The 57671-nt window shown below is 70.5% G+C and carries 47 protein-coding genes and 1 tRNA gene (2 of these 48 cut by a window edge); 34 read left to right on the top strand and 14 right to left on the bottom strand.

All coding sequences use genetic code 11. The features are described 5' to 3' along the window. Positions 1-235 carry the final stretch of a cytochrome c biogenesis CcdA family protein gene (locus KDB89_RS09605; RefSeq protein ID WP_219080538.1) on the top strand. The gene continues 344 nt to the left of window position 1, outside the view, so 235 of the gene's 579 nt are visible here — the last part of the coding sequence; the start codon falls outside the window, past its left edge; its stop codon occupies positions 233-235. A 4-nt stretch (positions 236-239) separates the two neighbouring features. Here the strand turns inward: KDB89_RS09605 and KDB89_RS14660 are convergent, their stop codons facing one another. Continuing rightward, positions 240-1160 carry a phytoene desaturase family protein gene (locus KDB89_RS14660; RefSeq protein ID WP_255556468.1) on the bottom strand — a complete coding sequence of 307 codons (921 nt, stop codon included), beginning with the start codon at positions 1158-1160 and terminating at the stop codon, positions 240-242. A 159-nt stretch (positions 1161-1319) separates the two neighbouring features. On the opposite strand from KDB89_RS14660, the gene KDB89_RS09595 reads away from it, so the two are divergent. From KDB89_RS09595 to KDB89_RS09580, 4 genes are all read left to right on the top strand, one after another. Further along, complete coding sequence (locus KDB89_RS09595) at positions 1320-1622, top strand: DUF6504 family protein (RefSeq protein WP_219080536.1); 303 nt, start codon at positions 1320-1322, stop codon at positions 1620-1622. Beyond that, positions 1622-5362 carry a DNA polymerase III subunit alpha gene (locus KDB89_RS09590; protein WP_219080534.1) on the top strand — a complete coding sequence of 1247 codons (3741 nt, stop codon included), beginning with the start codon at positions 1622-1624 and terminating at the stop codon, positions 5360-5362. Before KDB89_RS09595 ends, KDB89_RS09590 begins: the two co-directional genes overlap by 1 nt. Before the next feature lies 1 nt (position 5363). Next, entirely contained in the window at positions 5364-6551 is a 1188-nt protein-coding gene (gene dinB / locus KDB89_RS09585) for a DNA polymerase IV (RefSeq protein WP_219080532.1), read from the top strand. A gap of 92 nt (positions 6552-6643) precedes the next feature. Beyond that, positions 6644-7363, top strand: a complete 720-nt coding sequence (locus tag KDB89_RS09580) for a gamma-glutamyl-gamma-aminobutyrate hydrolase family protein (protein ID WP_219080530.1) — start codon at positions 6644-6646, stop codon at positions 7361-7363. Here the strand turns inward: KDB89_RS09580 and KDB89_RS09575 are convergent. The 4 genes from KDB89_RS09575 to KDB89_RS09560 all read right to left on the bottom strand — a co-directional run bounded on the left by KDB89_RS09575 (position 7360) and on the right by KDB89_RS09560 (position 12088). Further along, positions 7360-7758, bottom strand: coding sequence for an SCO2097 family morphological protein (locus tag KDB89_RS09575; RefSeq protein ID WP_219080528.1), 399 nt, complete (start codon positions 7756-7758; stop codon positions 7360-7362). The genes KDB89_RS09580 and KDB89_RS09575 overlap by 4 nt on opposite strands. Before the next feature lie 61 nt (positions 7759-7819). Further along, positions 7820-9967 (bottom strand): transglutaminase TgpA family protein, encoded by a 2148-nt coding sequence (locus tag KDB89_RS09570; protein WP_219080526.1) that lies wholly within the window; start codon positions 9965-9967, stop codon positions 7820-7822. After that, positions 9964-11184 carry a DUF58 domain-containing protein gene (locus KDB89_RS09565; RefSeq protein WP_219080524.1) on the bottom strand — a complete coding sequence of 407 codons (1221 nt, stop codon included), beginning with the start codon at positions 11182-11184 and terminating at the stop codon, positions 9964-9966. The genes KDB89_RS09570 and KDB89_RS09565 overlap by 4 nt, the downstream gene beginning before the upstream one ends. Positions 11185-11188: 4 nt before the next feature. Beyond that, positions 11189-12088, bottom strand: a complete 900-nt coding sequence (locus tag KDB89_RS09560) for an AAA family ATPase (RefSeq protein ID WP_219084273.1) — start codon at positions 12086-12088, stop codon at positions 11189-11191. A 253-nt stretch (positions 12089-12341) separates the two neighbouring features. On the opposite strand from KDB89_RS09560, the gene mraZ reads away from it, so the two are divergent. The 19 genes from mraZ (at position 12342) to pyk (ending at position 32632) form a co-directional block, all read left to right on the top strand. Further along, entirely contained in the window at positions 12342-12776 is a 435-nt protein-coding gene (mraZ, locus tag KDB89_RS09555) for a division/cell wall cluster transcriptional repressor MraZ (protein WP_219080522.1), read from the top strand. A 125-nt stretch (positions 12777-12901) separates the two neighbouring features. Then, positions 12902-13861: a 16S rRNA (cytosine(1402)-N(4))-methyltransferase RsmH gene (gene rsmH, locus KDB89_RS09550; RefSeq protein ID WP_219080520.1), complete on the top strand. Its 960-nt coding sequence runs from the start codon at positions 12902-12904 to the stop codon at positions 13859-13861. Further along, entirely contained in the window at positions 13858-14436 is a 579-nt protein-coding gene (gene ftsL / locus KDB89_RS09545; RefSeq protein ID WP_219080518.1) for a cell division protein FtsL, read from the top strand. Before rsmH ends, ftsL begins: the two co-directional genes overlap by 4 nt. A 119-nt stretch (positions 14437-14555) precedes the next feature. Next, on the top strand, positions 14556-16301 hold the full coding sequence (locus KDB89_RS09540; RefSeq protein WP_219084272.1) for a peptidoglycan D,D-transpeptidase FtsI family protein: 1746 nt from the start codon (positions 14556-14558) through the stop codon (positions 16299-16301). Then, complete coding sequence (locus tag KDB89_RS09535) at positions 16301-17854, top strand: UDP-N-acetylmuramoyl-L-alanyl-D-glutamate--2,6-diaminopimelate ligase (protein WP_219080516.1); 1554 nt, start codon at positions 16301-16303, stop codon at positions 17852-17854. Before KDB89_RS09540 ends, KDB89_RS09535 begins: the two co-directional genes overlap by 1 nt. Next, the gene (locus KDB89_RS09530) at positions 17832-19268 is read left to right on the top strand and encodes a UDP-N-acetylmuramoyl-tripeptide--D-alanyl-D-alanine ligase (protein ID WP_219080514.1); all 1437 of its coding nucleotides are present in this window, start codon (positions 17832-17834) and stop codon (positions 19266-19268) included. Before KDB89_RS09535 ends, KDB89_RS09530 begins: the two co-directional genes overlap by 23 nt. Further along, on the top strand, positions 19265-20335 hold the full coding sequence (gene mraY, locus KDB89_RS09525; protein WP_219080512.1) for a phospho-N-acetylmuramoyl-pentapeptide-transferase: 1071 nt from the start codon (positions 19265-19267) through the stop codon (positions 20333-20335). Before KDB89_RS09530 ends, mraY begins: the two co-directional genes overlap by 4 nt. Next, entirely contained in the window at positions 20317-21783 is a 1467-nt protein-coding gene (gene murD, locus KDB89_RS09520) for a UDP-N-acetylmuramoyl-L-alanine--D-glutamate ligase (RefSeq protein WP_219080510.1), read from the top strand. Before mraY ends, murD begins: the two co-directional genes overlap by 19 nt. A 16-nt stretch (positions 21784-21799) precedes the next feature. Continuing rightward, positions 21800-23035 (top strand): putative lipid II flippase FtsW, encoded by a 1236-nt coding sequence (gene ftsW / locus KDB89_RS09515; RefSeq protein WP_219080508.1) that lies wholly within the window; start codon positions 21800-21802, stop codon positions 23033-23035. A gap of 3 nt (positions 23036-23038) precedes the next feature. Further along, positions 23039-24133 (top strand): undecaprenyldiphospho-muramoylpentapeptide beta-N-acetylglucosaminyltransferase, encoded by a 1095-nt coding sequence (gene murG / locus KDB89_RS09510; RefSeq protein WP_219080506.1) that lies wholly within the window; start codon positions 23039-23041, stop codon positions 24131-24133. After that, positions 24130-25584: a UDP-N-acetylmuramate--L-alanine ligase gene (gene murC, locus KDB89_RS09505; RefSeq protein ID WP_219084271.1), complete on the top strand. Its 1455-nt coding sequence runs from the start codon at positions 24130-24132 to the stop codon at positions 25582-25584. Before murG ends, murC begins: the two co-directional genes overlap by 4 nt. Continuing rightward, complete coding sequence (locus KDB89_RS09500) at positions 25581-26303, top strand: cell division protein FtsQ/DivIB (protein WP_219080504.1); 723 nt, start codon at positions 25581-25583, stop codon at positions 26301-26303. Before murC ends, KDB89_RS09500 begins: the two co-directional genes overlap by 4 nt. Positions 26304-26423: 120 nt before the next feature. Then, positions 26424-27557, top strand: coding sequence for a cell division protein FtsZ (gene ftsZ / locus KDB89_RS09495; RefSeq protein ID WP_219080502.1), 1134 nt, complete (start codon positions 26424-26426; stop codon positions 27555-27557). Positions 27558-27641: 84 nt separating this feature from the next. Continuing rightward, a complete protein-coding gene (locus tag KDB89_RS09490; protein WP_219084270.1) occupies positions 27642-28127 on the top strand; it encodes a cell division protein SepF in 486 nt (161 codons plus the stop codon). A 120-nt stretch (positions 28128-28247) separates the two neighbouring features. Then, the gene (locus tag KDB89_RS09485; RefSeq protein WP_219080500.1) at positions 28248-29195 is read left to right on the top strand and encodes a DivIVA domain-containing protein; all 948 of its coding nucleotides are present in this window, start codon (positions 28248-28250) and stop codon (positions 29193-29195) included. Positions 29196-29302: 107 nt separating this feature from the next. Next, positions 29303-29728, top strand: a complete 426-nt coding sequence (locus KDB89_RS09480; protein ID WP_219080498.1) for a TraR/DksA family transcriptional regulator — start codon at positions 29303-29305, stop codon at positions 29726-29728. 1 nt (position 29729) lies between these two features. Beyond that, positions 29730-30233 (top strand): signal peptidase II, encoded by a 504-nt coding sequence (locus KDB89_RS09475; RefSeq protein ID WP_219080496.1) that lies wholly within the window; start codon positions 29730-29732, stop codon positions 30231-30233. Next, on the top strand, positions 30230-31150 hold the full coding sequence (locus KDB89_RS09470) for an RluA family pseudouridine synthase (protein WP_219080494.1): 921 nt from the start codon (positions 30230-30232) through the stop codon (positions 31148-31150). The genes KDB89_RS09475 and KDB89_RS09470 overlap by 4 nt, the downstream gene beginning before the upstream one ends. 54 nt (positions 31151-31204) lie before the next feature. Next, complete coding sequence (gene pyk, locus KDB89_RS09465) at positions 31205-32632, top strand: pyruvate kinase (protein ID WP_219080492.1); 1428 nt, start codon at positions 31205-31207, stop codon at positions 32630-32632. A gap of 64 nt (positions 32633-32696) precedes the next feature. On the opposite strand, the gene KDB89_RS09460 is transcribed toward pyk, so the two are convergent. Next, positions 32697-32779 (bottom strand) — tRNA-Leu (locus tag KDB89_RS09460). Positions 32780-32936: 157 nt separating this feature from the next. Here KDB89_RS09460 and KDB89_RS09455 point away from each other — a divergent pair. After that, the gene (locus KDB89_RS09455; RefSeq protein WP_219080490.1) at positions 32937-33521 is read left to right on the top strand and encodes an ANTAR domain-containing response regulator; all 585 of its coding nucleotides are present in this window, start codon (positions 32937-32939) and stop codon (positions 33519-33521) included. 3 nt (positions 33522-33524) lie between these two features. On the opposite strand, the gene KDB89_RS09450 is transcribed toward KDB89_RS09455, so the two are convergent. Continuing rightward, a complete protein-coding gene (locus tag KDB89_RS09450; protein WP_219080488.1) occupies positions 33525-33938 on the bottom strand; it encodes a PaaI family thioesterase in 414 nt (137 codons plus the stop codon). A gap of 62 nt (positions 33939-34000) precedes the next feature. Between KDB89_RS09450 and polA the strand changes: the two genes are divergently transcribed. After that, entirely contained in the window at positions 34001-36676 is a 2676-nt protein-coding gene (gene polA, locus KDB89_RS09445; RefSeq protein WP_219080486.1) for a DNA polymerase I, read from the top strand. On the opposite strand, the gene KDB89_RS09440 is transcribed toward polA, so the two are convergent. Beyond that, on the bottom strand, positions 36677-37342 hold the full coding sequence (locus tag KDB89_RS09440) for a class F sortase (RefSeq protein WP_219080484.1): 666 nt from the start codon (positions 37340-37342) through the stop codon (positions 36677-36679). A 204-nt stretch (positions 37343-37546) separates the two neighbouring features. Here KDB89_RS09440 and rpsA point away from each other — a divergent pair, with 204 nt between their 5' ends. The 4 genes from rpsA (at position 37547) to KDB89_RS09420 (ending at position 43785) form a co-directional block, all read left to right on the top strand. Next, complete coding sequence (rpsA, locus tag KDB89_RS09435) at positions 37547-38983, top strand: 30S ribosomal protein S1 (RefSeq protein ID WP_219080482.1); 1437 nt, start codon at positions 37547-37549, stop codon at positions 38981-38983. 484 nt (positions 38984-39467) lie between these two features. Then, positions 39468-41483, top strand: coding sequence for a DUF222 domain-containing protein (locus KDB89_RS09430; RefSeq protein WP_219080481.1), 2016 nt, complete (start codon positions 39468-39470; stop codon positions 41481-41483). A gap of 263 nt (positions 41484-41746) precedes the next feature. After that, the gene (coaE, locus tag KDB89_RS09425) at positions 41747-42343 is read left to right on the top strand and encodes a dephospho-CoA kinase (protein ID WP_219080479.1); all 597 of its coding nucleotides are present in this window, start codon (positions 41747-41749) and stop codon (positions 42341-42343) included. 92 nt (positions 42344-42435) lie between these two features. Continuing rightward, entirely contained in the window at positions 42436-43785 is a 1350-nt protein-coding gene (locus tag KDB89_RS09420; RefSeq protein ID WP_219080477.1) for an anaerobic C4-dicarboxylate transporter family protein, read from the top strand. A 1-nt stretch (position 43786) separates the two neighbouring features. Here the strand turns inward: KDB89_RS09420 and uvrB are convergent, their stop codons facing one another. Genes uvrB through KDB89_RS09405 form a run of 3 tightly spaced genes read right to left on the bottom strand, consistent with a single transcriptional unit; the run spans position 43787 to position 47118 of the window. After that, positions 43787-45847: an excinuclease ABC subunit UvrB gene (gene uvrB, locus KDB89_RS09415; protein ID WP_219080475.1), complete on the bottom strand. Its 2061-nt coding sequence runs from the start codon at positions 45845-45847 to the stop codon at positions 43787-43789. 51 nt (positions 45848-45898) lie between these two features. Beyond that, positions 45899-46408 (bottom strand): LppU/SCO3897 family protein, encoded by a 510-nt coding sequence (locus KDB89_RS09410; RefSeq protein ID WP_219080473.1) that lies wholly within the window; start codon positions 46406-46408, stop codon positions 45899-45901. 26 nt (positions 46409-46434) lie between these two features. After that, positions 46435-47118, bottom strand: a complete 684-nt coding sequence (locus tag KDB89_RS09405) for a maleylpyruvate isomerase family mycothiol-dependent enzyme (protein WP_219080471.1) — start codon at positions 47116-47118, stop codon at positions 46435-46437. Positions 47119-47143: 25 nt separating this feature from the next. On the opposite strand from KDB89_RS09405, the gene uvrA reads away from it, so the two are divergent. After that, on the top strand, positions 47144-49990 hold the full coding sequence (gene uvrA, locus KDB89_RS09400) for an excinuclease ABC subunit UvrA (RefSeq protein WP_219080469.1): 2847 nt from the start codon (positions 47144-47146) through the stop codon (positions 49988-49990). A 13-nt stretch (positions 49991-50003) separates the two neighbouring features. On the opposite strand, the gene KDB89_RS09395 is transcribed toward uvrA, so the two are convergent. Next, positions 50004-50651: a hypothetical protein gene (locus KDB89_RS09395; protein WP_219080466.1), complete on the bottom strand. Its 648-nt coding sequence runs from the start codon at positions 50649-50651 to the stop codon at positions 50004-50006. Between the two features lie 62 nt (positions 50652-50713). Here KDB89_RS09395 and uvrC point away from each other — a divergent pair, with 62 nt between their 5' ends. Beyond that, positions 50714-52633 (top strand): excinuclease ABC subunit UvrC, encoded by a 1920-nt coding sequence (uvrC, locus tag KDB89_RS09390; protein WP_219080465.1) that lies wholly within the window; start codon positions 50714-50716, stop codon positions 52631-52633. Positions 52634-52643: 10 nt separating this feature from the next. Here uvrC and KDB89_RS09385 read toward each other — a convergent pair whose 3' ends face one another. Both KDB89_RS09385 and KDB89_RS09380 read right to left on the bottom strand, forming a co-directional pair. Next, positions 52644-54410: a CHAP domain-containing protein gene (locus KDB89_RS09385; protein WP_255555867.1), complete on the bottom strand. Its 1767-nt coding sequence runs from the start codon at positions 54408-54410 to the stop codon at positions 52644-52646. Positions 54411-54499: 89 nt separating this feature from the next. Continuing rightward, positions 54500-56242, bottom strand: a complete 1743-nt coding sequence (locus tag KDB89_RS09380; protein WP_219080461.1) for a CHAP domain-containing protein — start codon at positions 56240-56242, stop codon at positions 54500-54502. A 204-nt stretch (positions 56243-56446) separates the two neighbouring features. Between KDB89_RS09380 and KDB89_RS09375 the strand changes: the two genes are divergently transcribed. Then, positions 56447-57040, top strand: a complete 594-nt coding sequence (locus tag KDB89_RS09375; protein WP_219080459.1) for a biotin transporter BioY — start codon at positions 56447-56449, stop codon at positions 57038-57040. Continuing rightward, on the top strand, positions 57037-57671 hold the 5' portion of the coding sequence (locus KDB89_RS09370; protein WP_219080457.1) for an energy-coupling factor ABC transporter ATP-binding protein. It continues 70 nt past the right edge of the window; the window shows 635 of its 705 coding nt (coding positions 1-635); its start codon is at positions 57037-57039; its stop codon lies off the right edge, out of view. Before KDB89_RS09375 ends, KDB89_RS09370 begins: the two co-directional genes overlap by 4 nt.

Raw genomic sequence — 57671 nt, 5'->3', positions numbered from 1 at the left:
CCTGCTCGGCGCTGTGCTGACCGTCGCCGCCGTGAGCGGGAACGCGCTGTACGGCGCGGCGCTGCTGGCCTGTTTCGCCGCGGGGATGGTCGTGCCGCTGCTGGCGCTCGCGTGGGCGTGGGACCGCTGGCGGATCGGCGAGCGGCTGCGGCCACGTCCGCTGCGCCTCGGGCCGGTGACCACCAGCTGGGTGCAGCTCGTCTCGGGCGTCGCGCTGTGGCGCTGGCGGGCCTGACCCCTTAGCGCGGGCGGGGCATCCGGAAGGCCACGTTGGTGGGGCGGGAGTCCTCGCCCGTCAGCCTCTCGTGCAGCTCGTGGACCGCCAGCGCGGCGCTGCCGAGCTGCGCCCAGGGCTCCGGCCCGGCCGGCGAGGCGGCCGAGGCGCGGAGCCTGCCGTCGGCCCCGACGACGGGGGTGCGTGCGAGCCACTCCGCGGCCGTCCGCGGGGCGGCGCCGTGACCCGTGCAGTCGAGGTCGACGGGGCCGTCGGCCGCGTCGACGATCCGCACCCCGCGCTCGGCGAGCCGCGCGATGAGCAGGTCCGCCAGGGCTCCGTTGCCCCCGGGGATCAGCCGCCAGCGGCCGAAGGTCCGCGCCACCGAGAGCGGCAGGGCCGAGATGGCGGGGGCATCGGGGCCGGGTCCGCAGGCCAGCACCAGGTCCCGCAGCCCGCTGCCGAGACGACCCGCCACGTCGCCGAGGGACCTGTCGAGCCACAGCGACGAGCGCTGCTCCGCGGTGGTGACGGGGAGCGTCCCCTCGAGCGCGTGCCGTCGGAACGCGACCAGCACGTCGTCGAGGTCGTCGACGAGGTCGCGCCAGCGGGCGGCCTCGTCCTCGCCCAACTGGGCGCTCAGCGCCCGCCACTGCGCGCCGCGCTCGGTGGGCAGCTCCAGGCGGGTGCCGTCCGCGAGCGTGTGGACCTCGGCGGGGGCCTCGACGAGTTCGAGCCCGGCGCCGTTGAGGGCGGTGACGAGGTGCGCGCCGCTCTTCTTGAACAGGTCCCGCCAGGCCGCGGGCAGGAGGATCACGTCGGGCAGCGTGTCGCGCAGGGCGGCCGGAGAGGCCCCGTCGGTCACCAGGGTCACCTCGTGCCCGAGCCGGGCCAGCCGGGCGGACGCGGCCATCCCCGCCAGCGTCGCGCCCCGCACCCTCACCATGGCACCCGAGGATAGCCGTGGCTGCGAAACGCTGCGCGACAAGGGTCTTCGCGGAGAATGACGGAGTTGGTGCGGTCCTGTCGGGGGAGGGATCTATAGTGATCCCTCTACCGAACACCTGTTCGAATCAATGTGGGCAGGGGAGATCAGGAGGCCGCCATGCGCATGTACGAGGACCCCATCTGTGTGCTGTTCGACGGGAGGCCGCGGCAGTTCATCTGGCGCGACCGGCTGCTGCTGGTCAAGAAGGTCGAGTCCCGCTGGAGCCGGGCCACGGCGTGGTGGGAGAGCGAGCGGGTCCGCGCAGCCCGCGGGGAGGAGTCCGCCGGCTCCGGCGGGGAACTGGCGGCGGAGCGGGAGGTCTGGCGGGTCGAGGCGGGCAACGGCTGCCACCGCGGCGTCTACGAGCTCGCCCGCACCGTCGGCGACGAGGACTGGGTGCTGCAGGCGGTGTTCGACTGATGGACTTCGCACACCTGCGGGTGGCGTCGGGGTACTCGTTCCAGTACGGCGCCTCCCACCCTTCGCAGCTGGTCGCCGAGGCGGCCAGGTTGGGGATGGGCACGCTCGGGCTCACGGACCGCGGCGGCCTCTACGGCGCCGTCCGGTTCGCCAAGGCGTGCCTGCGCGAAGGCATCGCGCCGGTGGTCGGCGTCGATCTCGCCGTTCGCCCCGCCGGGTGGCGCCCGCCGCGGCGGACGGCGGCGGCCCGCGGCGGGCAGCTCCGCGACGAGCGGCTGCCCCGCGCCGTGGTGCTCGCCTCGTCACGGGCCGGGTGGGGGACGCTGTGCGAGCTGATCACCGCGGCGCAGCTGACGGGGCAGCGCTCCGAGCCCGTCGTCACCCTGGAGACCGTGGCCGCGCACTGCGCAGGCCGCGACGTCACGGTACTGCTCGGCGCCGACTCCGAGGTGGGCAGGCTGCTGCTCGCCGACGGGATGGACGGCGCGGCCGCCGAACTGCGTCGGTGGCGCGACGAACTGGGCGGCTCGGTCGTGCTCGCCGCCACCAACCACCACACCGGCGGCCGGGGGGGCGCGTCGGCTCATCAGGCGGCCGGGCTGGTCGCGCTGGCCGACCGGGCCGGCGCGGGGGCGGTCCTCACCAACATGGTGCGGATGGCGCGCCGGGACCAGGCACCCACCCTCGACGTGCTCGACGCGTCCCGTCGGCTCGTCCCGCTCGACGTGCGCAACATCGACCGCCGCAACGCCGAGGGCTGGCTCAAGCCCGCCGAGGCCATGCGCGTCGCGGCCGACGAGGCGGCCAGGCTCGCGGGTCGCGGCTCCGGGGAGTCCCTGCTGCGGGCCACGGTGGAGCTCGCGGAGCGCTCGGCGCTCGACCCGGTCGGCGACGTCGGGCTCGGCGAGATCCGGCTGCCGGAGTTCGAGATTCTGGGCACCACCGGCGAACTGGCCCCCGCCGCGCTGCGCGCCCGCTGCGAGGCCGGGCTGAACTCCCGCTACGGCGCCCCCGGCCGCGACGTGCTCGACCGCCTCGACGACGAACTCGCCGTCATCGGGCACCTCGGCTACGAGTCCTACTTCCTGACCGTCGCGGACGTCGTCGGCCTCATCCGCGGGCTGGGCATCCGGTGCGCCGCCCGCGGGTCTGGCGCCGGCAGCCTCGTCAACTACGCGCTGGGCGTCTCCGGCGTCGACCCGCTCGCCTACGGGCTGCTCCTCGAACGGTTCCTCTCGCCACTGCGGCAGGCGCTGCCCGACATCGACCTCGACGTCGAGTCCGCCCGCCGCACCGAGATCTACGACGAGATCCTGCGGCACTTCGGTGGCAGGCGGGTGGCGTGCGTCGCGATGATCGAGACCTACCGGGTGCGGCACGCGGTCCGGGACGTCGGCGCCGCGCTCAGCCTCGCCCCCGTGGAGATCGACGCCATGGCGAAGGCCTTCCCGCACATCCGTGCCCGCGACGCCCGCGCCGCGTTGCGGGACCTGCCGGAGCTGCGCGCCGCGGGCCTGGGGCAGGAACGCCTCGACGTCCTGTTCTCGCTGGTGGAGTCCCTCGACTCGCTGCCACGCCACATCGCCCTGCATCCGTGCGGCATCATCCTCAGCGACTCCTCGCTCGGGCAGCGGACCCCTCTCGAGGCCAGCTATGGCGGCTACCCGATGAGCCAGTTCGACAAGGACGACGTCGAGGACATCGGCCTGCTCAAGCTCGACGTGCTCGGCATCCGGATGCAGTCCGCGATGGCGCACGCGCTGACCGAGATCACGCGCACGGGCCTCGCCCGGCCCGACATCGACGACCTCGCGCCCTTCGATGACCCGGCGGTGTACGACATGATCGCCCACCGCGCCACGCTCGGCTGCTTCCAGATCGAGTCCCCCGGGCAGCGGGAGCTGGTCGGCAAGTTCGGCCCGGAGAACTTCAACGACATCATCGTCGACATCTCCCTGTTCCGCCCCGGCCCCGTCAAGTCCGACATGGTCACCCCCTTCCTGGACGCCAGGCAGGGCTGGGTCGAGCCGGACTACCTCCACCCCAGCCTCATCCCCGTGCTCGAGCAGACCTGCGGCGTGGTGGTCTTCCACGAGCAGCTGATCCAGATCATCTCCATCGTCACCGGCTGCTCGCTCGCCCAGGGCGACGAGGTGCGCCGCGCGCTGGGCGACCCCGAGGGGCAGGAGCGGGTGAGGCAGTGGCTCTATCCGCTGGCCCGCGAGGGCGGCTACGCCGAGGAGACCATCGACCAGATCTGGTTCATCCTCTCCGCGTTCGCGTCCTTCGGGTTCTGCAAGGCCCACGCGGCCGCGTTCGCGCTGCCCACGTATCAGTCCGCCTGGCTGAAGCGGCACTACCCGGCGCACTTCCTCGCCGGCGTCCTGACGCACGACCCGGGCATGTACCCCAAGCGTCTCCTGCTCGAGGAGGCGCGGCGCCTCGACCTCGCGGTGCTGGGCCTGGACATCAACCGCAGCGTCGGGCAGTACCGCGCCGAACGGGCAGCCGGGGACGAGGAGTGGGGGATCAGGCTGGCGCTGGCCGACGTGAAGGGCATCGCCGCCGACGAGATCGAGAGGATCGTCGCCGGGCAGCCCTTCGTGTCGCTCAGCGACTTCTGGGCCCGTGCGGGAGCCGCGGCCCCCGTCGTCGAGAACCTCATCCTGGCCGGGGCCTTCGACTCCCTCTACGGCATCGGGCGCCGCGCGGACGTGGCCCGTCGCGGGCGGATCACGCGCCGCGACCTGCTGCTCGCGCTGGCCGACCTGCAGCGCGCCCGTCGGGCCGACGAGCGGGCGCTCGGCCGCGCGCGCGGCCGCCGCGCCCTGCCGGCGCCCGGCGACGACCCGGCCGAGCAGGCCCGCGCGCAGCGGAGGGCCGCCGACCGGGTGGCGCAGTCGGTGCAGGGCGTCCTCGACTTCGGCGACGGCGGCGCCGACCCCACCGCGGACGTCGTCGCCACCGGGCTGCCCGAGATGGACGACGAGGAGCGGCTGAGGGCCGAGCTGGAGATCCTCGGGCTCGACGCGTCCGCGCACATCATGGAGCGCTACCTGCCGCTGCTCAGGGCGCTCGGCGCGGTCAGCTCGCGGACGCTGCTCGACCAGCGCAACCGTTCCGAGGTACTGGTCGCCGGCGTGAAGGTCGCGACCCAGACCCCTCCCGTCCGCTCCGGTCGTCGCGTGATCTTCCTCACGCTCGACGACTCGACGGGCCCGGTCGACACCACCTTCTTCGAGGACGTGCAGGGGCCGTACGCGGCCACGGTGTTCGACACCTGGCTGCTGCTCGTACGGGGGCTGGTCCGCCGCACCGGGGCGCGTGGGGTCTCGATCCGGGCCACGGGGGCCTGGGACCTCGGCGCCCTCGACCGGGCCTGGCGCGACGCGCTGGACTCCGGCGTCGGGGAGGCCGGGGCGCTCGCCGCAGTGCACGACATCCTCGCCGAGGTGCCACAGGGGTATTCGCTCGTCGGCACCTGGGAGCAGGACGATCGGGCCCCGGCGTCGGCCGCGGAGCAGGGCGCCGCGGCCGACGACCCGGCCCCCGAGGGCTTCGAGCCGCCGCCGGACCCGCTGCATGCCACCCGCGCGGGCGGCATGGGGCGCCGTCGGGTGCTCGTACACGCCAGCGGCTTCACCCAGTCGCCGTACGCCGACGTCAAGCCGTCCGGCACCGGAGCGGCCGAGGCGCCGCGCAAGCTGTGGCATTCCAGCCCGGGAAGTTCAGGGAGATGAGATGACACTGATCGCACACGTCGACATGGACGCGTTCTACGCCTCGGTCGAGATGGCGAGGCACCCGGAGCTCCGGGAGGTGCCGATGTTCGTCGGCGGCTCCACGCGGGGCGTGGTGCTGTCGGCCAACTACCCTGCCCGCCGGTACGGCATCGCGGGAGGCATGCCGTCGAGCCGGGCCCGCAGGCTCTGCCCGCAGGTCGCCGTCGTGCCGCCGGACTTCGACCACTACGGGGAGGTATCCGCCGGCATCGAGGAGATCTTCGACACCGTGACGGACCGCGTGGAGATGGCCTCGATCGACGAGGCCTTCCTCGACCTGACCACCGCCATGCGCAGGCTCGGCGGGGACCCGGACGAGGTCGCGGCCGGCCTCCGCGCGCAGATAGCCGACGAGCAGGGCGTGCCCTGCTCGGTGGGCATGGGGCCGAGCAAGTTCATCGCCAAGCTCGCCTCCAACCATGCCAAGCCCGACGGCATGCTGCGGGTGCCCGCCTCCGATGTCGTCTCGTTCCTGCACCCGCTGCCCGTCGAGGCCGTCTGGGGGGTGGGGGAGGCGACGGCCACCAAGCTGCACCGCCTGGGGCTCGACACCGTCCGCGACATCGCCAGCACGCCGAGGGCCACGTTGTGCCGGGCGCTCGGGGACACGCAGGGGTCGTTGCTGTACGACCTCTCCTGGGGACGCGACGACCGTTCGGTGCTCGCCCGCGAGCCTGCCGAACACAGCGTCGGGTCGCAGGAGACGTTCGGTCACGACACCGACGACGCAGACCTGGTCGCCACCGAGATCCTGCGGATGGCGGAGCGGACGGCCTCCCGGATGCGTGCGCAGCAGATGGTGGGCCGGACCGTCACGCTGTCGGTGCGGTTCGCCGACTTCACCACCATCACCCGCACCGGGACACTGCCCGCCTACACCGACAGGACGAACGACATCCACGCCGAGGCCATGCGGCTGTTCCGCCGACTCAATCTGCAGCGGGCCCGGATCCGGCGGGTCGGCGTGCGGGCCGAGAAGCTCGTGCCGAAGTCCGTCACGTACGAGCAGCCGGCGCTCGACGACCCGGCCCGCGGCTGGGGGGAGGCCGATGCCGCGACGGACAACCTCGTGCTGCGGTTCGGCCCGCACGCCCTCCGGCGTGCCCGCCTGACGCGCCGCCCTGCGGTGACAACCGGCGCGGAGTAGGGGCGGAGCGCGGCACGGGGGATTTACACGCGAAGCGTCAACCGTTAAGCGGCCGACACGCGATCGCAACCTTTGCCCGGTTGGATCGAGCCATGAAGCTGCTCATCCTGGCTCCAGCAACCCACTACGAACAAGGCTGGTTCGGCGAACTGCTGACCGGGCTCGCGGAGAACACGGTGCGGGCGGCCGCGGACGACGGCTGGAGTACCACCCTGCTCGGCCTGCAGGACTGCAGCGACCACGACTGGCACGCGGCGCTGGCGGACACGGACGCCGTCGTCCTGCTCGGGGGACACGACGTGGACCCCCGGTACTACGGAGGACGCGCCGAGTACCCCGGCTCGGGGGACCACCTTGCGACGGCGGACCGCCGGTCGCTGGCCGTCATCCAGGCCTGCCACGCCGACCGCATCCCGCTGCTGGGCATCTGCCGCGGGCTGCACCTGCTCAACGTCGCCTTCGGCGGAACGCTCGAGCCTCATCTGACCAATGCCGACGAGCACCGCGTGGCAGACGGTCAGGGTGAGATGCTCCGGCACGACGTCGACGTCCTGCCCGGGACGCGGCTGGCCGACGCCGTCGGCGCGGAGCACCTCGTGGTCTGCAGTGGACATCACCAGGCCGTCCGCACGTTGGGCGACGGGCTGCGCGCGTCCGCCTGGGCGCGCCACGACGGGCTGATCGAGGGCATCGAGCACCCGGCGCGGGCGATGGTGGGGGTGCAGTGGCACCCCGAGGCAACCGGCGCGGACCCCGCGCAGCTGACGTCGCTGCTCGCGTGGCTCGAGGCCCAGGTGCGCGAGGGGGCCTAGTTGTCGCCGCCCTCCTGGCGGCGGCGCCAGCGCTCCTCGAGGCGGTCCATGAAGTCTGAGGTCGGCTCCTGTGACGGCGTCGGCTTCGAGGGGCCGGCCGACGGCCTGGCCGGCTGGCCGCCGTCGTCGCCGACCCGGCGCCAGGAGCCGATCCCGACGAGGGCGGACGCCAGCATCACGAGGAACCCGAGGACGCTGACGGTCCAGTGCACCTGGACGCCACCGAGCAGGACCAGAATGCCGAGCACGAACCCCAGGCCGGCGAAGGCGGCCCTGCGGCGGTGGACGCGGACCTCGGCGTTGCCGCTCAGCGTGTCCGCGAGCTTCGGGTCCTCAGCCATGAGGGACGCCTCAAGCTGCTCCAGCAGCTTGCGTTCCTGTTCAGAAAGCGCCATGGGGTCCCCCTATCGGGTTGTGGTGCATTCGATTCTATGTTGCCGCGCAACCAGGAGAAGCCTACCCTCGCCGCCCCGTGAGCATGGAGGCAGGCAGGAACCTGGCCAGCAGTCGACGGCGCATCGGCACCGCGTGCGCGACCGCGCCGAGCACGGTGGAGACCAGCTCCGCGGGGGGCGGAGACTCGCCGTCGCGGGCGAAGCGGCTCCGCTCGACCAGGGCCGCCAGGGAGCGCAGCGCGGCGGCCCCCTCCGGTGCGAGCCGCCCGGCAGCGACGGCCGCCGCCGGCACGGGAGACCCGGACGGCCAGTCGAGGCCATGGTCGAGGTAGGTGGCACGCACCTCGTCCCAGGCCCCGTCGGCCGCCGTGGCGGCGGGCTGAGAGCGGGCGAGCCGTCGCCGCCGCTGGACGACCCGGGCGACGCCCGGCGCCACCAGCAGCGCCAGCACGGCAAGCGCCGCGAAGACCCCGGCACCGTTGCCGCGGCCCGACGACTCGTCCCCCGTCGCGACTCCCGGTGCCGTCGGCTCGGCCGTCGGCTGCCCCGGCTCCGGGGTGGCCTCGGGCTGCGTCTCCTCCGGCGTCGGCTCGGCGCTCGGTTCCTCCTGTGGCCCGGTGGTGCCGGAGGTGCCGGCCGGTCCTGAGAAGGCGGGGGTCGGCTCGAAGGGGACCCAGCCGAGACCCTCGAGGTACAGCTCCGGCCAGGCGTGCGCGTCATGCGCCGTCACCTCGAAGGTGCCCGGGGAGGTCTCGTCGCCGGGCGCGAAGCCGACGGCGATGCGCGACGGGATGCCGGCCATCCTGGCCAGTACTGCCATGCCCATCGCGAAGTGCACGCAGTAGCCGGAGCGATCGGTGAGGAGGAAGTTGCTGATGGTGCCGAGCCCGGTGGAGGCGGGGGCGGACAGCGAGTACTCGAAGCGGTTGGAGCGCAGGAAGTCCTGGATGGCCAGCGCGGCCGCCCCGTCGGTGTCGTCGGCTGTCGCCAGGATGGAGTCGAGGAGCTGCTGCACGCCGTCGTCGAGTCCGTCGGGGATCTCGGTCGTGACGGCGGGGACGCCGGAGCCAGCGGAGGCCTGAGCGATCTCGTCGCGCGTCGGGTCCGGCTGCCGCGCCGTGGCGGTGTAGGTCAGCCCGACGCTCTGCTGCGCCCGCTCCGGCCCGGATGCGACGATGCTGAGCGTCTCGGGGTCGAAGGCCCAGGTGCCGGCGGCGCTGATGGAGCGCGGCGCGAACGGGACGGGCAGGTAGTCCGACGGCACCGCCATCTCGACGGTGACGGAGACGTCCTCGCCGGGGTAGGGGGAGGCGCTGCCCAGGCCGAAGCGGCTCAGCGTCATCGGCACCAGCTGCGCGCCGTCGGACGTCAGCTGCGTGAGCGCGACGGTGCGCAGGTAGGTGGGCCGACCCGTGTCGGAGGTGTAGGTCAGCACCCGGGCGTCGATCGGGCGACGCAGGTCCTGATCCAGCTGCAGGGTGGGGTCGGCGAGCTGGATCGGGCCGCTGGACCCGGGCTCCTGCCAGGCCTGCTGATTGCCCAGCGGCACGACGGCCGAGACGCCGAGCGCCAGCGCTGCCGCGGTCAGGCCTGCGACGCACGCGGTCAGGGCCCGTGAGGCCTGGAAGGCCAGCAGCCGAGAGGCCCCGCCTGCGGCGTCTCGGCCCATGGGCGTGGCGACCAGCAGGACGATGATGTAGGCGGCGATCACGGGGAGGGCGTAGAGCCACGGCACGTCCCCGAGCAGGATGAGGGCGGCGATGCCGAACACCAGGCCAAGCGGGGCGATGGACCAGCCCGGCTGCTCGAGGGAGTCGGCCAGCAGCTGGACCATGAGCAGCAGCACGGCCGTCAGCAGCAGGCACAACCACGCGACCCCGTCGGTGATCTGGAGTGGGGCGGCGCCCGTGCGGATCGCCGAGACGCCCTCCAGCGTGAGCGACCTGAGTGCCTCGACCGGCGTCCCGGGGCCGGCGAGCGTCAGCCCGCGCCACAGGAGCACCCCGACGACGGCGACCCCCTGCGCGACGAAGATCGCACCGCGCGGCAGTCGCAGCAGGCTCAGCAGGCTCCCGACCGCCGCCGACGCCACGATCAGCGGCACCGCGGCCGTCAGGATGCGCTGCCCGTCCAGCATCGCGCCCAGCGGCACCAGCGACAGCCACACGGCCGCCGCGATCGCGACGTGGCCGACCCAGCGGTGCCTCATGTCGTCGCCCTCCGCCACGCGTCCGCCACGCCCGTGTGCGGGCCGTACAGCTCAACGGTCCACCCGTGGTTGCGCAGGAGGCGGAGCGCGTCCGCGTGCTCTCCGGGCTCTCCGCCCCAGGCCTCGACGTCGGGGGCCAGTGCGACCCTGCTGAGCGCCCTGGTCCCGGCCGCGGCAAGGGCCGCTGCGTCGCGGGCCGTGAGCCTGCCGGTCGCGGCGACGATGGTGGCGGACGCGCCGAGCAGCTGAGGGTCCGCGACGGCCGCGCCGAGCCACGTCTCCTCGGAGGAGGCGAGGTCCGTCATGGCCTCGAGCACCAGCTGGCGCGCGGCCTCGCCCAGCGTATGGCCGGGGTCGCAGGCCAACCCTGCGGGCGACACGATCGTGAGCCGGTGCCGGCCCTCGGTGAGCTGCGCGGCGACCGACGTGACGGCCGAGACGGCCCATTCCAGTGAGGAGCCCGGACCCTGCCCGAAGTGCGCGCCCGTGCGGGTGTCGACGACCAGTGTGCTCGACGGGTCCCACGGGTGCTCCTCGAGCCGAACCATGAGGTCGCCCTGCCGGGCCGTCATCTTCCAGTGCACCCGTCGCAGGTCGTCTCCGTGGCGGTGCTCGCGTACCAGCACGTCGTCGCTGCCCGCCTGGCCGATCCGCTGAGGGGTGGCGTCGGCGGCGCCGAGGCGGGGGCTGGCCGTCAGCGAGCCGAGGCGCCACAGGTGCGGGGTCACGCGCAGCGAGGTGGCGGGCCCGTCCGCCGCGACGCGGATCCGGGCCAGCGCGAGCGCGTCGGTGGCCTCGGCGGCGAGCGGACCGATCTCGTAGCGGCCCCGCTGGGTCGTGGCGATCGTGTAGCCGACGGCCTGCCGCCACGAGCCGAAGCCGCGGGCGATGCCGAACCGTGCGCCGTCGCCCAGCGCCGCCGGCGCGTGGTCGGTGAAACGCAGGGCGGCGGCCTGCGTCGTGGAGGCGCTGCGGATCTCGACGACCACCCGCGCCGACTCGCCGATCGCGACCGTCCCGGGCTCGACGGTGCGACGGTGCGTGATGCGGGGCGGGTCGAGGGTCAGGTGCGCGAGGCCCAGCAGCGGCAGGAACACCGGCACGGCGGTCACCCAGATGAGGTCGCGCTCCCCGGCGATCGCGGCCCCGACCGTCGCGACGAGCCCGATGACCACCAGGGCCCAGCCGCGGCCGGTCAGCCGCGCCCCGCGTGCCACGCGGTCACCGCCGCTCTGGCAGCGGGATGGCGGCGACGGCGGCCCGGATGATGGCCGCCGGCTGCCTGCGGGCCACCTGCGCCTCGACAGTGGGGAGGATGCGGTGGGCGAGGACATCGACGGCCAGCGCGGAGACGTCCTCGGGGATGACGTAGTCGCGGCCGGAGAGGGCGGCCACCACCCGCGAGGCGCGCAGGAGGTGCAGGCCTGCGCGCGGGCTGGCGCCGAGCCTCAGGTCGGGGTGGTGCCGCGTGGCGTCGACGATCGAGACGATGTAGTCGTTGATGACGGGCGCGACGTAGACGGCGCGCACCGCGCGGATGGCCGCGGCCACCGTCGCCACGTTCGTCACGGGTTGCACGGCGGCCAGCTCGTCGCCGCCGGCGTGGTGCGCCAGCATCGCCACCTCGGCGCTGCGGTCGGGGTATCCCATCGTGATGCGGGCCATGAAGCGGTCGCGCTGCGCCTCGGGCAGGGGATAGGTCCCCTCCATCTCGATGGGGTTCTGCGTCGCGATCACCATGAAGGGCCCGGTAAGCGGGTAGGTGGTGCCGTCGACGGAGACCTGGCTCTCGGCCATGGCCTCCAGCAGCGCCGACTGGGTCTTCGGCGAGGCGCGGTTGATCTCGTCGCCGAGGACCACGTTGGCGAAGATCCCGCCCCTCTTGAACTCGAACTCCCGCGTCGACTGGTTGAACACCGACACGCCGGTGACGTCGGAGGGCAGCAGGTCCGGCGTGAACTGGATGCGCCGCACGTCGCCGGCGATGGACCGTCCCAGCGCCTTCGCCAGGACGGTCTTCCCGACGCCCGGCACGTCCTCGATCAGCAGGTGGCCCTCCGCGAGGAGAACCGTCACGGCCATCCTGAGCTGCGCCTGCTTGCCCTCGATCACGCGGGCCATCTCGTCGGTGATGCGGTTGGCGAGGAGTGCCACCTCCGGCAGCGACGGCGTCGGGATCTGGTCCACCAGGGCTCCTTAGAAAGTACTGCGGCGCGCCCAGCCTACCGAGCGGCCGCCTCGGCGCGGCCCCGCGCTTTCTCCGTGAACTTGGGATCCGGTGACGAAAGGGGTGGGCGAGTGGAGGGAAGTGGGGTAATGTGGGGGCAAATGGAGGGGATTGGGCGGTGCTGGGAGCAGAAAGGGGGCCCGATCGATGTTTCTCGGTACGTACTCGCCGAAGCTCGACGACAAGGGCCGCCTCATCGTGCCCGCCAAGTTCCGTGACGCTTTCGCCGACGGGCTGGTCATGACCAAGTCCCAGGAGCACGCGCTCGCGGTGTACCCCCAGGCCGACTTTCTGAACAAGATGTCGAACCTCGCCTCCGCCCCCAACACCCTGAGGCAGGTCCGCAGCTATCAGCGCATGGTGATGGCCGCGGCCAGCGACGACAGGCTCGACTCCCAGGGCAGGGTCACCATTCCTCCCCACCTGCGTGCCTATGCGGGGCTGGAGCGGGACGTCGTGGTGATCGGGGCGGGTGACCGCGCCGAGATCTGGGACGCCGAGACGTGGAACAGGTACGCCGAGGAGCAGGAGTCGGACTTCTCGGACATGGACGGAGAGTTCACGGCCTTCACGGGCACGTGAACCCGCCCGGTGGTTTCCGGCCGGTCCCGGCCCTGACGTCACTTCCCCGATGTCAGGCCCGGCCCGGAAGGAAACCAGCGGGCGGCAGGAGACGCACAAGCAAGGCGAGCGAAGGATCGAGGCGGATGACAGGGTTCACCGACGTTCACGATCCGGTCATGATCGACCGGATCGTCGAGCTGCTCAGCCCTGCCCTGCAGCGGCCCGGGGCGGTCTATGTGGACGGCACCCTCGGCCTGGCGGGCCACGCCAGCGCCATCCTGGCCGCGAACCCCGAGGCGAGGCTCGTCGGCATCGACCGGGACCCCGACGCCCACGAGGTGGCCAGGGAGCGGCTGGGGGCCCTCGCGGACCGGGCGACGCTCGTGCAGGCGGTCTACGACGAGCTGCCGGACGTGCTCACCGACCTCGGCATCGGCAGCGTCGACGCCATCCTGCTGGACCTCGGGCTCTCGTCTCTGCAGATCGACCGCACCGAGCGGGGCTTCGCCTACCGTGTCGACGCGCCGCTGGACATGCGGATGAACCCCACGCAGGGGCCGACCGCGGCCGATGTGCTCAACACCTACTCCGCCGGCGAGCTGGCCCGCATCCTGAAGTGGTACGGCGAGGAGCGATTCGCGGACCGCATCGCGCGCGCGGTCGTCGCGGCGCGCCAGGACGCGCCGTTCGAGCGATCCGGCAGGCTCGTCGACGTCATCTCCTCCGCGATCCCCGCCGCGGCCCGCCACACGGGCGGCCACCCGGCCAAGCGGACCTTTCAGGCCCTGCGCATCGAGGTCAACCGTGAGCTCGCGGCGCTGGAGGGGGTGCTCCCGGCGGCCGTGGCCGCGCTCGCCGTCGGTGGCCGGTTCGCGGTGCTCAGCTACCACTCCCTCGAGGACCGCCTCGTGAAACGCACCTTCGCCGCGGGCGCGGCCGACCGCGCGCCGCGGGACCTGCCCGTGGTGCCGGAGAACCTGCGGGCCGAGCTGCGCCTCCTCACGCGGGGAGCCGAGCGGCCGGGCGCCGAGGAGACCGCGACCAACCCACGAGCAGCGTCGGCGCGGCTGCGCGTCGCCGAGCGGATCAGGGAGGCCTCATGAGTGCGGAGCTGATCGAGCATCTCGACGCCCCGGGACATGCCGGGAGGAGGAGGCCGAAGCTGAGCGTCGTCCAGACGCCCACCGCGACCGTCTCCACGCTGGGCTTCGTCGGGATCATCCTCGGCCTCATCACGCTCGGGCTGGGCGCCGTCATGGTGGTCAGCACCTCCGTGGGTGCGCAGTCCCGGGAGGTGACCGCCCTGCGCCGGGAGGCGACGGAACTCGGCTACGAGACTGCGGCACTCACCTCGCAGCTGCAGCGCCTCTCCAGCGCGAGCGCGCTCGCGATGCGTGCCACGGAGCTCGGCATGGTGCCCAACCCGTACCCGGCGTTCATCAACCTGGGCGACAGCTCCGTCACCGGCGATCCAACCCCCGTCACGGGTAAGGAGATGCCCTTCCTCCGCGGATCCAGCTCCGCCGCCGAGGAGAGCGTCCCGGTCACGACGACGACCACGACGACCGACGGGGAGGCCGAAGAGGCGGACACCGGGGACGCCAGCGTGGCAGACGAGACGAGCGAGGAGAGCCTGATAACGTCGGCGGCCGACGACGCCACGCAGGAGGACCAGTGACCCAGCGACGAGGCCCCGCGAAGCCGACCTCGCGGTCCGCCCCGCGCCGCTACCGCAAGTCCGTCCGCCTCACGGTGGGCCGCACGACCGTGCGGATCCGCGTCTTCCTCGTCGTCGTGATGCTCGTGCTGGCCGTCGGCGCGGGCCGCGCGGTGCAGCTGCAGGGCATCGACTCCCAGGCCTACGCAGCGCAGGCCGCGGCCAAGACGAAGTCCACCCGCACGCTGCCCGCCACCCGTGGGTCCATCACCGACCGGAACGGCGTCGTGCTGGCCACCACCGAGCCCGCCATGATCGTCTCGATCGACCCCGACATGGTGCGCACCAACGGGGCCGACAAGCGCTACGCGATGAGCGAGCGCAAGCAGGAGGAGGCGGCCGCGGCCCCCGAGGCCGTCGCCGACCTGCTCGTCGAGCACCTCGGGGGGAGGAAGCAGGACTACCTCGACGCCATCGCGACGGAGAACTCGCGCTACAAGGTCATCGCACGCAAGGTCCCGGCCGCGACCTTCACGGCGCTCAAGGCCGACCTCCAGCTCGGCATGGACGGCGACGGCAAGCGACCCTGGTACGGCGTGTTCGGCGACTCCGACCCGATCCGCGTCTACCCGAACCGGACGGTCGCCTCCAACATCGTCGGCTTCCTCAACGCCGAGGGTGTCGGTGTCTCGGGCCTCGAGTACGCCCTGGACGACGACCTGGAGGGCACCGCCGGCTCGATGATCTACGACTCGTCGACGTACGGCACCATCCCGCTCGGCATGAGCATCTCCGAGCCCGCCGTGGACGGCGCCAGCTACCGGCTCACGATCGATTCGGACCTCCAGTGGATGGTCGAGCAGTTCCTCGCCGAGGGCATGGACCAGGCCGGCGCGAAGACGGGCACGGCAGTAGTGATGAACGCCAGGACCGGCGAGGTCCTCGCGCTGGCCAACGGCCCGAGTTTCGACTCGTCGAGCCCGGGGAGCGCCGACGCCGAGGACCTCGGCAACCGTGCCGTCACGCAGGCATACGAGCCCGGATCGGTCGAGAAGGTGCTGACCATGGCCGCGCTGGCCGACCAGGGCCTCGTGACCCCCACCACGAAGGTCGTCGTCCCCGCCCGCATCGCCTCGGGTGACGGCTACGTGCGGGACTCCTTCGAGCACGGCACCCTCAACCTGACCGCGGCCGGCATCATCGCTCAGTCCTCCAACATCGGCACGATCCAGCTGTCGAGGCAGATGGACAAGGCCACGCTCGCGGGCTACCTGAAGAAGTTCGGGCTCGGGACCCGCTCCGGCATCGGGCTGCCCGGCGAGACATCGGGCAGCCTGCCCGCCGACGACATGGCCGACTACACCCGCGACCAGATCTCCTTCGGGCAGGGCCTCAGCGTCAACGCGGTGCAGATGACCTCCGCTGTCGCAGCAGTGGTCAACGGCGGCGTCTACCACCAGCCCACCATCATCGCCTCGGCGACGGCCGCCGACGGCACCGAGATCGCCCTCGACGAGCCGACGGAGCGTCGCGTGATCTCCGAGGAGGCCTCCTCGACGGTGCTGGAGATGATGGAGTCCGTCGTCACCCTCAACGAGAACCGTGCGATCCCGGGCTACCGCACCGCGGGCAAGTCCGGCACCGCGCAGCGCTTCGATGCCGACTGCATGTGCTACAACGGCTTCACGTCCTCCTACGTCGGCGTCGCCCCCGTCGAGGATCCGCAGCTCGTCGTCTATGTCGTGCTCGACCAGCCGACCAACGGCAACCTCGGCTCACGGCTCGCGCTGCCGGTCGTCAACAACATCCTGAAGATGGCGCTGCCGCGCTACAACGTCGCCCCCTCCACGACCGACCCCTACGACACCCCGCTGACGTTCGACTGATGGACAGCCTGCTTCGCCCGACGAGCCTGCGGCGTGCCCCGCTCAGCAGCCTGACCGACGGACTGGGTCTGCTGGGCGACACCTCCGCCGCCGCCGACGTCACAGGCATCACGCAGGACTCACGCTCGGTGAGGCCCGGCTGGCTCTACGTCGGGCTCCCCGGCACCCGTGTGCACGGCGCCTCCTTCGCGGAGCAGGCCGCCGCGGCAGGCGCCGCCGGGATCATCACCGACGCCGACGGCGAGGCGTTGGCACGCGAGGCAGGCCTCCCCGTCCTGGTCGCCGCCGATGTGCGCCACGCCATGGCCGTGATTTCTGCGCGCGTGTTCGGCGAGCCTGCGGAATCGATGACGATGCTCGGCGTCACCGGCACGAACGGCAAGACCACCACCGTCGCCCTGCTGCAGGCGGGACTGGCCCGCGCAGGGCAGCTGGCCGGCACCATCGGCACCATCGGCTTCAGGCTCGGCGTCGACGAGATCCGCTCGTCGCGTTCCACCGTCACGACTCCCGAGTCCCCGGATCTCCAGGCGCTGCTCGCCGTGATGGCCGAGGGCGGAGCGGACGCGGTCGCGCTCGAGGTCAGCTCGCATGCCCTGGCCCTGTCGCGGGCCGACGGCATCGTCTTCGACGCCGTGGGCTTCCTGAACCTCGGCCGCGACCACCTCGACTTCCACCACTCGCTGGAGGAGTACTTCGAGGCGAAGGCGCGGCTCTTCGAGCCGGGCCGCGCCCGGGTCAGCGTCATCTGGGTCGACGACCCCCGCGGGGCGGAGCTCGCCGCCCGCGTCCGCGCGCACGGCGCCAGTCGACTGGTGACGGTCGGCTCCGGGGGCGATGTCGACTATCTCCTGACCGGCTACCGCGACCTGGGTTCGCTCGCGGGGGCGGCGACCGTCACGCGGGACGGGGAGCCCCTCGAGCTGCGGCTGTCGCTGCCGGGCCGCTACAACATGATCGACGCGGCCGTGGCGCTCGCGATGCTCGAGGCCGTGGGGGTGCCCACGGCGACCGCGGTCGAGGGCCTCGGCGCGGCACAGGTGCCCGGCCGCATGCAGCGCGTCGATCTGGGGGAGGGTGCGCCGCTCGTCGTCGTCGACTTCGCGCACACCCCGCAGGCCGTCGGCGCGGCCGTCGAATCGCTGGCGGTGGAGGGCGACGTCATCACCGTCATCGGCTGCGGCGGCGACCGAGACGCGGCGAAACGCCCCGAGATGGGTGCCGCGGCGGCCCGCGGCAGCGCCCTGACCATCATCACCGACGACAACCCCCGAACCGAGGATCCCGCCGTCATCCGGGCGCAGACCCTCGAGGGTGCCAGGGCCGTGCCGGGCGCCCACGTCCTGGAGGTGCCGGGCAGAAGGGCGGCCATCGCGGAAGCGTTGCGCAGGGCCCGCCCCGGTAGTGTGGTGGCGATTCTCGGAAAGGGACACGAGCGCGGCCAGATCCTGGCCGACGCGACAGTGGACTTCGACGATGTGGAGGAGGCCGCTGAGCAGTGGCGCCGCCTGGGAGAGGAAGGAACCCCGCATGCGTGCGACAACCGTGGCTGAGCTGATCGAGCTGATGCAGCCGGCCGAGGTAGAGCTGGTGGGCGATGACGGACCCGTCGGCCCCGATGTCGTCATCGACAGCCGGGCCGCCACCGACGGCGCGCTGTTCGTCGCGATCACCGGCGAGCACGTGGACGGACACGACTTCGCGCGCCCCGCCGTCGAGCGCGGCGCCGGCGCGGTCCTCGGCACCCACCTGACGGACGCGGACGTCCCGCACATCCTGGCCGAGGACCCGGTGCGGGCGCTCAGCTGGGTTGCCCGCGGGGTCGTCAGACGCGAGCGGGCCCGCGGCATGGTGAGCGTCGGCATCACCGGAAGCTCCGGCAAGACCAGCACGAAGGACCTTCTCGCGCAGGTCCTCGAGGCCGCCGGCCCCACCGTCGCCCCGCTCGGGAGCCAGAACAACGAGATCGGCGTTCCGCTCACCGCCTGCCGAGTCGACTCCGAGACCCGCTTCCTCGTCTCCGAGATGGGCGCGCGCGGCGTCGGCCACATCGCGTGGCTCACGTCGCTGGTCGGACTCGACATCGGTGTCTGCCTCAACGTCGGTCAGGCGCACGTCGGGGAGTTCGGCAGCCTTGAGGTCACCGCCGCCGCCAAGAGCGAGATCGTCGCGGACCTGCCCGCCGAGGGGTGGGCCGTGCTCAACGCCGACGACCCGCGCGTCACCGCCATGGCGGCCCTCGCCTCGGCGCGGGTCGCCTGGTTCGGGGAGGGCGACCTCCCGGACGGGGACCTGACGGTCACCGCGCGGGGCGTCACCCTCAACCCCCTGACGCAGGCATCCTTCGAGCTCGTCGCACGCTTCGCGGGCCAGGCGGAGCGCTCCGTCGGCGTCCAGCTGGGGGTCATCGGCCGCCACCAGGTCGCCAACGCGCTCGCCGCCGCGGCCGCCGCGCTCGCCGCAGGCCTCGACCTGGCCACCGTCGGCGCCGCCCTCTCCTCGGCGACCACCCGGTCGCAGTGGCGCATGGAGCTTCGGCCACGCCCCGACGGCGTGCTCGTCCTCAACGACGCCTACAACGCCAACCCCGACTCCATGGCCGTGGCGCTCAGCACCGCCGTCGAGCTGGTCGCGGGCAGCCGCGCCGAGCACCCCACGGCGCGGGCCGTCGCCGTGCTCGGCGACATGCTCGAACTCGGCCCCACCGCGGCCGACCTGCACGAGGAGCTCGGCAGGCGGGCCGCAGACGCGGGCATCAGCGAGGTCGTCGCCGTCGGCGAGTTCGCCGGCCGCATCGTCTCCGGCGCACTCGAGGGCGGTGTCCCCGCCCGCGAGAGCCTCCGCGACGACGTGGCGGCCTCGTTGTCGCTGTCGCCCGGAGACGTCGTGCTGATCAAGGCATCCCGCGGGGTCGGGCTGGAGAAGGTGGCGGCGAACCTCGTCGTCCGGGACGGAGCCGCATCGTGATCAACATCCTGCTCACGGGCGGACTGTCCATGCTCTTCGCGCTGGTCGGCACCCCCCTGCTCATCTCGTTCCTGACGAAGCGCCACTACGGCCAGTTCATCCGCGAGGACGGCCCCACGGCGCACTACGTCAAGCGCGGCACCCCCACCATGGGCGGCCTGGTCATCCTCGGCTCGGTGCTGCTGTCCTACACGCTCGTGCACCTGATCCGCTGGCAGGCCCCGAGCCTGTCCGGCCTGCTGGTGCTCGGGCTGGCCACCTCCATGGCCTTCCTCGGGTTCCTCGACGACTGGGCCAAGATCTCCAAGGAACGCAGCCTCGGCCTCACACCCCGCGGCAAGCTGATCGGCCAGGGCGTCATCGGCATCGTCTTCGCGGTCGTCGCGCTCAACTTCCCCGACGCGCGCGGGCTGACGCCGGCGTCCCCGTCGATCTCCTTCCTGCGGGACATCTCCTGGCTGACGCTGCCACTCCTGCTGGCGGTCGTCTTCATCGTGTTCCTGATCGCCGCCTGGTCCAATGCCGTCAACATCACCGACGGGCTGGACGGGCTCGCGGCCGGCAGCGCGACGCTCGTGTTCGCCGCCTACACGATCATCAACATCTGGCAGTTCAACCAGTGGTGCGGCAGGCTCTCGACCGCAGGCCCCCGCTGCTACGAGGTCCGCGACCCCAACGACCTCGCCGTCGTCGCCATCGCCTTCACCGCCGCCTGCTTCGGGTTCCTGTGGTGGAACGCCAAGCCGGCGAAGATCTTCATGGGCGACACCGGCTCGATGGGCATCGGCGCCGCGCTGGCCGGCCTGTCGATCATGACCCGCACCGAACTGCTGCTGGTCGTCCTCGGGCTGCTGTTCGTGATCGAGGTCGGCTCGGTCGCGCTGCAGGTGTCGTATTTCAAGGCGACAAAGGGCAAGCGCATCTTCAAGATGAGCCCGATCCACCACCACTTCGAGCTCATCGGGTGGCAGGAGGTCACGGTCGTGATCCGCTTCTGGATCATCTGTGGGCTGTGCGTGGCGCTCGGCATCGGAATCTTCTACGCCGAATGGGTGGTCGGACAGTGACTCTCGACTGGATCAACACCGCCGACCGGACGTCGCCCTGGCCCGAGGCCCAGGTCGTCGTCGCCGGGCTCGGCGTCTCCGGCTTCGCGGCTGCCGACGGGCTGATGTCGCTCGGCGCCCGCGTCGTGGTGCTCGACGAGTCCGAGGCGCACGCCGACAAGGCCACGCTGCTGGAGCACCTCGACGTCACCGTCAGGCTGGGCAGGGGGGTCACGGCCGAGCTTCCTCCCGGCACCGACCTGGTCGTCACCTCGCCGGGCTGGCGACCCACCGCGCCGCTGCTGCAGCAGGCGCGCGCCGCGGGCATCCCCGTCTGGGGGGAGACCGAGCTCGCCTGGCGCATGCAGCAGCCCGACCGCGCCATCCCGTGGCTCGGCATCACCGGCACCAACGGCAAGACCACCACCACGCAGATGGTCGAGTCGATCCTGCGCGCCGACGGCAGGAAGGTCGCCGCCGTCGGCAACATCGGCCGCCCCATCGTGGAGGCCGTCCTCGACGACGTCGAGTACGACGTGTTCGCCGTCGAGCTCTCCAGCTTCCAGCTGCACTGGATGAACAACGTCCACCTGCACTCCGCCGTGGTCCTGAACCTGCACGAGGACCACCTCGAGTGGTACGCCTCCGAGCCGGACGGCATGGCCCGCTACGCGGCGGACAAGGCCAAGATCTACGACGGCGTCACCGACGCGTGCGTCTACAACGTCGACGAGCCCCTGACGGAGGAGATGGTCGAGGGGGCCGACGTGGTCGAGGGCGCCCGCGCCATCGGGTTCACGACCGGCATCCCGGACATCTCGATGATCGGCGTCGTCGACGACCTCATCGTCGACCGCGCGTTCGTCCCGCAGCGCCGCACCTCGGCGCTCGAGCTGGCGAAGGTCACCGACGTGCACCCGTTCGCTCCGCACAACGTCGCCAACGCCGTCGCCGCCGCCGCGCTGACCCGCAGCCTCGGCGTGGCCCCACGCTCGGTCTCCGAGGGCCTGCGGAACCTGCACCTCGCGGGCCACCGCATCTCCACGGTGGCCGTCGGTGACGGCGTCACGTGGGTCGACGACTCGAAGGCCACCAACCCGCACGCCGCCGACTCGGCCATGCAGGCCTACGAGTCGTTCGTGTGGATCGCGGGCGGGCAGGCGAAGGGCACCAGCTTCGACGCGTTGGTCGAGAGGTTCGCCTCCCGCATGCGCGGGGCGGTCGTGATCGGCGTCGACCGCGAGATGATCGCGGACGTCCTTGCCCGACACGCGCCGGATGTCCCCGTCCGCGTCCTCGACGACACGCACACTTCAGTGATGGACGAGGTGGTCGCGTTGGCCGGGGCGATGGCCGGGCCGGGCGACACCGTGCTGCTCTCCCCGGGCTGCGCGAGCCTCGACATGTTCGACGGCTACGCGGACCGGGGGGACCGGTTCGTGGAGGCGGTCAACCGGTACCTGTCCTGACGAGAAGGGAAGATCGATGGCCACCCAGGCTGTAGCGCGGCCGCGGCCCTCCGCCTTCCGCTCTGTCCGTGCACTCCTCGCCTCCCCGATGGCGCCGTTCTACCTCGTGCTCGGCTCCGTGACGGTGCTGGTCGGGCTCGGGCTGCTGATGGTCCTGTCCGCCTCGGCCGCCATGGCGCAGGCCAGCGGCGTCAGTCCGTACTTCTACCTCATCAGGCAGGCCCGCTCGCTGGCGGTGGGGCTCGTGCCGGCCGCGATCCTCGTGTTCGTGCCCCCGGATGTGCTGCGCCGCTTCGGCTGGCTCGCCTGGGGCATCGCCGTCGTGCTGCTGCTGCTCGTCCTGACACCGCTCGGCGTCGGCTCGGGCGGCAACGTCAACTGGCTCGTGCTCGGTCCCATCCAGATCCAGCCCTCCGAGTTCGCGAAGCTGGCGCTCGTGGTGTGGTGCGGGACGATCTTCCACAACAAGCGCGGCCGGCTGCACGAGGTCCTCCAGCTCGCCTTCCCGTTCGTGCCGTTCGGCGGGCTCGTGCTGGTGCTGGTGCTCGCGGGTCGCGACCTCGGCACGGGCATCATCCTCGGCCTGATCCTCGTGCTGATCCTGTGGTTCGTCGGCACGTCCTGGAAGATCCTGCTCCCGTCGTTCACGCTCGCGGTCGTCACGATGGTCCTGCTGGTGCACGGCTCACCCAACCGCATGAGCCGCATCGCGATCTTCCTCGACCCGTCCTCGGACGCGGACCTGTCGAGCCAGCCCATCGCCGCCCTCTACGCGCTCGCCTCCGGCGGCTGGTGGGGCGCCGGGCTCGGGGCCGGCAAGCAGAAGTGGGGAGGGCTGAAGGACGGCGCCCACACCGACTTCATCTTCGCGGTGCTCGGCGAGGAGCTCGGCCTGTTCGGCGTGCTGCTCGTGATCGGGCTGTTCGCGCTGCTCGCCTGGGCCGGCCTCGAGACGGCGCTGCGCTCCGACAAGATGTTCAACCGCATCGTCGCCGCGGGCCTGACCGGCTGGTTCGTCGTGCAGGCCGTCATCAACATCTTCGTCGTGATGCACCTGCTCCCGGTGCTCGGCGTCCCGCTTCCGTTCATGTCCTATGGTGGGTCCGCGCTCATGGCCTCGCTGATGGGCGTCGGCGTGCTCCTGTCGATCGCCCGGGACACGCCGGCCGCGCGCACCTACCGCGCGTCGCGCCCGAGTAAGAAGTCGCGGCCGCGCATGACCTCGGTCATGGCGGCCACCAAGGAGGACTGACCCGTGACCAGCATCGTGCTGGCAGGTGGCGGCACCGCGGGGCACACGTCGCCGCTGATCGCCACGGCCAAGGCCATCGTCGAGCGGGACCCGCAGGCGTCTATCACCTGCATCGGCACCCCGAAGGGGCTGGAGACCAGAGTCATCCCCGAGGCCGGGCTGACGCTCAGGCTGGTGGATCCGGTGCCGCTCCCGCGCACCGTCAACCTCGACCTCGTCCGGCTGCCGTACACGCTGACCCGCTCCGTGCGCCAGGCGCGCCGGGTGCTCAAGGAGGCACACGCCGATGCGCTGGTGGGCTTCGGCGGCTACGTCTCCATCCCGGCCTACCTCGCCGCCCGCACGCTTGGCGTCCCCGTCGTCGTGCATGAGGCGAACAAGCTGCCGGGCATCGCCAACAAGGTCGGTGCCAGGTTCGCCGCCTACGTGGCCACGACGTTCCCCGAGACCACCATGCGCGGGTCGCGCCTGATCGGGCTGCCGATGAAGCGCTCCATCACGCACCCGACGCAGACCCCGGCCGAGGCCCGCGCGGAGTTCGGCCTCGACCCCGAGCGGCCGACGCTGCTCGTGTCGGGCGGCTCGCAGGGGGCCGTCAGCATCAACGCGGCCGTCGACGGGGCCAGGGAGCAGATCCTGGCCGCCGGCATCCAGATCCTGCACGTGCTCGGGATGAAGAACTACACGGATGCGGACACCGTCGTGCGGCACGCCTCCGGCGCCGCCTACGTGCCGGTGCCCTATGTCTCGGACATGGCGCACGCCTACACCGCCGCGGACCTGATGCTCGGCCGGGCGGGTGCCGGGACGGTGATGGAGACCGCCGTGAGCGGGCTGCCCGTGATCTTCGTGCCGCTGCCGTGGGGCAACGGGGAGCAGGGCCGCAACGCCGCGGAGCTCGTGGCGGCGGACGCCGGGTGGCTGGTCGAGGACTCCTCCCTGACCCCGGATAGACTGGCCGGGTTGGTGACGTCATCGTTTGCCGACCCCGGACGCCTGACGCGCATGTCCGCCGCCTGTCGTGAGCTGTATCCCTCCGACGCCGCGGACGTCCTCGCGGGGGCCGTCCTCGAGATCGCCCGGAAGAAAGGCAACTGATGCTGCTCAGCCCCGTCGAGGTCGTCGACGCCCGTGACGTCGGCCCGGTGCACTTCATCGCCGCCGGAGGCTCCGGCATGAGCGGGGTCGCGCGCCTCTACGCGGAGCTCGGCGTCCCGACCACCGGCTCCGACCAGTCCGACTCGAGGGCGCTGCGCAGCCTCGAGCGCGTCGGCGTGCGCACCTGGGTCGGGCACGACGTCGGCCACCTCGGCGACGCCGAGACCGTCGTCATCTCCTCGGCCATCCGCGAGGACAACGTCGAGCTGGCCGAGGCAAGGCGGCGCGGACTGCGCGTGTGGCACCGCTCCGCGGCGCTCGCCGCGCTCATGCTCGGCAGGCGGGGCGTGGCGATCGCCGGCACGCACGGGAAGACCACCACCACCGCCATGACCGCGACCATGCTCAGCGGGGCCGGCCGGGACCCGAGCTACGTGATCGGCGGGGCGCTGTCCACGTCCGGCGTGAGCTCGGAGCTCGGCTCCGGCGACGCCTTCGTCGTCGAGGCCGACGAGTCCGACGCCTCCTTCCTGCAGTATCCGACCGAGATCGCCGTGATCACCAACGTGGAGGCGGACCACCTCGTCAACTGGGGCACCCCGGAGGCCTACGCCGAGGGGTTCCACGAGTTCGCCACCGGGCCGTCGGTCCGCCACGTCGTCATCAACGTCGACGACGCCGGCTCGCGCGCCCTGGCCGACCGGCTGCGGGCGGAGGGCAGGGAGGTCATCACCTACGGCGAGGCCGCCGACGCGGACGTCCGCTTCGACGACGTGCGCGCGCTGGCCAGCGGGGGAGTGACAGCCACCCTCACCTACGGGCAGGAGTCGGGGCCGCTGACGCTGCAGGTGCCCGGCAACCACAACCTCAAGAACGCTTCGGCCGCCTACGCCGTCGGTCGCCTCCTCGGCCTCACGCACGACGACGCGGTCGCCGCGCTTGGCCGCTTCGTCGGCACGCTGCGCCGCTTCCAGCTCATCACCGACACGGCCGGCATCCGCGTCTACGACGACTACGCGCACCACCCGACCGAGATCCACGCGGCGCTGAGCGCCGCCCGCCGCGCCACGGAGGCCGGCAACGAGGCCACCGGGTTGAACGGGCGGCTCATCGCCTGCTTCCAGCCGCACCTCTACTCCCGCACGATGGATTTCGTCGAGGAGTTCGGCGAGGTGATGACCGAGCCCGACATCGCCGTCATCAACGACATCTGCGGCGCCCGGGAGGACCCGATCCCCGGCGTCACGGGCGAACTGGTCGTCGACTCCGCGCGCCGCCACGGCCAGGAGAACCTCGTCTACGTCAAGGACAAGTACGACCTGCCGGAGGCACTCAACGACATCGCGCGCCCGGGGGACCTGATCATCACGCTCGGCTGCGGCGACGTGACGATCGTCGGCCCGCTGCTGGCCACGCTGCTGGCCGACCGCCCCGAAGCCAGCGCGCCGTGACGCAGCCGCTGCCCCCGGGCGTCTTCGCCAAGGCCCTCCAGGAGCGCCGCGTCAGGCACCGTCGGCGCAGGGTGATCGGGTGGAGCGTCGGGGGTGGCCTGCTGCTGCTGTTCGTCGCGCTCGTCTACGCCGGCTGGTTCTCGCCGTGGCTCACCGCGCAACGGGTCGAGGTGCACGGCACGTCGCTGCTGACGCCCGACGAGGTGGTGCAGGCCGCCGAGGTGGAGATGGACGTGCCGCTGCTCAGCCAGGACCTCGCCGCAGTCCGCGGCCGCGTGGCCGCGCTCCCGGAGGTGCGCGACGTCACGGTCGGCACACAGTTTCCCGAGACCGTGGTCATCGACGTGACAGAACGCGCCGTGGTGTACCAGCGCGCCCGCGACGGCGGCGTCGACTGGGTGGACTCAGACGGAGTCGTCTTCCGGCACACCGACGACCCCACGGGGGTCATCCAGGTCGAGACGGACACGGACGACCAGCGGCTGCTCGCCGATGTAGCGACCGTCGTGCTCGCCCTGCCCGACGACGTCTCCGCGAAGGTGCGCAGCTTCCAGGCGGACGCGGTCGACCAGATCGAGTTCCACATCTCCGGCGGCCGCACCGTCGTATGGGGGAGCGCGGACGAGTCCGAGCTCAAGGCCCAGGTGCTCACCGCGCTGCTCACCGTCGACGCCAGCGTCTACGACGTCTCCGCCCCGTTGCACCCGACCACGAAGTGACGACCGGGTGCGGGTCGCGAGCCCTGGGCGTCAAACCCTGAAGTACCACTTGAGGTGATTCGCAGGCGAATCGGCGGGGGTGTTGGACTCATGCATGACCACTCCCATAGCCTTCACCCCATGGCTAGCGCATCTCAGAACTACCTCGCCGTGATCAAGGTCGTCGGCGTCGGCGGCGGCGGCGTCAACGCCGTCAACCGCATGATCGAGGCGGGGCTCCGCGGGGTCGAGTTCATCGCGGTCAACACCGACGCGCAGGCGCTCCTGATGAGCGACGCCGACGTGAAGCTCGACATCGGCCGCGAGCTGACCCGCGGCCTCGGCGCGGGAGCCGACCCGGCGAAGGGCCGGCAGGCCGCCGAGGACCACTCGGACGAGATCGAGGAGGCGCTGCAGGGCGCCGACATGGTGTTCGTGACCGCGGGCGAGGGAGGCGGCACCGGAACGGGCGCGGCGCCCATCGTGGCGAAGATCGCCCGCTCGCTCGGCGCGTTGACCATCGGCGTGGTGACCAGGCCGTTCTCCTTCGAGGGCCGCCGCCGTTCCACGCAGGCCGAGTCCGGCATCGAGTCGCTGCGCGAAGAGGTCGACACCCTCATCGTCATCCCCAACGACAAGCTGCTGCAGATGACCGACCACCAGGTCGCCATCCTCGACGCCTTCAAGCAGGCGGACCAGGTGCTCATGCAGGGCGTGTCCGGCATCACCGACCTCATCACGACGCCGGGCCTGATCAACCTCGACTTCGCGGACGTGAAGTCCATCATGAGCCAGGCCGGTTCCGCACTGATGGGCATCGGGTCGGCCCGCGGCGAGGATCGCGCGCGTGCCGCGGCCGAGATGGCGATCAGCTCCCCGCTGCTCGAGGCGAGCATCGACGGTGCGCACGGCGTGCTGCTGTCCATCGCAGGCGGCTCCGACCTCGGCCTGTTCGAGGTCTCCGCCGCCGCGCAGCTCATCGAGGAGGCGGCACACGACGAGGCGAACATCATCTTCGGCACCGTGATCGACGACGCGCTGGGCGACGAGGTCCGGGTGACGGTCATCGCCGCCGGGTTCGACGGAGGCCAGCCGCAGAAGAAGGTTGCCGCTGTGCGCAAGCCGGAGGTCCGGCCGGCGACGCAGCCGCGTCCCGGACCCGGCGCGCCGGCGCCGGTAGCCACCGCGATGCCCGGGCAGCCGACGCCGGCCCCGCGGCCCGCGCCGGTGGTCGAGGACGACGACGACCTGGATGTCCCCGACTTCATGAAGTGAGTGGGGCGCGCCGGTGCGTCGCCCCCGTGCGGGAGCCGCGCCGCGCTAGCCTTGCGAACAATCGCAGCAGCTGCCAAGGAGGGAATCGTGGGCGTTCGTAAGCTTGCGGCGTGGATGGGCCTCGTCGAGGACGGCCGGTACCGCACCGACGATCCCGTGGACCACGACGCCGAGGGCGAGGCGACCAACGACGTCTACGTCGACGAGGAGCCGAGCCAGGAGATCAGCAAGGTCGCGCCCATCAGGCGACCCGCACAGCTCACGCCGGTCGAGCACAAGGAGGTGGCCGACCTGAGCCGCATCGTCAGCGTCCGACCCCGCTCGTACAACGAGGCGCGCGTGATCGGCGAGAACTTCCGCGACGGCATCCCCGTCATCATGAACCTCTCGGACATGGAGGACGGCGAGGACAAGCGCCTCGTCGACTTCGCGGCCGGGCTGATCTTCGGCCTGCGCGGCAACATCGAGCGGGTTTCGAGCAAGGTCTTCCTCCTGTGCCCCCACAATCTGGTGGTCGGCCCGGAGGACAAGGAACGCATCGCCTCCGGTGGGTTCTTCAATCAGAGTTGAGCCTGGAGCAGGTGCCAATCTCAACCCGACTAGCAGCTTTCAGCGCGCCTCGAGGGCGTTAGGCTACGCTGAAAGCGCCGGCTTCGGCCGGTCACATCTTTGACGAGTACTGGAGCAAGCATGAGCCTGACCCTTGATGAGGTCCGCCAGATCCGCTTCCGCATGACGCGACGCGGTGACGTCGGTTATCAGGTGGGCGACGTCGACACGTTCATCGACAAGGTCGAGGTCACCTTCGACGAGTTCGAGAAGGAGCGCGAGCGTCTTCGCCGCGAGATCGACTCCGTCCAGGCGACCAACGTCTCCCCGGCGGCCGGCGACGACTCCGATCTCCGGTCGGAGCTGAAGGGCAAGGACGACACCATCGCGCAGCTCCGCGCCGAGGTGGACCGCCTGAACTCCGCGATCAGCGCCGGCGGCGACGCGACGGCCGCGCAGGCCGCGGCCGAGGGTCGCGTCCGTGAGCTCACCGCGCAGAATGAGCAGCTGCAGAACCAGCTCGACCAGGTCCGCACCGAGTTCGACAAGGCCCGCTCCGAGCGGGTCACCAATGTCGCCGGCACCCAGCACCTGACGGTCACGGCCAGCGAGGATGCCGCCCCCGCCGTCACCCGGCTGCTGCAGATGGCCACCGACCAGGCCACCACGCTCGTGAACGAGGCCCAGGCGGAGGCGCAGCGGAAGCTGGCCGAGGCCGAGCAGCGCGCCACCGAGATCAAGACGGACGCCCGCACCAAGGCCGACCGTGTCGAGTCGGAGGCCCGCGTCAACGCCGAGCAGCTGACGAACCAGGCGGAGGCGCGCGCCGCGGCCGTCGATCAGCAGGCCGCCGACCGCCGCCGCGAGCTGTTCTCCGATCTGGAGCGCGAGCAGGGCGAGCTGGCCGGGAAGGTCACCGCGCTGCGAGGCTTCGAGTCCAGCTACCGCCAGAACCTCACGGAGTCGCTCAAGCGCTTCCTCGGTTCGGTCAACGACGATCACCCCGAGCCCGGCGACGTGCCCGAGCTCGCCCAGCGGCCGTCGGAGACCCCGCGTCTCGATGCCCTGGCAAGCGGAGATCAGTCCTAGTCACACCCACTTCATCGGGCAGCCGACCCCGCGCGGGGTCGGCTGCCTGCATGTGGTGCACAGTGGTGTACCCTTCGCAGACAGCAACCGCCAGAAAGAGCTACGACATGCCCACGTCAAAGAAAGCCGCCGACGAAGTTCGGGCGCTCCCGGTCCTCGAAGGCGAGGACCCGTGGACCTCGGAGGAGATTGCCGAGCAGCGCGCTGAACTCTCCGACGACCTCGAGCGCCTCGAGCGCCGCATCCGCTCCGCGGAGGAGACGCTGCAGTCCCTCCTCAAGGGCGGCACCGACGGAGCCGGCCGCGACCCCGCGGACGTCGGCTCCAGCAACTTCGAGCGGGACCAGGAGGTCTCCCTCGCGGCCAACGTCCGCGAGATGGCGGAGCAGGCGCGCCTGGCCATCGCGCTCTTCGACAGCGGCGAGTACGGCTACTGCGAGGTGTGCGGCCAGCCGATCGGCAAGGGGCGTCTGCAGGTCTTCCCCCGAGCCACGCTGTGCGTGACCTGCAAGCAGCGCGAGGAGCGGCGCTGAGGTGCGCCGCAGCGCACTGATCCTCGTCGCCTGCGGCATCGGGTTGGGCGGCCTCGCCGTCGACCAGCTGGTCAAGCTGGCCTCCGTCGCGTTCCTGACCCCCGGTGTGCCGGTCCCGATCGTCGGGGACCTGCTGCAGCTGCAGCTGATCCGCAATCCCGGCGCCGCCTTCGGGATGGGCTCCTCGGCCACCATCGTCTTCACCATCCTCGCGATGGTGGCGACCCTGGCCTGTCTGTTCGTCGTCCTGCCGCGGGTGAACCGCATGTGGCAGGCCGTCGTGGCCGGCCTGTTCCTCGCCGGCATCACCGGCAACCTGGTCGACCGGATCTTCCAGCCCCCGGCGGCGCTGCACGGGCATGTGATCGACATGTTCTCGCTGCGCGGCTTCGCGATCTTCAACGTCGCCGACATCTGCATCACGGTGGCGGCCGGCATCGTGATCGGCTGGTCGCTGTTCGCCGACCGGGCCGAGGCCAAGGCGAGGAAGGCCGCGGCCTCGTGAGCGTCTTCATCGTGCCCGACGGCCTCGCGGGCCAGCGCGTCGACGCGGTGGCCGCCCGGGTGTCGGGGTACAGCAGGGCGCGCATCGAGCTGCTGATCGACGCCGGCAGCGTCAGCCTCTCGGGGACGATCGTCACCAAGAGCTCCCAGAAGGTCGCCGGTGGAGAGCTGCTCGAGCTGCTGGAGGATCCCGCGCCCACCGCCGCGACGGCGGTCCCGCAGCTCGCCGACGGCGTCGGGATCGTCCACGAGGACGCCGACATCGTCGTCGTCGACAAGCCCGTGGGCGTCGCGGCACACCCCAGCCTCGGCTGGGACGGCCCGTCGGTCGTGGAGCACCTGGCCGCCGCCGGCGTCGCTGTGTCCACGTCGGGGGCCGCCGAGCGGCAGGGCATCGTCTCGCGCCTCGACGTCGGCACCAGCGGACTGATGGTCGTCGCCAGATCCGAGGTGGCCTACAGCGTGCTCAAACAGGCGTTCCGCGACCGGACGGTGGACAAGACGTACCACACGCTCGTGCAGGGGCACCCCGACCCGTTCGTCGGGACGATCGACGCGCCCATCGGCCGCCATCCCGGCGCGGACTGGAAGATGGCGATCCTCGAAGGTGGCCGCGCATCCGTCACGCACTACGAGACGCTGGAGGCGCATCGGGCGGCGACGCTGCTGCAGGTCCACCTCGAGACGGGCCGCACGCACCAGATCCGGGTGCATATGGCGGCGATCGGCCATCCGTGCGTCGGGGACCCGCTGTACGGCGCCGATCCGGTGCTGTCGGCAAGGCTGGGGCTGGGCCGCCAGTGGCTGCACGCCGTCGGCCTGGGTTTCACGCATCCGACGCGCGGCGACCATGTCGAGTTCAGCTCCCCCTACCCTGCGGATCTGCAGCGGGCCCTCGATCTGGTGCGGGCCGACTGATTCCCAGCCAGGGCGCCGTGTCGTCCTGCAACGACGTCGGGTAGGGTTGTCGCCGTGCGTAGAGCAAAGATCGTTTGTACCCTCGGCCCTTCGGCCGAAGCAGTTGACCGCCTCGTTGACCTGATCAACGCTGGCATGAATGTCGCCCGACTCAACATGAGTCACGGCGACTACAACGAGCACGGCACCCGGCTCAAGAATGTCCGTGCCGCCGCTGACATCACCGGCAAGACCGTCGGCGTGTTCGCCGACCTCCAGGGCCCCAAGATCCGTCTCGGCCGCTTCCTGAACGACGAGAAGCCGTACCTGGCCGTCGGTGACATCTTCACCATCACCATCGACGACATCCAGGGCACCAAGGAGCGTTGCTCGACGACGTTCAAGGGCCTGCCCGGCGACGTCAACGTCGGCGACCAGATCCTGATCGACGACGGCAAGGTCGCCCTGAAGGCCATCCAGGTCACCGACACCGACGTGGTCTGCGAGACGGTCGTCCCCGGTCCGGTCTCCAACAACAAGGGCATCAACCTGCCCGGCGTCGCCGTCTCGGTCCCCGCCCTGTCCGACAAGGACGAGCGTGACCTGCGCTGGGCGCTCGCCCACCCCGACATCGACATGATCGCGCTGTCCTTCGTCCGCTCCGGCGACGACATCAAGCGCGTCCACGAGATCATGGACGAGGAGGGTCGCCGCCTGCCGGTCATCGCCAAGCTCGAGAAGCCCCAGGCGATCGCCAACCTGCAGGAGATCATCGACTCCTTCGACGCCTTCATGGTCGCCCGTGGCGACCTGGGCGTCGAGCTGCCGCTGGAGGAGGTGCCCCTGGTCCAGAAGCGGATCGTGCGCGCCGCGCGCAAGTGGGCGAAGCCGGTCATCGTGGCCACCCAGATGCTTGAGTCCATGATCAGCAACCCGCGCCCGACGCGCGCCGAGGCTTCCGACGTCGCGAACGCCGTCCTCGACGGCGCCGACGCCGTGATGCTGTCCGGAGAGACCTCGGTCGGCGACTTCCCGGTCGAGACCGTCTCCACCATGGCTCGCATCGTCGAGAAGACGGAGCGCGAGGGCCACGCGGAGATCCACACCATCGACTGGGACCCGCACACCACCGGCGGCATCCTGGCCAAGGTGGCTGCCGAGGTCGCCGAGCGTATCGGTGCCCGCTACCTCGTCGCGTTCACCAAGTCGGGTGACACCGGGCGCCGCCTGTCGCGTCTGCGCTCGCCCATCCCGATGCTGGTGTTCTCCCCGGAGAAGTCGACCCGCCAGACCATGACCCTGTCGTGGGGTGTCGACACGCACATCACGCCGGAGTTCACCGCGCAGGAGGAGATGGTGGACGCCGTCGACCAGTACCTGCGCACGAACAACCTCATCGAGGTCGGCGAGCGCATCGTGGTCGTGTCCGGCTCGCCCATGGGTGTCCCCGGAAAGACCAACAACCTCCGCGTGCACAAGGTCAAGGACCTGCCCGAGGCCTGAGGCTGAGCAGCAGTAGACAAGGATCGGGGCCCCGCAAGGGGTCCCGATCCTTGTGTTGTGGAGGTGCCCGGGAGGGGATTCGAACCCCTAAGGTCTCTCGACCAGACGGGTTTGAGCCGTCCGCGTATACCGTTCCGCCACCCGGGCGAGGGCAGCGAGGATCATTGTAGCCACAGCCCGTCGGGCGACGGCCAGCGGCGGGCAGGCGGCACGAGTTCGCGTGCGCCGGAGGCGCAAGGTACTATTCAGCGCAGGTTTGATCAGAGGAGCTCGCCTCTCAGGGCGAGGGGAGAAGAGTCGAAGTATGGATAAGAAGAAGCCCGCGGTCCTGGTTGCCGAGGACGAGGCCCTGATCCGACTGGACCTGGTCGAGCTGCTCACCGAGGAGGGCTACGAGGTCGTCGGCGAGGCGGGAGACGGCGAGGAGGCCGTGAAGCTCGCCAGGGAACTCGAGCCCGACCTGGTCATCATGGACGTGAAGATGCCGAAGATGGACGGCATCACCGCCGCTGAGATCATCGCCGAGGAGCGCATCGCGCCCATCGTCATGCTCACCGCGTTCTCGCAGCGCGACCTCGTCGAGCGGGCCCGCGATGCAGGCGCAATGGCCTACGTCGTCAAGCCCTTCGGCGCCTCCGACGTCGTCCCGGCGATCGAGATCGCCATGGGCCGCTTCCAGGAGATCACCGCGATCGAAGAGGAGCTGGCCAACCTCGAGGACCGCCTCGAGTCCCGCAAGGTCATCGACCAGGCCAAGGGCATCCTGCAGCAGGACCTCGGCCTGACCGAGCCTGAGGCGTTCCGCTGGATCCAGAAGACGGCGATGGACATGCGCAAGTCGATGCGGGACGTCGCCGAGGGCGTCATCTCGCACAAGAAGAAGGCCTGACCGCTACGCCCCCGGCGGGGCGGCGATGAGCTGACACGTCAGCCGGCCGACGGCGGTTCTCCGCCCGGTGTCGTCGGTGATCTCCACCTGGTAGACGGCCAGCGTCCTGCCCAGGTGCAGAGCCGTGGCGACGCCGGTGACGCGACCCGAGCGCACACCCCTCAGGTGTGTCACATTCAGGTCGATGCCGACCGGCACCTTCCCGTCCGGCATCCCGTGGGCCACCGCGCCCATCGACGCCAGGGTCTCGACGAGCACGCCGGACGCGCCGCCGTGCAGGAGACCGAATGGCTGCTGGTTGCCCTCCACGGGGATCGAGCCGACGACCCGCGACGGCGTGAGTTCGGTCAGCTCAAGGCCGAGCTTCGCGTCGAGGGGGGAGGCCATGGAGTCGAGCCAGGCGGGCAGGTCTGTCATGGACACGACAGTAGGCCATCTGGCCGGTCCTCGGCCGACGGCCCATTCGGTAGGCTCGGCGTGTGACTGACGCGCCAAGACTGCTGCTGATCGACGGCCACTCCGTGGCCTACCGGGCGTTCTACGCCCTTCCGGTGGAGAACTTCGCCACCAGCACGGGGCAGCACACCAACGCCGTGTTCGGGTTCACCTCCATGCTGATCAACGTGCTGCGCGACGAGCGACCCACCCACCTTGCCGTCGCGTTCGACGTTGCCAGGCAGTCGTTCCGCACCGAGGAGTACCCCGAGTACAAGGGCACGCGCGCCAAGTCACCCGAGGAGTTCACGGGACAGGTGACCCTCATCAAGGAGGTCCTCGACGCGCTCAACGTCGCCCACCTGGAGCTGCCGGGCTACGAGGCGGACGACATCATCGCGACGATGTCGACGCGCGCCGAGTCCGAGGGGTTCGACGTGTCGATCGTCACCGGCGACCGCGATGCCATGCAGCTCGTGACCGACCACGTCACGGTTCTCTACCCGCGCAAGGGTGTCTCGGACCTCGCGCGGATGACCCCTTCCACCGTGGAGGAGAAGTACCTCGTCCCGCCCGCCCGCTACCCGGAGCTCGCGGCGCTGGTGGGGGAGACCAGCGACAACCTCCCCGGGGTGCCCGGCGTCGGGCCGAAGACTGCGGCGAAGTGGCTGACCGCCTACGACGGGCTGGACAACATCGTCGCCCGCGCAGAGCAGATCCCCGGCAAGGCGGGCGCCTCGCTGCGCGAGCACCTGGGCGACGTGGTGCGGAACCGGCGGCTCAACGCGCTGGTGCGCGACCTCCAGCTCGACACGACGGTGGCGGCGACGGAGCGGCACGACTGGGACCGTGCGCGCGTGCACGAGCTGTTCGACGCGCTGGAGTTCCGGGTCCTGCGCGAGCGGCTGCTGGAGCTCGCGCCCGCGGAGGAGACGCAGGCCGAGGCCTTCGAGGTGCGTGGCGGTCCGCTCGCCCCGGGCGCCGTCGGTGCCTGGCTGGAGGCGCATGCCTCAGGGCCGACGGCCGCGGAGTTCGTCGGCCACTGGGGCTCCGGCACCGGCGACGTGACAGGCATCGCGCTGGCCGCGGGCGACGGCGAGGGTGCCTGGCTCGACACCGCGGCGCTGACCCCGGCCGACGACGCGGCCCTGGCCGCCTGGCTCGCGGACCCGTCGCGCGCGAAGTACGTGCACGGCGCCAAGGGCCCGATGCTGGCCTGCTGGGCCCGCGGCTGGGAGCTGCGCGGCGTCGCCGTCGACACGCTGCTCGCCGCGTACCTGGTGCGCCCCGACCAGCGCGCCTACGACCTGGCCGACCTCTCGCTCAGGCTGCTGAACCGCGACCTGAGCCTCGCCGCCGACACCACGCAGGACCCGCAGGCCGCCTTCGACTTCGACGAGGACTCCGACCGCGACGCCGAGGCCGCGCTGCTGCGCTCGCGCGCCGTGTTCGACCTCGCAGGAGCGCTGGAGGGCCAGCTCGAGGAGCAGGGCGCCGCCAGCCTGATGACGCAGGTCGAGCTGCCCGTGCAGGTGAGCCTCGCGCGCATGGAACGCACCGGCGTCGCCGTCGACCGCGGCCGGCTCGAGGCGCTGCGCGACGAGTTCGACGCCAGCGTGACCGCGGCCCAGCAGGCCGCCTGGGACGTGCTGGGCCACGAGGTGAACCTCGGCTCGCCCAAGCAGCTCCAAGGCGTGCTGTTCGACGAGCTGGACATGCCGAAGACCCGCCGCACCAAGTCCGGGTACACCACGGACGCGGAGGCGCTTGAGGGGCTGTTCGCGAAGACCGCGCACCCGTTCCTCGGTCACCTGCTCGCGCACCGCGACGCGATCCGGCTGCGCCAGACTGTCGACGGGCTGCTGGCCGCCGTCGCCGATGACGGCCGCATCCACACCACCTACGTGCAGACGATCGCCGCCACCGGCCGCCTGTCGTCCACGGACCCGAACCTGCAGAACATCCCGATCCGCACCGCGGTCGGCCGCCGGATCCGCTCGGCGTTCGTGCCGGGGGAGGGCTTCGAGTCGCTCATGTCGGCCGACTACTCGCAGATCGAGATGCGCATCATGGCGCACGCATCCGGCGACGCCGGCCTCATCGACGCATTCACATCAGGCCGCGACTTCCACGGCGAGATGGCGTCGCTGGTGTTCGGCGTCGCGCCCGAGGACGTCACGGGCGAGATGCGCGCCCGCATCAAGGCCATGAACTACGGCCTGGCCTACGGGTTGAGCGCCTTCGGACTCAGCAACCAGCTGAAGATCTCCGTCGGCGAGGCCAAGGCCCTGATGGAGGACTACTTCGCCCGCGTCGGGGGCGTGCACGCCTACCTCGCGGGCATCGTCGACGAGGCGCGCCGCACCGGCTACACCGAGACGATGCTCGGTCGCCGCCGCTACCTGCCCGACCTGACGAGCAGCAACCGGCAGCGCCGCGAGATGGCGGAGCGGGCCGCCCTGAACTCACCGATCCAGGGGTCGGCGGCCGACGTCATCAAGGTCGCGATGATCAACCTCGACCGGGCCATCTCCGAGTCGGGACTGGCCAGCCGCGTGCTGCTGCAGGTGCACGACGAGCTCGTGCTCGAGGTCGCACGGGGTGAGCAGGAGGCCGTCGCCGACATCGTGCGGCGCGAGATGACCGGGGCCTTCGACCTGTTGGTGCCGCTCGACGTGTCCGTCGGCGTCGGCCAGGACTGGGAGTCCGCGGCCCACTGATCAGTCCTCGGCGCCGCCGATCGGGTCGAAGTGGAAGAACACCCGCGAATCCCAGTCGGTGCCGTCGAAGTCCCAGCAGATGATGATGGCGAGCCGCGGCTCCCCGTCGAAGTCGACCATCAGGTCCGAGTCGGGGTCGTAGTCCGCGACCGCGATCTTGGTGGCAGCCGTGAACCCGTAGCACTGCACGGCGCCGTCCGGTCCCGTCAGACGGAGCACGTCGCCGGGGCTGAGCTGCGGCTGCCCGTCGGCGAACAGCTCGTTCCCGACGGCCCCGCCGTTGCGGTACGTGTGGATCGTGAGGACGACCTGCCCCTCGCCGCTGCCCGGCTCCGGGCCCCCGCTCCACCAGGACGCCATCCGCGGCTCGTCGAGCGGTGGGGCGGCGATGCTGCCGGACGCGTCGAGGTCGAGGGCGACGACGGGCTCGTCCACGCCCAGCGCCTCGATGCTGTAGCGATCCGGCACGAAGCCCTCGCCTGCGGGTGAGCAGCCGTCGGGGGGCGCCGAGGAGGAGGGTGCGGGCGCCGGCGTGGACGACGACGCGGCGGGAGAGGGTGACGGACCTGCGTCCTGCCCGATGTGCTTAGTTTCCTCGGAGGCAACCCCCCACACGGCGAGGGCGAGGACCAGCAGGCCCACGACGAGCAGAACGAGTCGGGGCAAGGTACTCTTCCGGCTGTCCGGGCCGTGGCGCGGCTGGGTCACGGCCCCAGCTTAGGCCCCGCGCCGGCACTCGCCAGCCAGGTTGACCCTCGCGGCACGCCTGGGTATCCTAGGGGGGCACTCTGGCCTGCATTGCCTCGGACGGAGCAGGGAGTGCTGTAAAGGGCCAGAACGCGAGACTTTTCTCATTCGGAGCCCTACTACATGACCTCCTCTACTGAGGCCTCGACTGTCGCAGTCGACGACATTGGCACTCCCGAGGCTTTCCTGGCCGCGGTCGACGCCACCATCAAGTACTTCAACGACGGGGACATCGTGTCCGGCACCGTCGTCAAGGTCGATCGGGACGAGGTCCTGCTCGACATCGGTTACAAGACCGAAGGCGTCATCCCCTCGAAGGAGCTGTCGATCAAGCACGACGTCGACCCGTTCGACGTCGTCAAGGTCGGCGACGAGATCGAGGCGCTCGTCCAGCAGAAGGAGGACAAGGAGGGTCGCCTGATCCTGTCCAAGAAGCGTGCTCAGTACGAGCGCGCCTGGGGCACGATCGAGAAGATCAAGGAAGAGGACGGCGTCGTCACCGGCTCCGTCATCGAGGTTGTCAAGGGTGGCCTCATCGTTGACATCGGTCTTCGTGGCTTCCTGCCCGCCTCGCTCGTCGAGATGCGTCGCGTCCGCGACCTCCAGCCCTACGTGGGCATGGAGCTCGAGGCCAAGATCATCGAGCTCGACAAGAACCGCAACAACGTGGTCCTGTCGCGTCGTGCGTGGCTCGAGCAGACCCAGTCCGAGGTCCGCCACACGTTCCTCACCCAGCTCCAGAAGGGCCAGATCCGCAAGGGTGTCGTGTCCTCGATCGTCAACTTCGGCGCCTTCGTCGACCTTGGCGGCGTCGACGGCCTCGTGCACGTCTCCGAGCTGTCCTGGAAGCACATCGACCACCCGAACGAGGTTGTCGAGGTCGGCATGCCCGTCACGGTCGAGGTCCTCGAGGTGGACATGGACCGCGAGCGCGTGTCCTTGTCGCTGAAGGCGACCCAGGAGGATCCGTGGCAGACCTTCGCGCGTCTGCACCAGATCGGCCAGATCGTGCCCGGCAAGGTCACCAAGCTCGTCCCGTTCGGCGCGTTCGTCCGCGTCGGCGAGGGCATCGAGGGCCTGGTCCACGTGTCCGAGCTCGCCGAGCGTCACGTCGAGATCCCCGAGCAGGTCGTCTCCGTCGGTGACGAGCGCATGGTCAAGGTCATCGACATCGACCTCGAGCGTCGCCGCGTCTCCCTGTCGCTCAAGCAGGCCAACGAGGGCGTCGACGTCCAGTCCGACGACTTCGACCCGCTGCTGTACGGCATGCAGGCGTCCTACGACGACCAGGGCAACTACATCTACCCCGAGGGCTTCGATCCGGAGACCAACGAGTGGAAGGAAGGCTACGACGAGCAGCGTGCAGCCTGGGAGGCCCAGTACGCCGAGGCCCACGCCCTGTGGGAGCAGCACAAGCGTCAGGTCGAGACCGCCGAGGTCGCCGAGCGCGATGCGGCCGTCGACGCCGGCACCGGCTACACCACTGAGACCTCCACCGAGGGCTCGCTGGCTTCGGACGAGTCGCTGCAGGCTCTCCGCGAGAAGCTCGCCGGCAACTGAGTTCCTGACTCACCAGAGCTGAGGCGCCGATCCCTTCGGGGATCGGCGCCTCAGCCGTTTGCGGCCACCCCGGTTCCCTGAGCCCCGGTTCCCTGAGCCCCGGTTCCTGAGCTTGCCCGGCTCCCTGAGTGTGCCCGGTTCCTGAGCTTGCCCGGCTCCCTGAGCTTGCCCGGTTCCTGAGCTTGCCCGGCTCCCTGAGTGTGCCCGGTTCCCTGAGCTTGTCGAAGGGCCCTGAGCGAAGCGAAGGGAAGTCCGGTCCCCTGAGCCCACCCCGGTTCCCACCCACCCCCGTCCCCCTTTCCGGCACAAAGATGCCTATACCGGGACCGCTGCAACATGGGAACAGCGGCCCGGAAATACGCATCGTTGTGCACGGAATCGAGGAGGCCCCGGGGAAAGTGACAGCCGACGACGACCACGCGGCTTGTGGATAATTCAGACGGGCGTGCGAAAAGTGTCGGTGGCGGGTCGTAGCGTTAGTGTCATGGAAAGCAGGCGACGCGACGACTCCCGGCAGGCGACCAACCGCCTCCGCGCAGGTGTCGCCCTGCGCCGCAGTGGCGAGGCCGAGGAACTGGAGGCCATCTGCGACCTCGCCCTGGCCTACCGCCTGGACGAGGCGGACCTGCTGGATTACGGGACCGAGATCTACCGGGACCGCGACACGAAACTCACCGAGAAGCTGGTCCACCCCGGCGGGGAAGGCACCCCGAGTGTGTCGGAGTTCCTGGCGATGGAGGTCGCCGCGTTGCTGCGGTGTTCCCAGACCGCGGCGATCGAGAAGATCGCCTCCGCCCTGAACTTGAAGTATCGCCACCCGATGCTGTTCGAGGCCGTGATCAACGGTGAAGTCGAATCGTGGCTCGCAGCCAGGGCCGCGTGGTTGTGTCGGGACCTGGATCCGATGCAGGCCGAGACCGTCACCGCGCGCTGGCTGCCCAGGCAGTACGGGCTGGTCCCCAGCGCCGCGCTGGGGGAACTGAAGAAGCTGATCATCCGCGTCGACGCGGCCGCCGCGCGGGAGCGGGAGGCCGAGGCCCGGGCGCGGCGTGGGGTGTGGCTGCGCGATCTGGAGCCGGGTGTCACGAGCATCGGCGGGCGCCTTGATGTGTTGGACGGCAGGATCGTCGACGAACGCCTGCACCGAATCTCTGAACGACTGCGGGACCGGTATCCGGGGTTGGATCATTCAGCGCGGCGGGCGAAGGCCCTGTCCCTGGCGATGAACCCAGACCTGCTGCTCACCATCCTCTCCGCCGACCAGCCCGCCCTCAGCATCGACTGGGACAGTCCCTGCAGCGAGTCGGACATCGGCACGGCCGCACGGCCCTCAGTCCTCGAGCTGCCGCTGGCAGTGGAGCCACCTGACGAGGACGAGGAGCCCCCGTTCCCTGACGATGAGCCTCCCGACTGGCAGCCACCCGACGATCCACGGCTGGATCACTCGGTTGGGGGTGGTCCTTTCGCTTCGCTCAAGGCGCCTCGACAGGCATGTGCTGAGCCCCGTCGAAGTGCTCGGCGACCCGACACTTCACCTGAGTCGGACCGGTTCCCTGAGCCGCCCCCGTTCCCTGAGCCGCCCCCGTTCCCTGAGCCGACCCAGCCCCCTGAGCCGACCCGGTTCCCTGAGCTCGTCGAAGGGCGCCGAGCGGAGCGAGGCGAGACACGGGACACGTCGCGACCCGACCGGTTCCCTGAGCCGCCGCTCCGGTTCCCTGAGCCGCCCCAGCCCCCTGAGCCGCCTTACCGGTTCCCTGAGCTCGTCGAAGGGCGCCGAGCGGAGCGAGGCGAGGACCCACCGCCCCACGCAGTGCGTTCCGATATGGCCAGCGTTGACGAGACGCTCGACCGGAGCCGGGACCCTTCGCTGCGCTCAGGGCGCTTCGACAGGCTCAGCGAGCCGTCGTCCCCGCTGCCGAGGGTGGAGATCGTCGTGCACATCACCGCCGACGCGGACGGAACCCTTGACCTGGTCGCATCGGTCGAGCGCGCCGACACCCTGACCACCGCGCTGCTCGGCGAGTTGCTCGGAGACGGGTACCGCAACGGGGAGATCATCCTGAAGGTCCAGCCCGTCATCGACCTGAACAACATGGAGCCGGCCGACGGGTACCGGCCGACTCGGCGGATGCGCAAAGCGTTGCGGCTGCTGCGACCCACGGAGGCTTTCCCGTTCTCCACCCGCACCCGCCGCCTGGACATCGACCACAACACCACCTATCAGCCCGGTCGCCCCGGCCAGACCCGGCTGGACAACCTGGCCCAGCTCTGCCGCCGCGTCCACCGTGGCAAGACCAAGGGCGCCTGGGTGCTGAATCAGATCGCGCCGGGCCACTTCCGGTGGACCAGCCCCCTGGGTTACGTGTACGAGGTCACCAGCGGCGGCGCGTGGCTGGAATGCACCCCCGACCTCGGCCCACAGCTCAGCCCCGTCGAGAGGACCATCCAGGACTGGTGCGACACCATCGCCGACGCCACAGACCTCGCACGCTGCGGCTGACAGCCTCCGTCCAGCACGGAGCGGCTGACTTCCCTTCGCTGCGCTCAGGGCACCTCGACAAGCTCGGCGAACCGGGATGGGTACCTCGACAAGCTCGGCGAACCGGGATGGGTACCTCGACAAGCTCGGCGAACCGGGATGGGCACCTCGACAGGTGTGCTGAGCTGGTCGAAGTGCTCAACGAACCGGTTCCCTGAGCTGGTCGAAGGGCTCGGCGAACCGGGATGGGCACCTCACGACCGAGCACGGCTAGGCTGACGCGCATGCCATGCATCGCGCTGACCGGGGGGATCGCCTCCGGCAAGTCCACCGTCGCCGAGCTGTTCCGCGAGTTGGGGGCCGTGATCATCGACTCGGACGTGCTGGCCCGCGAGGTCGTCGAGCCGGGGACCGAGGGACTGGCCCTGGTCGCGGAGCGCTTCGGGCCGATGGTGCTCCGACCCGACGGGGCTCTCGACCGCGCCCGGCTGGGGGAGCTGATCTTCGCGGACGAGGACGCCAGGGCGGACCTCAACGCGATCATCCACCCGCGCGTGCGGGTTGCCTCGCAGGAGCGGGAGGCCGGCGCACCGGTCGGATCCGTCGTGCTGCATGTCATCCCCCTGCTGCTGGAGTCGGGGCTCGTCGGCGGCTTCCGGCATGTGGTCGTCGTCGACCTGCCCGAGGATGAGCAGCTGACCCGGTTGATGGAGCGCAACGGACTCACGCTCGAGCAGGCGTACGCGCGGCTGCGGGCCCAGGCCGCCCGTGACGAGCGGCTCGCGGTGGCCTCGTGGGTGATCGACAACTCTGGCTCGCTGGAGGAGACGGCGAGCCAGGTCATCGGCCTCTGGAACGGGCCGATCGCCTCGCTGCCCTGAGCCTGCGGGGAACCGGCCCGCTGCTAGATTCCCCGTGACGGTGCCCCGCAGCGGTCCTGCTCCGAGGATCACCGCCGGAGAGGTCGCTTGCGATGACCATCAACCTCATCCTCGAGGCGCTCGTCATGCTGGGCGCGATAGCCATGGGCACCCGGTCGGGTGGCGTGGGGGTCGGGCTGTGGGGCGGGCTCGGGACCTTCGTGCTGGTGTTCGTGTTCCGCGAGGCGCCCGGCAGCCCTCCTACCGACGCCGTCGCGATCATCCTCGCCGTGGTCACCACGGCTGCGCTGATGCAGGCGGCGGGTGGGATCGACTGGATGGTCGCCGTCGCGGCCCGGGTGATCGAGAAGCGGCCGCGCCAGATCACGCTCATCGCCCCCCTTACCGCGTTCCTGTTCTCGGTCGGGGCCGGGACGGGCAACATCATCTACCCGCTGCTGCCGGTCATCTACGACGTCTCCTACCGGAACAACATCAGGCCGGCGCGCCCGCTGAGCGTGACCGTCGTCCAGTCGGCCATCGCGCTGGCGGCCTCGCCGGTCTCCGCCGCGATGGCGGCCATGCTCACGCTTACCTACGTGGAGCCGTACAACCTCGGCCTCGGCCAGATCCTCGCGATCACCGTGCCCGCGTGCGTGATCGGGATCGTGGTGACGGCCCTGGTGGTGAACCGGATGTGGCCAGAGCTCGACGACGACCCGGACGTGCAGGCGAGGATCGCGTCGGGGGAGTTGGCGCCGCCCAGTTCCGACGACGGCGAATCCGCCGCGAGCAGGCTCACCTTCACCTCCCGCGGGCGCGCCTCGGCAGTCGTCTTCCTGCTCGGCGTCGTGGCCGTGGTGTTCTTCGGGATCTTCCCCGGGCTCCGGCCGGACGTCGCATCCGGTGACGGCACGGCACCCGTCGGGATGACCACGACGATCGTCCTTGTCATGTTCACGGTCGGCGTGCTCATCCTCCTGGTCGGCAGGCCGGACGTGGCGACGGTGCCGGACCAGTCGGTCTTCAAGGCGGGCATGATCTCCGCCATCGCGTTGCTCGGGATCGCCTGGCTGACGGCGACCTTCATCTCTGCGCACGAGGCCTACATCATCGACACCATCGGCGGGCAGGTGACGCAGTGGCCGTTCATGCTGGCGCTCGCGGTGTTCCTCGTGGCGGCCCTGACCACGAGCCAGTCGACCGCCACCCGCACGATCGTGCCGATCGGGCTGGCCGCGGGCATGCCCGCGGGCCTCGTCACGGGGCTGTGGGTCGGCGGCCTCGGCGGCATCTACACGCTGCCGGCCAACGGCACGCAGATCGCGGTCGCCAACTTCGACCTCACCGGCACCACGAAGCTCGGCACGAAGCTGGTGGATCACAGCTTCTTCGTGCCGATGCTCATCCTCAGCGTGACCACCACCGCGGCGGGCGCCCTCATCGGCGTGCTGCTCTTCTAGGTCAGCGGGTGGCCTCCACCATGCCGCGGAGCTCCTTCTTCAGGTCGGAGATCTCGTCGCGGTGGCGGGCTGCCACCTCGAACTGCAGCTCGGCGGCGGCCCGGTGCATCTGCGCGGTGAGGTCCTCGATCAGCTGGGCCAGCTCGGACTGGGCCATCGACGACGCGTCGAGGCCGCGTCCCGGCTTCTTCGAGCCCGACGTGGTGGCGAGCAGCTCGTCGGTGTCGGCGTCCTCGCGGGCCAGCATCTCGGTCACGTCGGCGATGCGCTTGCGCAGCGGCTGCGGGTCGATGCCGTGCTCGGTGTTGTAGGCGACCTGGATCTCGCGGCGTCGGTTCGTCTCGTCGATGGCCGCCTCCATCGACGGCGTGATCTTGTCCGCGTACATGTGGACCTGGCCCGCGACGTTACGGGCGGCGCGGCCGATCGTCTGGATCAGCGAGCGTTCGGAGCGCAGGAAGCCCTCCTTGTCGGCGTCGAGGATGGCCACCAGAGACACCTCGGGAAGGTCGAGTCCCTCGCGCAGCAGGTTGATGCCCACCAGCACGTCGTACTCGCCGAGCCGCAGCTCGCGCAGCAGCTCGATGCGCCGGATGGTGTCGATGTCGGAGTGCAGGTACCGGGTGCGGATGCCGTGGTCCATCAGGTAGTCCGTCAGGTCCTCGGCCATCTTCTTTGTCAGCGTGGTGACCAGCACGCGCTCGTTGCGCTCCACGCGGAGCGTGACCTCGGCCATCAGGTCGTCGATCTGGCCGCGCGTCGGCTTCAGCACGACCTCGGGGTCGACCAGGCCGGTGGGGCGGATGATCTGCTCGACGAAGCCGCGGCTGCGCTCCATCTCGTACGGGCCGGGGGTGGCGGAGAGGTACACCGTCTGCCCGATCCGCTCGACGAACTCGTCGAACTTCAGCGGCCGGTTGTCGATGGCGCTCGGCAGCCGGAAGCCGTGCTCCACCAGGGTGCGCTTGCGTGACGCGTCGCCCTCGTACATGCCGCCGATCTGCGGGATGGTGACGTGCGACTCGTCGACGACCAGCACGAAGTCCTCGGGGAAGTAGTCGAGGAGACACGACGGCGCGGAGCCGGCCGTCCGGCCGTCGATGTGGCGCGAGTAGTTCTCGATGCCGGAGCAGGTGCCGATCTGCCGCATCATCTCGATGTCGTAGCTCGTGCGCATCCGCAGGCGCTGGGCCTCCAGCAGCTTGCCCTGCTCCTCGAACTCGGCGAGCCGCTCGGCCAGCTCCTTCTCGATGCCGCCGATGGCCCGGTCCATCCGCTCGGCTCCCGCGGAGTAGTGCGTCGCCGGGAAGACGTAGGCCTCGGACTCCTCGAGGATCACGTTGCCCGTCAGGGGGTGGATGGTGGTGATGCGCTCGACCTCGTCGCCGAACATCTCCACCCGAAGGGCGTTCTCCTCGTACATCGGGTAGATCTCGAGCGTGTCGCCCTTCACCTTGAACGTGCCGCGGCCGCCGCCGATGTCGTTGCGCGCGTACTGGATGTCCACCAGATGCCGCAGCAGCCGGTCGCGGTCGTACTCCTCACCGACGCGCAGCGTGACGCGCTGCTGCAGGTACTCCTCGGGGGTGCCCAGTCCGTAGATGGCCGACACCGTGGCGACCACGATCACATCGCGCCGGGTCAGCAGCGAACTGGTGGCCGCGTGCCGCATCCGCTCCACCTCCTCGTTCAACGAGGAGTCCTTCTCGATGTAGGTGTCCGTCTGCGGGAGGTAGGCCTCGGGCTGGTAGTAGTCGTAGTACGACACGAAGTACTCGACGGCGTTGTTGGGCATCAGGTCCCGCAACTCGTTCGCGAACTGGGCCGCCAGGGTCTTGTTCGGTTGCATCACGAGGATCGGGCGCTGCAGGCGCTCCGCGAGCCAGGCGACCGTCGCCGTCTTGCCGGTGCCCGTCGCACCCAGGAGCACGACGTCCTTCTCTCCGGCCTCGATGCGCTCCTCCAGCTCGTCGATGGCCTTCGGCTGGTCCCCGGACGGCGAGAACTGGGAGATGACTTCCAGCGGCGCCACCTGGCGCTGCAGTTCCTCGATCGGTCGCATGCCACCAACCTAGTCCGCCGCACCGACAGATTCGCTGAGGGGCGAAGCCCGTCAGGTCACCAGGCGGATGCAGTACGTGCGGGCGGGGGACGTCAGGTTCCACGGCTCGGCAGGCGACACGCACGACCCGTTGTTGTTGTTCACCACGGAGTCGACGACGAAGTCGGCCGCCGCGCAGTCGGTCGTCACCGCGTAGAGGGAGAGCGAGTCGTCGACGATCGTGTAGCACGACCCCTCCGCGAATTGCGGGACGAGGCACGCGGTCTTGTCCGTCGTCGTGGTGTCCCCACGCGTGGACTGCAGCTCGTAGGAGATCCCCTCTGCGCAGTCGGCGGACCCGTCGTGTACCTCCGCGACCAGGTAGGAGTACGTCGAGGCGTCGTCGCAGTCGACGACCTCGTGGTCGAGTTCATCCTCACCTGTGATGGTGATGCACTCGCCCACGGAGGGAACGGCGGCCGGGGCAAGGCGCTGGTAGACGAAGAACCCCGCCGCGAGCAGCACCGCCACTGCCACCACGATGGCGGCGATGCTGACCCTCGAGAGCCTGGGCTGCGTCATGTCGCGACGCTAGCAGCCCTCCCGGATCAGGCCCGGTAGATGCGGGGGGACTCGGTGCCGCGGGCCAGCCAGGCGAGCAGGTCGCCCGCCGGCCCGTGCATCTCGATGCCGTCGCCGATGCGGCCGACCACGCCCGTGTAGCCCTCGTCCGCGACGACCTTCAGGGGCGGGTAGTCGCCGCTGCGGCCGATGCGGTCGACCTGGAAGCGCAGCAGCTCGACGGCGATGGCGGCGGGCAGGTCGCGGGGCTCGAAGTTGGGGGCGAGATCCATGTGGTGCAGGACCACCTCGCTCAGGCGTGCCAGCGGCAGCCGCCGGAAGGGAAGCCGGTAGCCGGCACGCAGCTCGACGGGGCGCGCGTCGAACTCCAGCTCGGGCAGCTCCACCTGCAGCGTGCTCGCGCTGGTGTCGAGGCGGATCTGCAGGTCGAGTCCGCTGGCGAGCGCGCCGAGTTCGATCGACCGGCGCTTCGCCGCATCGGACTCGTACAGCCGCTGCTCGATGCCCTGCCGGAGGCCCTCGATCACCCGGATCATGGCCATGGCGCCGTCGGCCAGATGCGCCGCCACGTGGCTGCGGGTCCAGCCGCTCAGCGCCGTCGGGCGGGCCCAGTCCTCGTCGGTGAAGCCGATGGTGGACCCCAGCAGGAGCGAGGTCTGCTCGCGGACCGAGTCGACCACCTGGGGGAACGTGGCACGATCGGTGGGCATGTGCCAAACGTAGCAAAGACGTACGATGGCGGGCGTGACTGATCGGCTCGTAGTGCGGGGTGCCCGCGTCCATAACCTGAAGAACGTGTCGCTGGACCTGCCGCGCGACGCCCTCATCGTCTTCACGGGACTGAGCGGATCGGGCAAGTCGTCGCTGGCCTTCGACACGATCTTCGCCGAGGGACAGCGACGCTATGTCGAGTCGCTGTCGGCGTACGCACGCATGTTCCTGGGGCAGATGGACAAGCCCGACGTCGATTTCATCGAGGGCCTCTCGCCCGCCGTGTCGATCGACCAGAAGTCGACCAGCCGCAACCCCCGCTCGACGGTGGGCACCATCACCGAGGTCTACGACTACCTGCGCCTGCTCTACGCGCGCGTCGGCATCCCCCACTGCGAGGTGTGCGGTGCCGTGATCGGCAAGCAGACGCCGCAGCAGATCGTCGACCGGCTCATGGCGATGGAGGAGGGGACCCGCTTCCAGATCCTCGCGCCGCTGGTGCGCGGGCGGAAGGGCGAGCACGCCGAGCTGTTCCGCCAGCTGAGCGGCGACGGGTACAGCCGCGTCCGCATCGACGGCGACACCTATCCGCTGGGCGAGACCCCGAAGCTGGACAAGAACCGCAAGCACGACGTCGAGGTCGTCGTCGACCGCGCCGTCGTGAGACCGTCGGCGAAGCAGCGCATCACCGAGTCCGTCGAGACCGCCCTGGGGCTGGCCGGCGGCGTCGTCACCATCGACTTCGTGGATCTGCCTTCCGACGATCCGGAGCGCGAGCGCCGGTTCTCGGAGAAGATGGGCTGCCCGAACGAGCACGACGTCGACATCGACGAACTCGAGCCGCGCCAGTTCTCGTTCAACGGCCCCTGGGGCGCGTGCCCCGAGTGCTCCGGCCTCGGCACGCTGCTCGATCCCGACCCCGAGCTGATCATCCCGAACGACGACCTCACCCTCGCCGACGGCGCCATCGCACCCTGGACCACGCCGACGATCAAGCAGCACTACGAGCACGTCCTGGAGTCGCTGGCCGCCGAGCACGGGTTCGCGATGGACACGCCCTGGCGCAAGCTCCCGGTCGGCGCCCGATCGGTCCTCCTGCACGGCGCGAAGGGCAACGTCGTCGTCAGCTACCGCAACCGCTTCGGCCGGGTCCGCTCCTACTCGCAGAAGTACGAGGGAGTCATCCCGTTCATCCGCCGACGCTACGACGAGGCGGAGACCGACTCGGCCCGCGACCGTTGGGGCGGCTACATGCGCGAGGTGAACTGCCCGGCCTGCGGCGGCGCCAGGCTCAAGCCGTCGTCGCTGTCCGTCACCGTGGCCGGGCGCACCATCGCCGAACTGGCCGACCTGTCGATCGGGGAGGCGGCGGCCTTCCTCGGGGAGCTGGAGCTCACGCCCCGCGAGGCGGCCATCGCGGCTCGCCTGATCAAGGAGATCAACGCCCGCCTGACATTCCTGCTCGACGTCGGGCTGGACTACCTCACGCTGTCGCGCGCCGCCGGGACGCTGTCGGGCGGCGAGGCACAGCGCATCCGGCTCGCCACGCAGATCGGGTCCGGCCTCGTCGGCGTGCTGTACGTGCTCGACGAGCCCTCGATCGGCCTGCACCAGCGCGACAACCTCCGCCTCATCGAGACGCTGCACCGGCTGCGCGACCTCGGCAACACGCTCATCGTCGTCGAACACGACGAGGACACCATCCGCGCCGCGGACTGGGCGGTCGACATCGGCCCCGGGGCGGGCGAGGGCGGCGGCGAGGTCGTCGTGTCCGGCACGGTCGAGGAGCTGCTCAGCAGCCCGGACTCCAAGACCGGCGCGTACCTCGCCGGCCGGCTCGCGATCCCCGTCCCGACGGTGCGCCGGCCGGGCAACGGGAAGAAGATCGTCGTGCGCGGGGCCCGCGAGCACAACCTCAGGGGCGTCGACGTCACCTTCAACCTCGGCCAGTTCATCGCCGTCACGGGCGTGTCGGGCTCCGGCAAGTCGTCGCTGGTCAACTCGATCCTCTACACCGCGGCCGCCAAGGCCATCTACGGGGCGAAGGCCGTGCCGGGCAGGCACAGGTCACTCGACGGGCTGGCGAACATCGACAAGGTGATCCAGGTCGACCAGTCGCCCATCGGCCGCACGCCGCGCTCCAACCCGGCCACCTACACGGGGGTCTTCGACAAGATCCGCGCCCTGTTCGCGCAGACGCCGGAGGCGAAGGTCCGCGGCTACCTGCCGGGGCGGTTCTCCTTCAACGTCAAGGGCGGCCGCTGCGAGAACTGCATGGGCGACGGCACGATCAAGATCGAGATGAACTTCCTGCCGGACGTCTACGTCCCGTGTGAGGTGTGCCACGGCGCGCGCTACAACCGAGAGACGCTCGAGGTGCACTACAAGGGCAGGACGATCGCCGAGGTGCTCGACATGCCGATCAGCGAGGCGGTGGAGTTCTTCAGCTCCATCAACTCGATCGCCCGGTACCTGCGCACGCTGACGGAGGTGGGGCTGGGCTACGTCCGGCTCGGGCAGCCCGCCACCACGCTGTCCGGCGGCGAGGCGCAGCGCGTCAAGCTGGCGGCAGAGCTGCAGAAGCGCTCGACGGGCCGCACGCTGTACGTGCTCGACGAGCCCACCACCGGCCTGCACTTCGAGGACATCTCGCGGCTGCTCACCGTCCTGCAGCGCCTCGTCGACAACGGCAACACCGTGGTGACGATCGAGCACAACCTCGACGTCATCAAGTCGGCGGACTGGGTGATCGACATGGGGCCCGACGGCGGATCCCGCGGCGGCACCGTCGTGGCGACCGGCACCCCGGAGGAGGTGGCCGCGAACCCGGAGTCGGCCACCGGAGCGTTCCTCAGGCCGCTGCTGGCCTGACCGGGGGAGGGACTCAGCTCGGGATCATCGGGCGCATCGACTCGGGGCAGATGCGCCGAGCGGCGAACTTTCCGCCCCAGAAGAGGCCGACGCCGATGAGCAGGAACGGGAGCGCCTGCAGCACGATCCCGAGGTAGCCGTGTTGCAGCATGGGCACCGAGTCGGCCGCGTAGGCGACCATGCCGTCGTTGCCGCCCTCGCAGGTCACCTGGTAGCGCCCGGCCGTAGCGTCGAACCGCCAGGTGCTGAGCGGCGGGTCGCCGTCCAGCGTCCAACCCTCGAGGTCGACCGGCAGGCCGGTGTCGGCGCTGACGACGCTGCACGCGGGCAGTTCCCCGCCCTCGGTCTGGGCCAGCGCGTAGCTGCCGTCGGTGGCGATCGAGATGGACCCGTCGGCCCCCGGGACGTGCCGGGTGGCCAGGTACTCGTTGGCGATCGTGGTGAACGAGCTCGCCACCAGCGCGACGCCCATCGCGATCAGGCCGACCGCCAGCACCGTCGTGGCGACCCTGACCAGGAACGCGATGCGGCGACGCTTCGCGAACCGCGCGAAGTCCGCCCGGTAGGCGCGCTGCACCGCCTCGCGCTCCACCGCGTCGTCGAAGTGGAAGTCGACGGTGTGCGCGCCGGCCGCGGGGGCCCGGTCGTCGAGGATACCCATGGCCGGATTCTACGCCCGGGAGGGGACGGGGCGCCGCCGGGCTGCGGCCTACTATGGGCGCCATGGCCGACCCCGCGACGTACCGTCCCGCCCCCGGGACCATCCCGACCGATCCGGGCGTCTACCGGTTCTTCGACGCCTTCGGCAACGTCATCTACGTCGGCAAGGCCAAGAACCTGCGGCAGCGGCTGAACTCGTACTTCGCCGACCCGGCCGGCCTCCACTTCCGCACCCAGACCATGGTGCGGACCGCCTCGAAGGTCGAGTGGATCGTCGTCGCGAACGAGCTGGAGGCGCTCCAGCTCGAGTACACGTGGATCCAGCAGTTCGACCCGCGCTTCAACGTGAAGTACCGCGACGACAAGTCGTACCCGTGGCTCGCCGTCACGATGGCCGACGAGTTCCCGCGCGTGTTCGTCGGGCGTGGCGCCAAGAAGCGCGGCACCCGCTACTTCGGGCCTTTCGGGCAGGCCTGGGCCATCCGGGAGACGGTCGACCTGCTGCTGCGCGTCTTCCCGATGCGCTCCTGCACGCAGGGTGTCTTCAACCGCGCCCGTTCCTCGGGCCGCGCGTGCCTGCTCGGCGACATCGGCAAGTGCAGCGCCCCGTGCGTGGGGCGGGTCAGCCCCGAGGAGCACCGCGGGATCGCCGAGGACTTCTGCTCGTTCATGGGCGGCAACACCGGCGGGATCATCGGGCGGATCGAGCGCGAGATGTACCAGGCGTCCGCGGACCTGAACTTCGAGAAGGCCGCCGTGCTGCGCGACTCGCTCTCCGCCCTCAAGCGGGTGCAGGAGAAGAACTCCGTCGTGCTCAAGGAGGGCGTGCGTGCCGACGTGGTGGGCTTCGCCGACGACGGCCGCCAGGTCGCCGTGCAGGTCTTCCACGTCGTCGACGGCCGCATCCTGGGGGAGCGCGGCTGGATCGCCGACCGCGCCGACGACACCCCCATCACGGAACTGCTCGAGGCCTTCCTCCGCCAGCTCTACGCCGAGGACCAGGAGATCCCGCCGAAGATCTACTCGTCGGTCGAGGCCGAGCCGGAGCTGGAGGCCCTCCTCACCGTCCGGCGGGGCGCCAACGTCGCGATCACGGTGCCGCTGCGCGGCGCCAAACGGGCGCTGCTCGACACGGCCGTGCGCAACGCGGAGGAGAACCTCGCGCAGGCCAAGCTGAAGCGCTCGACGGACCTGGACGCGCGCAACACGGCGCTGACCGAGATCGCGGAGGCGGTCGGCCTCACCGAGCCGCCCCTGCGCATCGAGTGCTACGACATCTCCCACACCATGGGCACCGAGGTCGTCGGCTCCATGGTGGTGTTCGAGGACGGCATGCCGAAGAAGAGCCAGTACCGGCGCTTCATCATCAAGACCTTCGAGGGCAGCAACGACGTCGCGGCCATGGATGAGGTGCTCTCGCGTCGGCTGCGCCGACTCCTCGACGAGCGGAACTCGGATGTGCACGTCGACGCGACGACGGGTGAGGCGGCGAAGTTCGCCTACGCGCCGGCGCTGATCGTCGTCGACGGCGGCCTGCCGCAGGTCAACGCCGCGAACGCGGTACTGGAGCGGTTCGGGCTCGACTCCGAGATCGCGCTCGTCGGCCTGGCGAAGCGGCTGGAGGAGGTGTGGCTGCCGGGGGAGGAGTACCCGGTCATCATGCCGCGCGCCTCCGAGGGCCTCTATATGCTGCAGCGGCTGCGCGACGAGGCCCACCGCTTCGCCATCACGCACCACCGCTCCCGACGCGCCAAGCACGTCGTGGAATCGGTGCTCGACGACGTGCCCGGCCTCGGCGAGCTGCGCCGCAAGGCCCTGCTCACCTACTTCGGGTCGCTGCGGAAGCTCCGGCAGGCCAGCGAGGCCGAGATCGCGGAGGTGCCGGGCTTCGGCCCGACGCTGGCCGCGGCCGTCAAGGCCGCCGTCGCCGACACCGGTGGCGAGGCGATCAACCTCACCACCGGCGAGGTCACCGAGGTCTAGGCGTACCGGGTCAGGACGCGATCTTCGCCGTGGCCGCGGTGCTCTTGAACACCGTCTTGTATCCGGTGCGCTTGTAGCTCACCTTGGCCTTGATCTTCGCCGCCTTGTCCTTCGACGACAGGGTGTAGGTCTTGCTCGTGCCGGACTTGACCTTCTTGCCATCCCGATACCAGGTGACGGCAATGCTCTTACCGCTGCCACTCCAGGTGCCAGTGTGGACGGTCAGCTTCTTGCCGACCCTCGTGGTTCCGGTGATGTGGGGAGTCGAGCTGACCGTCTGGGTGCCGAGGGCGACCTTAGCGGTGGCCTTGGAAGCGACGGTTGTGGTGGTGTAGCCGGTCAGCGTGGCCTTGACCTTCACGGTGATCTTGGTGTTGTAGTCCTTGGGCGTCACGGTGTAGGTGGACTTGGTGGCTCTGGTGATGGCTGTTCCATTGCGATACCAGCGGTAGGTGTAGCTCGCGGACGGCGAGAAGACTGCCTTGGCGGTCAGCTTCTTTCCGACCCGGGCTGTTCCCGAAATCGTTGCGCTCGCCTTGGTAAATGGCCCGTCGGCAATTGTGACGGTTCCCTGCCCAATCAGTTTGTTCCCGCCTTGCCCCACATTGATCGCGTAGACATAGACAGGCTGTGCTCCGCGCTTGGTTGTCTTGAACGTGAAGTCATACCCGGCCTTCGTTCCTGCCCATGGGTACAGCTTCGCGACATCGGGTCGTGAAATGCCAGTCGTTCCCGAGCTGCTGTCGGTACCGGCGCTACCCGCTGGTGCGCCCACGTAGACGTGGATCGCGATGCTGCTGGATCCGCTGCTCGCATCGGCTGCCCACCCGCGGACGTGCACCTTTCCGCCGGGTGAGTCGAGATCGTCCAGATTCCCGATGGGATCGGGGCTGGAAATCGTCACAGTAGCCTGGCCGATCAGCGGGTTGTGGCCGGTGGGCTGATTGATCGCGTACAGGTACACGGTCTGCGTGCCGCGCAGGTTGGTGGTGAAGGTTGTCGAGTAGCCGTGGTTGTTGCCGGTACCGCTGTAGGCCTGGCCCACGTCGTTCCTCTCGACTGAGGCCGTGCCCAGGTCGTGCCCTTCGCCACCGCTGCCTGCAGGTGCGCCGACGTAGGCATGGACGCGGATCGGAGTGGTCGGTACCGATCTGTCGATCGCCCAGCCCTTCACTGTGATCTCGCCAGCGCCGCCCTTGGCAGAGTCAAGAGCTCCGAACGGTGTCGCGTTTCCAACGTGGATGAAGCCGGATACCTCGCTGATCCTGTAGGTGCGCCAGTCGAAGTCGCCTCCGTAGTTGTCCTCGGAGACGACGAACGTGCCAGCCGCCGAGTTCACGGATTCGACATAGGCGACATGGCCTTCGCCCCCGATGGCGGCCGAGGACCACCATGCAACATCTCCGACGGCGGGGTTGTCCTTGGACACAGACAGGCCCTTGGCGGCTGCCTGGGAACCCCAGGATGTTGCGTTGCCGACCCCCGGCGTGATGAACTGGCCGATTCCGTTCTGCTGCATCCGGTAGGCCACGTAGTTCGTGCAATTGTGTCCGGCGTACTGACGCCAGAACGAAGTGGTGTAGACCGAGGAGTACCCGGCGTTCCCGTAACCGGCGCTTGCACATGCAGAGAATCCGGTGCACAGCTTACTGAGCCAAGTCACCGCGTGGGCTGTGGGCGAAAGAGTTGTCAAGAGAGTCAGTGCGAGGATAAGGCTGGCGACCCAGCCTTTCCGCCTGGTGGTGCTTTGGTGCGCGCTGGTACGCGAAGTTGCCATGATATTGATCCCCCATCAATGAACGGCCACAACCTGGGTAGAGGGTATCGTGGGGATGACTTGAGGCACAAGAGATTCTCTAGTGCTTTTCAGCTCGCGATCTTCGCCGTCGCCGGAGTGCTCTTGAACACCGTCTTGTATCCGGTGCGCTTGTAGCTCACCTTGGCCGTGATCCGGGTGCCCTTGTCCTTCGAGGTCAGGGTGTAGGTCTTGCTGGTGCCGGCCTTGAAACGGACGCCGTCGCGGTACCAGGTGACCCCGAGGGCGCGCCCGTTGTCCTGCCACCTCCCAGTGTGGACCGTCAGCTTCTTCCCGACCAACGTGCTGCCGGTGAACCGCGGGTTGGACCGGATCGTGTACGTGCCCAGCGCGACCTTCGACGTGCCGGCAGACGTGACCGTCTTCGTGACGTAGCCGACCATCGCGCCCCTGGCCTTGACCTTGATCACGGCGCCGACGTCGGTCGGGGTGAGCGTGTAGGTGGCGGCGGTGGCGCCGGAGATCTTCTTCCCGTCGCGGTACCACTGGTAGGTGAGGTCGACGGCCGGCGAGAACGACGGCCCGGCCGAGAGTGTCTTCCCCACCCGGACGGTCCCGGAGATCGCCACCGACGCGGTGAACTCCAGCGGGTCGGGGATCGTGACCGTGCCCTTGCCGATCAGCGCGTCGGCGCCCGGACCGGTGTTGACGGCGTAGACGTAGACGCCCTGCCTACCGCGCTTCGAGGTCACGAAGGTCGTGTCGTACCCGGAGATCGTGCCCGCCCCCGAGAGGGCCTTCGCCGCGGCGGTGCTCTTCGAACCCGTGGTCGTGGTGGCGACCTCGGCCGTCGAGCTACCCTGCTTCCCGCCCACGTAGACCTGCACCTGCAGCGACGACGTCGGGGCGTTCGGGTCCGCGGCCCAGCCCGCGACCCGGACCTGGGAGGGGAGCGTCTCCAGCGTGTCGACGGAGCCGACGGGGTCGGGGTCGGCGATCGAGACCGTGCCCGACCCGATCAGTGGGTTGGTGCCGCTCGGGCTGTTCACGGCGTAGACGAAGACCTTCTGCCTGCCTTTCAGTTCCGTGGTGAGGGTCGCCTTGAAGCCGTGGTTCTTCCCCGTCCCTGTGTAGATGGCGCCGATCTCCGAGCGCTTGAGGTTGGCTACCAGGTCGTGGCGCTCGCCCGTGCCGACGGGGCCACCGATGTAGACGCGGACCTTCAGCGCGCCCGTGGGCTTGTCCATGTCGATGGTCCAGCCGCGCACGGTCACCTGGCCGGTGCCGGCCTTGAGGTCGTTGAGCTCGCCGAACGGGGTCTTGTTGCCGACGTGGATGAAGCCGGAGACCTCGGAGATCCTGTAGGTCCGCCAGGAGAAGTCGCCGCCCCAGCTGTCCTGGGAGACGACGAAGGTGCCGGCTGACCGGTTGACCGACTCGACGTAGGCGACGTGTCCCGACGAGCCCATCAAGGTGTTGTCCCACCAGGCCACGTCGCCGACCTCCGGGTTGAGCTTGTCGACCTGCACGCCCTTCTTCCTGGCCTGGGCGCCCCAGGTGGTGGCGTTGCCCGACCCCGGCGTGATGAACTGGGTGATGCCGTTCTGGATCATCCGGTAGGCCACGTAGTTCGTGCAGTTGTGGCCCCTGTACTGGCCCCAGTGCGACGTGGTGTAGACGCCGGAGTACGCGGCGTTGCCGTAGCCAGACGAGGAGCAGCCCGTGAAGCCTGTGCAGATCTTCGGGTACCAGGTCAGCGCAGCCGCGGTGCCCGCGGGCAGCACGCCGAGGCTGAGCACGAGCGCGACCAGCAGGCTGACGATCAGTCGGGTCGCGGTGGAGATGCGGCGCATGGGGATCCTGTCGGCTCGGGGTCCTCTGCGAGACGCCGCCCCCCGAGGGTGCCTCGACGGTCAGCACCCTACGTACGCCCCGGCACGGAAGGCAACGGGATCCCTCCCCATCCCTCAAGGGGTGGTTGAACCTTTGAGCGGGTTTGAACAGTGTTCAAGTCGGGGTGCATGATGGGCCTGTCCGAACAGAAGGAGAGCCCCGAGATGTCCTCCACCTCAGCGGCCGCCCCGGCCCGCGCCATCGCCCCCGCCGACCTCGCCTACGTCGCCGTCTTCGCCGCGCTGATCGCCGCGCTGTCGATCGTGCCGCCGATCCCCGTCGGCGGCTTCGGCGTGCCCATCACGCTCCAGACCCTCGGCGTCGCGCTGGCCGGCCTGTGCCTCGGCGCCTGGCGCGGCACCGCCGCCGTCGCCCTCTATGTGCTCGTGGGCGCGGCCGGCCTGCCCGTGTTCGCCGGCGGCACCGCGGGCATCGGCGTGCTGCTCGGCCCCACCGGCGGGTACCTGCTCGCGTTCATCGTCTCGACGTTCCTGCTCGGTCTGGCCGCCCAGGCGGTCCTGCGCCGCGGCGTCGACCGGCTCACCTGGCTGTGGCTGCTGCTCGCCGCCGTCGCCGTCCGGCTCGCGGTCATCTGGCCGATCGGCGTGGCCGGCATCGCCCGCGCCACCGGCGGCACCGTCGGGGACGTCTGGGCCGTCGACCTGGCCTACTGGCCCGGCGACGCCCTCAAGATCGTCGTCGCCGTGCTGATCGCCGTCGCGGTGCACAAGGCCTTCCCGAGGCTGCTCGGCCGATGATCTCCCTGCACGGTGTCTCCGTCGTCGTCCCGGCCGCCCGGCGCGGCGACGCTGACAGGGTGCTGCTGGACGACATCACGCTGGACCTGGCCGAGCGTCGCATCGCCCTGATCGGGGCGAACGGGTCGGGCAAGTCCACGCTGCTCAGGCTGCTGAACGGGCTGCGCACGCCCACCGCGGGCACCGTGACCGTCGACGGACGGGACACCACGGCCAAGGCCGCCGAGGTGCGGGCCAGGGTCGGTTTCGTGTTCACCGACCCGCTCGCCCAGCTGCTCATGTCCACGCCCGTGGAGGACGTCGAGCTCTCCCTCCGGGCGCGGATCAGGGACCGGCGGGAGCGGACCCGGCGCGCAGAGGAGCTGCTGGCCGAGCGGGGGCTGCTCGAGGTGGCCCACCAGAGCATCTACGACCTGAGTGGGGGAGAGCGGCAGCTGGTTGCCCTGACCAGCGTGCTCGCCGTCCGCCCGCGGATCGTGGTGGCCGACGAGCCGACCACGTTGCTCGACCTGCGCAACCGGATCCTGCTGCGCCGCGCGTTCGCCGAGCTCGAGCAGCAGCTGATCGTGTCCACGCACGACCTGGACCTGGCCGCCGAGATGGACCGCGTCCTGGTGGTCGACGGCGGCCG

The organism is Tessaracoccus palaemonis (genome assembly GCF_019316905.1).
Classification (GTDB): Bacteria; Actinomycetota; Actinomycetes; order Propionibacteriales; family Propionibacteriaceae; genus Arachnia; species Arachnia palaemonis.
Note: the sequence above shows the minus strand (reverse complement) of the source record. Positions and strands in the feature narration are given on the sequence as shown.

Excerpts from the sequence above, each read along its gene's own strand:
- KDB89_RS14660 (WP_255556468.1), bottom strand. The coding sequence starts at position 1,160 with ATGGTGAGGGTGCGGGGCGCGACGCTGGCGGGGATGGCCGCGTCCGCC.
- KDB89_RS09595 (WP_219080536.1), top strand. The coding sequence starts at position 1,320 with ATGCGCATGTACGAGGACCCCATCTGTGTGCTGTTCGACGGGAGGCCG.
- KDB89_RS09590 (WP_219080534.1), top strand. The coding sequence starts at position 1,622 with ATGGACTTCGCACACCTGCGGGTGGCGTCGGGGTACTCGTTCCAGTAC.
- dinB (WP_219080532.1), top strand. The coding sequence starts at position 5,364 with ATGACACTGATCGCACACGTCGACATGGACGCGTTCTACGCCTCGGTC.
- KDB89_RS09580 (WP_219080530.1), top strand. The coding sequence starts at position 6,644 with ATGAAGCTGCTCATCCTGGCTCCAGCAACCCACTACGAACAAGGCTGG.
- KDB89_RS09575 (WP_219080528.1), bottom strand. The coding sequence starts at position 7,758 with ATGGCGCTTTCTGAACAGGAACGCAAGCTGCTGGAGCAGCTTGAGGCG.
- KDB89_RS09570 (WP_219080526.1), bottom strand. The coding sequence starts at position 9,967 with ATGAGGCACCGCTGGGTCGGCCACGTCGCGATCGCGGCGGCCGTGTGG.
- KDB89_RS09560 (WP_219084273.1), bottom strand. The coding sequence starts at position 12,088 with ATGGCCCGCGTGATCGAGGGCAAGCAGGCGCAGCTCAGGATGGCCGTG.
- mraZ (WP_219080522.1), top strand. The coding sequence starts at position 12,342 with ATGTTTCTCGGTACGTACTCGCCGAAGCTCGACGACAAGGGCCGCCTC.
- rsmH (WP_219080520.1), top strand. The coding sequence starts at position 12,902 with ATGACAGGGTTCACCGACGTTCACGATCCGGTCATGATCGACCGGATC.
- ftsL (WP_219080518.1), top strand. The coding sequence starts at position 13,858 with ATGAGTGCGGAGCTGATCGAGCATCTCGACGCCCCGGGACATGCCGGG.
- KDB89_RS09540 (WP_219084272.1), top strand. The coding sequence starts at position 14,556 with ATGCTCGTGCTGGCCGTCGGCGCGGGCCGCGCGGTGCAGCTGCAGGGC.
- KDB89_RS09535 (WP_219080516.1), top strand. The coding sequence starts at position 16,301 with ATGGACAGCCTGCTTCGCCCGACGAGCCTGCGGCGTGCCCCGCTCAGC.
- KDB89_RS09530 (WP_219080514.1), top strand. The coding sequence starts at position 17,832 with ATGCGTGCGACAACCGTGGCTGAGCTGATCGAGCTGATGCAGCCGGCC.
- murD (WP_219080510.1), top strand. The coding sequence starts at position 20,317 with ATGGGTGGTCGGACAGTGACTCTCGACTGGATCAACACCGCCGACCGG.
- ftsW (WP_219080508.1), top strand. The coding sequence starts at position 21,800 with ATGGCCACCCAGGCTGTAGCGCGGCCGCGGCCCTCCGCCTTCCGCTCT.
- ftsZ (WP_219080502.1), top strand. The coding sequence starts at position 26,424 with ATGGCTAGCGCATCTCAGAACTACCTCGCCGTGATCAAGGTCGTCGGC.
- KDB89_RS09485 (WP_219080500.1), top strand. The coding sequence starts at position 28,248 with ATGAGCCTGACCCTTGATGAGGTCCGCCAGATCCGCTTCCGCATGACG.
- KDB89_RS09480 (WP_219080498.1), top strand. The coding sequence starts at position 29,303 with ATGCCCACGTCAAAGAAAGCCGCCGACGAAGTTCGGGCGCTCCCGGTC.
- KDB89_RS09455 (WP_219080490.1), top strand. The coding sequence starts at position 32,937 with ATGGATAAGAAGAAGCCCGCGGTCCTGGTTGCCGAGGACGAGGCCCTG.
- KDB89_RS09450 (WP_219080488.1), bottom strand. The coding sequence starts at position 33,938 with ATGACAGACCTGCCCGCCTGGCTCGACTCCATGGCCTCCCCCCTCGAC.
- rpsA (WP_219080482.1), top strand. The coding sequence starts at position 37,547 with ATGACCTCCTCTACTGAGGCCTCGACTGTCGCAGTCGACGACATTGGC.
- KDB89_RS09430 (WP_219080481.1), top strand. The coding sequence starts at position 39,468 with ATGGAAAGCAGGCGACGCGACGACTCCCGGCAGGCGACCAACCGCCTC.
- coaE (WP_219080479.1), top strand. The coding sequence starts at position 41,747 with ATGCCATGCATCGCGCTGACCGGGGGGATCGCCTCCGGCAAGTCCACC.
- KDB89_RS09420 (WP_219080477.1), top strand. The coding sequence starts at position 42,436 with ATGACCATCAACCTCATCCTCGAGGCGCTCGTCATGCTGGGCGCGATA.
- uvrB (WP_219080475.1), bottom strand. The coding sequence starts at position 45,847 with ATGCGACCGATCGAGGAACTGCAGCGCCAGGTGGCGCCGCTGGAAGTC.
- KDB89_RS09410 (WP_219080473.1), bottom strand. The coding sequence starts at position 46,408 with ATGACGCAGCCCAGGCTCTCGAGGGTCAGCATCGCCGCCATCGTGGTG.
- KDB89_RS09405 (WP_219080471.1), bottom strand. The coding sequence starts at position 47,118 with ATGCCCACCGATCGTGCCACGTTCCCCCAGGTGGTCGACTCGGTCCGC.
- uvrA (WP_219080469.1), top strand. The coding sequence starts at position 47,144 with ATGGCGGGCGTGACTGATCGGCTCGTAGTGCGGGGTGCCCGCGTCCAT.
- KDB89_RS09395 (WP_219080466.1), bottom strand. The coding sequence starts at position 50,651 with ATGGGTATCCTCGACGACCGGGCCCCCGCGGCCGGCGCGCACACCGTC.
- uvrC (WP_219080465.1), top strand. The coding sequence starts at position 50,714 with ATGGCCGACCCCGCGACGTACCGTCCCGCCCCCGGGACCATCCCGACC.
- KDB89_RS09385 (WP_255555867.1), bottom strand. The coding sequence starts at position 54,410 with ATGGCAACTTCGCGTACCAGCGCGCACCAAAGCACCACCAGGCGGAAA.
- KDB89_RS09380 (WP_219080461.1), bottom strand. The coding sequence starts at position 56,242 with ATGCGCCGCATCTCCACCGCGACCCGACTGATCGTCAGCCTGCTGGTC.
- KDB89_RS09375 (WP_219080459.1), top strand. The coding sequence starts at position 56,447 with ATGTCCTCCACCTCAGCGGCCGCCCCGGCCCGCGCCATCGCCCCCGCC.